This window comes from Laspinema palackyanum D2c, assembly GCF_025370875.1.
Classification (GTDB): domain Bacteria; phylum Cyanobacteriota; class Cyanobacteriia; order Cyanobacteriales; family Laspinemataceae; genus Laspinema; species Laspinema palackyanum.
In genome coordinates this window covers 120,784-178,454 of record NZ_JAMXFD010000003.1, presented here as the reverse complement: position 1 = coordinate 178,454, position 57,671 = coordinate 120,784, and the positions used below count along the sequence as shown (strand labels likewise).

Annotated in this window: 47 protein-coding genes (1 of these 47 running past the window's edge); 23 read left to right on the top strand and 24 right to left on the bottom strand. The window is 48.3% G+C overall.

All coding sequences use genetic code 11. The features are described 5' to 3' along the window. Nucleotides 1-790 carry the 5' portion of a tryptophan--tRNA ligase gene (gene trpS / locus NG795_RS05900; protein ID WP_367287735.1) on the bottom strand. 221 nt of this gene lie to the left of the window's left edge, so only the first 790 of its 1,011 coding nucleotides appear in the window; it begins with the start codon at nucleotides 788-790; the stop codon falls past the left edge of the window. Nucleotides 791-1,228: 438 nt separating this feature from the next. Between trpS and NG795_RS05895 the strand changes: the two genes are divergently transcribed. Continuing rightward, nucleotides 1,229-1,780, top strand: coding sequence for a DUF6141 family protein (locus NG795_RS05895; RefSeq protein ID WP_367287734.1), 552 nt, complete (start codon nucleotides 1,229-1,231; stop codon nucleotides 1,778-1,780). 57 nt (nucleotides 1,781-1,837) lie between these two features. Here the strand turns inward: NG795_RS05895 and NG795_RS05890 are convergent, their stop codons facing one another. Together NG795_RS05890 and NG795_RS05885 are read right to left on the bottom strand one after the other, a co-directional pair. Next, nucleotides 1,838-2,227 carry a type II toxin-antitoxin system VapC family toxin gene (locus NG795_RS05890; RefSeq protein ID WP_367287733.1) on the bottom strand — a complete coding sequence of 130 codons (390 nt, stop codon included), beginning with the start codon at nucleotides 2,225-2,227 and terminating at the stop codon, nucleotides 1,838-1,840. After that, complete coding sequence (locus tag NG795_RS05885) at nucleotides 2,224-2,451, bottom strand: type II toxin-antitoxin system Phd/YefM family antitoxin (RefSeq protein ID WP_367287732.1); 228 nt, start codon at nucleotides 2,449-2,451, stop codon at nucleotides 2,224-2,226. Before NG795_RS05885 ends, NG795_RS05890 begins: the two co-directional genes overlap by 4 nt. Before the next feature lie 362 nt (nucleotides 2,452-2,813). On the opposite strand from NG795_RS05885, the gene NG795_RS05880 reads away from it, so the two are divergent. Continuing rightward, nucleotides 2,814-3,704 carry a DUF429 domain-containing protein gene (locus NG795_RS05880; RefSeq protein WP_367287731.1) on the top strand — a complete coding sequence of 297 codons (891 nt, stop codon included), beginning with the start codon at nucleotides 2,814-2,816 and terminating at the stop codon, nucleotides 3,702-3,704. A gap of 28 nt (nucleotides 3,705-3,732) precedes the next feature. Here the strand turns inward: NG795_RS05880 and glgP are convergent, their stop codons facing one another. After that, nucleotides 3,733-6,339, bottom strand: coding sequence for an alpha-glucan family phosphorylase (gene glgP / locus NG795_RS05875; RefSeq protein WP_367287730.1), 2,607 nt, complete (start codon nucleotides 6,337-6,339; stop codon nucleotides 3,733-3,735). A 300-nt stretch (nucleotides 6,340-6,639) separates the two neighbouring features. On the opposite strand from glgP, the gene NG795_RS05870 reads away from it, so the two are divergent. Further along, nucleotides 6,640-6,774 carry a hypothetical protein gene (locus NG795_RS05870; protein WP_367287729.1) on the top strand — a complete coding sequence of 45 codons (135 nt, stop codon included), beginning with the start codon at nucleotides 6,640-6,642 and terminating at the stop codon, nucleotides 6,772-6,774. Between the two features lie 165 nt (nucleotides 6,775-6,939). After that, nucleotides 6,940-7,794, top strand: coding sequence for an SH3 domain-containing protein (locus tag NG795_RS05865; protein WP_367287728.1), 855 nt, complete (start codon nucleotides 6,940-6,942; stop codon nucleotides 7,792-7,794). Nucleotides 7,795-7,823: 29 nt separating this feature from the next. Here NG795_RS05865 and NG795_RS05860 read toward each other — a convergent pair whose 3' ends face one another. Together NG795_RS05860 and gloB are read right to left on the bottom strand one after the other, a co-directional pair. After that, a complete protein-coding gene (locus NG795_RS05860) occupies nucleotides 7,824-8,213 on the bottom strand; it encodes a GFA family protein (protein WP_367287727.1) in 390 nt (129 codons plus the stop codon). Nucleotides 8,214-8,453: 240 nt separating this feature from the next. Beyond that, nucleotides 8,454-9,245 (bottom strand): hydroxyacylglutathione hydrolase, encoded by a 792-nt coding sequence (gloB, locus tag NG795_RS05855; protein WP_367287726.1) that lies wholly within the window; start codon nucleotides 9,243-9,245, stop codon nucleotides 8,454-8,456. Nucleotides 9,246-9,445: 200 nt separating this feature from the next. On the opposite strand from gloB, the gene NG795_RS05850 reads away from it, so the two are divergent. The 3 genes from NG795_RS05850 to NG795_RS05840 all read left to right on the top strand — a co-directional run bounded on the left by NG795_RS05850 (nucleotide 9,446) and on the right by NG795_RS05840 (nucleotide 12,078). Next, nucleotides 9,446-9,652, top strand: a complete 207-nt coding sequence (locus NG795_RS05850; RefSeq protein WP_367287725.1) for a hypothetical protein — start codon at nucleotides 9,446-9,448, stop codon at nucleotides 9,650-9,652. Between the two features lie 105 nt (nucleotides 9,653-9,757). Further along, nucleotides 9,758-10,762 (top strand): UDP-glucose 4-epimerase GalE, encoded by a 1,005-nt coding sequence (gene galE / locus NG795_RS05845; RefSeq protein ID WP_367287724.1) that lies wholly within the window; start codon nucleotides 9,758-9,760, stop codon nucleotides 10,760-10,762. A gap of 65 nt (nucleotides 10,763-10,827) precedes the next feature. Then, nucleotides 10,828-12,078, top strand: a complete 1,251-nt coding sequence (locus NG795_RS05840; protein WP_367287723.1) for a glycosyltransferase — start codon at nucleotides 10,828-10,830, stop codon at nucleotides 12,076-12,078. 57 nt (nucleotides 12,079-12,135) lie between these two features. On the opposite strand, the gene NG795_RS05835 is transcribed toward NG795_RS05840, so the two are convergent. Continuing rightward, a complete protein-coding gene (locus NG795_RS05835) occupies nucleotides 12,136-12,996 on the bottom strand; it encodes a hypothetical protein (RefSeq protein WP_367287722.1) in 861 nt (286 codons plus the stop codon). Between the two features lie 46 nt (nucleotides 12,997-13,042). Then, nucleotides 13,043-14,203, bottom strand: a complete 1,161-nt coding sequence (locus NG795_RS05830) for a glycosyltransferase family 4 protein (protein WP_367287721.1) — start codon at nucleotides 14,201-14,203, stop codon at nucleotides 13,043-13,045. Nucleotides 14,204-15,752: 1,549 nt separating this feature from the next. Here NG795_RS05830 and NG795_RS05825 point away from each other — a divergent pair. Further along, nucleotides 15,753-17,765 carry an ATP-binding cassette domain-containing protein gene (locus NG795_RS05825; protein WP_367287720.1) on the top strand — a complete coding sequence of 671 codons (2,013 nt, stop codon included), beginning with the start codon at nucleotides 15,753-15,755 and terminating at the stop codon, nucleotides 17,763-17,765. A 138-nt stretch (nucleotides 17,766-17,903) separates the two neighbouring features. On the opposite strand, the gene mutY is transcribed toward NG795_RS05825, so the two are convergent. From mutY to cax, 4 genes are all read right to left on the bottom strand, one after another. Next, nucleotides 17,904-19,061 carry an A/G-specific adenine glycosylase gene (gene mutY / locus NG795_RS05820; RefSeq protein ID WP_367287719.1) on the bottom strand — a complete coding sequence of 386 codons (1,158 nt, stop codon included), beginning with the start codon at nucleotides 19,059-19,061 and terminating at the stop codon, nucleotides 17,904-17,906. A 20-nt stretch (nucleotides 19,062-19,081) separates the two neighbouring features. Next, on the bottom strand, nucleotides 19,082-19,423 hold the full coding sequence (locus NG795_RS05815) for a DUF760 domain-containing protein (protein WP_367287718.1): 342 nt from the start codon (nucleotides 19,421-19,423) through the stop codon (nucleotides 19,082-19,084). A 444-nt stretch (nucleotides 19,424-19,867) separates the two neighbouring features. Then, nucleotides 19,868-21,910 carry a protein kinase domain-containing protein gene (locus tag NG795_RS05810; protein ID WP_367287717.1) on the bottom strand — a complete coding sequence of 681 codons (2,043 nt, stop codon included), beginning with the start codon at nucleotides 21,908-21,910 and terminating at the stop codon, nucleotides 19,868-19,870. Between the two features lie 137 nt (nucleotides 21,911-22,047). Further along, nucleotides 22,048-23,142 carry a calcium/proton exchanger gene (cax, locus tag NG795_RS05805; RefSeq protein ID WP_367287716.1) on the bottom strand — a complete coding sequence of 365 codons (1,095 nt, stop codon included), beginning with the start codon at nucleotides 23,140-23,142 and terminating at the stop codon, nucleotides 22,048-22,050. Between the two features lie 772 nt (nucleotides 23,143-23,914). Here cax and NG795_RS05800 point away from each other — a divergent pair. The 4 genes from NG795_RS05800 to NG795_RS05785 all read left to right on the top strand — a co-directional run bounded on the left by NG795_RS05800 (nucleotide 23,915) and on the right by NG795_RS05785 (nucleotide 30,243). Continuing rightward, nucleotides 23,915-26,608: a DUF3536 domain-containing protein gene (locus tag NG795_RS05800; protein WP_367287715.1), complete on the top strand. Its 2,694-nt coding sequence runs from the start codon at nucleotides 23,915-23,917 to the stop codon at nucleotides 26,606-26,608. A 495-nt stretch (nucleotides 26,609-27,103) separates the two neighbouring features. Next, nucleotides 27,104-27,382: a hypothetical protein gene (locus tag NG795_RS05795; protein ID WP_367287714.1), complete on the top strand. Its 279-nt coding sequence runs from the start codon at nucleotides 27,104-27,106 to the stop codon at nucleotides 27,380-27,382. 588 nt (nucleotides 27,383-27,970) lie between these two features. Then, nucleotides 27,971-28,834 carry a segregation/condensation protein A gene (locus NG795_RS05790; RefSeq protein ID WP_367287713.1) on the top strand — a complete coding sequence of 288 codons (864 nt, stop codon included), beginning with the start codon at nucleotides 27,971-27,973 and terminating at the stop codon, nucleotides 28,832-28,834. A 239-nt stretch (nucleotides 28,835-29,073) separates the two neighbouring features. Further along, nucleotides 29,074-30,243, top strand: coding sequence for a nucleotidyltransferase family protein (locus NG795_RS05785; RefSeq protein ID WP_367287712.1), 1,170 nt, complete (start codon nucleotides 29,074-29,076; stop codon nucleotides 30,241-30,243). 146 nt (nucleotides 30,244-30,389) lie between these two features. On the opposite strand, the gene speA is transcribed toward NG795_RS05785, so the two are convergent. After that, nucleotides 30,390-32,402: a biosynthetic arginine decarboxylase gene (gene speA / locus NG795_RS05780; protein WP_367287711.1), complete on the bottom strand. Its 2,013-nt coding sequence runs from the start codon at nucleotides 32,400-32,402 to the stop codon at nucleotides 30,390-30,392. Between the two features lie 308 nt (nucleotides 32,403-32,710). On the opposite strand from speA, the gene ndk reads away from it, so the two are divergent. Next, nucleotides 32,711-33,160 (top strand): nucleoside-diphosphate kinase, encoded by a 450-nt coding sequence (gene ndk / locus NG795_RS05775; protein ID WP_254566513.1) that lies wholly within the window; start codon nucleotides 32,711-32,713, stop codon nucleotides 33,158-33,160. A gap of 103 nt (nucleotides 33,161-33,263) precedes the next feature. Here ndk and NG795_RS05770 read toward each other — a convergent pair whose 3' ends face one another. Beyond that, on the bottom strand, nucleotides 33,264-34,034 hold the full coding sequence (locus NG795_RS05770) for a TerC family protein (protein ID WP_367287710.1): 771 nt from the start codon (nucleotides 34,032-34,034) through the stop codon (nucleotides 33,264-33,266). A gap of 435 nt (nucleotides 34,035-34,469) precedes the next feature. Here NG795_RS05770 and psaM point away from each other — a divergent pair, with 435 nt between their 5' ends. Further along, nucleotides 34,470-34,565, top strand: coding sequence for a photosystem I reaction center subunit XII (gene psaM / locus NG795_RS05765; RefSeq protein WP_015148281.1), 96 nt, complete (start codon nucleotides 34,470-34,472; stop codon nucleotides 34,563-34,565). A gap of 358 nt (nucleotides 34,566-34,923) precedes the next feature. Next, the gene (locus tag NG795_RS05760; protein ID WP_367287709.1) at nucleotides 34,924-35,301 is read left to right on the top strand and encodes a slr1601 family putative cell division protein; all 378 of its coding nucleotides are present in this window, start codon (nucleotides 34,924-34,926) and stop codon (nucleotides 35,299-35,301) included. A gap of 161 nt (nucleotides 35,302-35,462) precedes the next feature. Here the strand turns inward: NG795_RS05760 and NG795_RS05755 are convergent, their stop codons facing one another. Beyond that, entirely contained in the window at nucleotides 35,463-36,254 is a 792-nt protein-coding gene (locus NG795_RS05755) for a tetratricopeptide repeat protein (RefSeq protein ID WP_367287708.1), read from the bottom strand. Nucleotides 36,255-36,568: 314 nt separating this feature from the next. After that, nucleotides 36,569-37,807, bottom strand: coding sequence for a carboxyl-terminal processing protease CtpA (gene ctpA / locus NG795_RS05750; protein WP_367287707.1), 1,239 nt, complete (start codon nucleotides 37,805-37,807; stop codon nucleotides 36,569-36,571). A 402-nt stretch (nucleotides 37,808-38,209) separates the two neighbouring features. Between ctpA and petB the strand changes: the two genes are divergently transcribed. Beyond that, a complete protein-coding gene (petB, locus tag NG795_RS05745) occupies nucleotides 38,210-38,878 on the top strand; it encodes a cytochrome b6 (protein ID WP_254566507.1) in 669 nt (222 codons plus the stop codon). 102 nt (nucleotides 38,879-38,980) lie between these two features. Then, nucleotides 38,981-39,463 (top strand): cytochrome b6-f complex subunit IV, encoded by a 483-nt coding sequence (gene petD, locus NG795_RS05740; RefSeq protein ID WP_015148287.1) that lies wholly within the window; start codon nucleotides 38,981-38,983, stop codon nucleotides 39,461-39,463. Nucleotides 39,464-39,660: 197 nt separating this feature from the next. Here the strand turns inward: petD and NG795_RS05735 are convergent, their stop codons facing one another. Then, nucleotides 39,661-41,316, bottom strand: a complete 1,656-nt coding sequence (locus NG795_RS05735; RefSeq protein WP_367287706.1) for a CHAT domain-containing protein — start codon at nucleotides 41,314-41,316, stop codon at nucleotides 39,661-39,663. A gap of 332 nt (nucleotides 41,317-41,648) precedes the next feature. After that, nucleotides 41,649-42,257 carry a hypothetical protein gene (locus tag NG795_RS05730; RefSeq protein WP_367287705.1) on the bottom strand — a complete coding sequence of 203 codons (609 nt, stop codon included), beginning with the start codon at nucleotides 42,255-42,257 and terminating at the stop codon, nucleotides 41,649-41,651. An 840-nt stretch (nucleotides 42,258-43,097) separates the two neighbouring features. Here NG795_RS05730 and NG795_RS05725 point away from each other — a divergent pair. Together NG795_RS05725 and dusB are read left to right on the top strand one after the other, a co-directional pair. Further along, the gene (locus tag NG795_RS05725; protein WP_367287704.1) at nucleotides 43,098-44,798 is read left to right on the top strand and encodes an EAL domain-containing response regulator; all 1,701 of its coding nucleotides are present in this window, start codon (nucleotides 43,098-43,100) and stop codon (nucleotides 44,796-44,798) included. A 57-nt stretch (nucleotides 44,799-44,855) separates the two neighbouring features. Then, entirely contained in the window at nucleotides 44,856-45,884 is a 1,029-nt protein-coding gene (dusB, locus tag NG795_RS05720) for a tRNA dihydrouridine synthase DusB (RefSeq protein WP_367287703.1), read from the top strand. A 101-nt stretch (nucleotides 45,885-45,985) separates the two neighbouring features. On the opposite strand, the gene NG795_RS05715 is transcribed toward dusB, so the two are convergent. After that, on the bottom strand, nucleotides 45,986-48,250 hold the full coding sequence (locus tag NG795_RS05715; protein ID WP_367287702.1) for a RelA/SpoT family protein: 2,265 nt from the start codon (nucleotides 48,248-48,250) through the stop codon (nucleotides 45,986-45,988). 262 nt (nucleotides 48,251-48,512) lie between these two features. Here NG795_RS05715 and patD point away from each other — a divergent pair, with 262 nt between their 5' ends. The 3 genes from patD (at nucleotide 48,513) to NG795_RS05700 (ending at nucleotide 51,504) form a co-directional block, all read left to right on the top strand. Further along, nucleotides 48,513-48,884: a heterocyst frequency control protein PatD gene (gene patD, locus NG795_RS05710; protein ID WP_367287701.1), complete on the top strand. Its 372-nt coding sequence runs from the start codon at nucleotides 48,513-48,515 to the stop codon at nucleotides 48,882-48,884. A gap of 111 nt (nucleotides 48,885-48,995) precedes the next feature. Continuing rightward, a complete protein-coding gene (locus NG795_RS05705; protein WP_367287700.1) occupies nucleotides 48,996-49,562 on the top strand; it encodes a zf-TFIIB domain-containing protein in 567 nt (188 codons plus the stop codon). Between the two features lie 286 nt (nucleotides 49,563-49,848). Beyond that, on the top strand, nucleotides 49,849-51,504 hold the full coding sequence (locus NG795_RS05700) for a dipeptide ABC transporter ATP-binding protein (RefSeq protein ID WP_367287699.1): 1,656 nt from the start codon (nucleotides 49,849-49,851) through the stop codon (nucleotides 51,502-51,504). A gap of 429 nt (nucleotides 51,505-51,933) precedes the next feature. Here NG795_RS05700 and NG795_RS05695 read toward each other — a convergent pair whose 3' ends face one another. Beyond that, nucleotides 51,934-52,722, bottom strand: coding sequence for a class I SAM-dependent methyltransferase (locus NG795_RS05695; protein WP_367287698.1), 789 nt, complete (start codon nucleotides 52,720-52,722; stop codon nucleotides 51,934-51,936). A 406-nt stretch (nucleotides 52,723-53,128) separates the two neighbouring features. On the opposite strand from NG795_RS05695, the gene NG795_RS05690 reads away from it, so the two are divergent. Then, complete coding sequence (locus NG795_RS05690; RefSeq protein ID WP_367287697.1) at nucleotides 53,129-53,287, top strand: hypothetical protein; 159 nt, start codon at nucleotides 53,129-53,131, stop codon at nucleotides 53,285-53,287. 13 nt (nucleotides 53,288-53,300) lie between these two features. Here NG795_RS05690 and NG795_RS05685 read toward each other — a convergent pair whose 3' ends face one another. From NG795_RS05685 to NG795_RS05670, 4 genes are all read right to left on the bottom strand, one after another. Next, nucleotides 53,301-53,516 carry a hypothetical protein gene (locus NG795_RS05685; protein ID WP_367287696.1) on the bottom strand — a complete coding sequence of 72 codons (216 nt, stop codon included), beginning with the start codon at nucleotides 53,514-53,516 and terminating at the stop codon, nucleotides 53,301-53,303. 666 nt (nucleotides 53,517-54,182) lie between these two features. Further along, nucleotides 54,183-55,355 (bottom strand): molybdopterin-synthase adenylyltransferase MoeB, encoded by a 1,173-nt coding sequence (gene moeB / locus NG795_RS05680; RefSeq protein ID WP_367287695.1) that lies wholly within the window; start codon nucleotides 55,353-55,355, stop codon nucleotides 54,183-54,185. A 115-nt stretch (nucleotides 55,356-55,470) separates the two neighbouring features. Then, the gene (locus NG795_RS05675; protein ID WP_367287694.1) at nucleotides 55,471-55,938 is read right to left on the bottom strand and encodes a M67 family metallopeptidase; all 468 of its coding nucleotides are present in this window, start codon (nucleotides 55,936-55,938) and stop codon (nucleotides 55,471-55,473) included. A 53-nt stretch (nucleotides 55,939-55,991) separates the two neighbouring features. Beyond that, nucleotides 55,992-57,671: CHAT domain-containing protein (locus tag NG795_RS05670; protein WP_367287693.1), on the bottom strand; the 1,680-nt coding region annotated here is incomplete at its 5' end.

The window sequence follows — 57,671 nt, the reverse complement described above, 5'->3', positions numbered from 1 at the left end:
CCACCTCTTCCTTAGTTTTGCCGCTAAGTAACTGATAAAGCGTCAATAAATTATTGCATTCCGGACGTTCTGGGTCATCAAACACCAGTCCCCGCATCGGGTCGGTTTTGCATTTTTTGATTTTTTTGACGATCGCATCCGGTGGATCGAGCAAATTAATCCGACTCAGTTCCGATGGATCAGACTTGGACATTTTTTTAGTCCCATCGGTTAAACTCATCACCCGGGCCCCTTCCTTGCGAATCAAGGGTTCTGGTAATTTCAAGACTGGCGCTTTTTCCTTGCCAAATTGATGATTCACCCTTGCTGCAATGTCGCGGGTGAGTTCTAAATGCTGTTTTTGGTCCTCGCCGACAGGGACTTTATCGGCATCGTAGAGCAAAATATCTGCTGCCATCAGGACGGGGTAATCCAGCAACCCCACGTTGACATTTTCTCCCTGACGGATCGCTTTTTCCTTAAACTGGATCATATCTTCCAGCCAGTTGAGGGGAGTGATACAGTTAAGCAGCCAGGTGAGTTCCGCGTGGGCCGAGACGTGGGACTGGATGAAAATGGTGGAATGCTGTAAATCGATGCCACAGGCGAGATAGAGGGCGGCGATCGTGTAGGTATCTTGGGCTAAAGTGGCGGGATTGTGGGGTGCGGTAATGGCATGGAGGTCCACTACACAGAAATAATTCTCATACTGACTTTGAATTTCGACCCAGTTGCGGATCGCACCGAGATAGTTACCGAGATGGAGGTTGCCGGTGGGTTGGACTCCAGATAAAACGCGCTGCTTACCCATAGATTGCTCTTATAGTGCTACTGACAGAACGAGGAAAACCGGATTGAATCCGTGTTGCTCTGTCTTATTGTTGACTTTTTTTGACATAAAGCTTAAATATCCTAGCAAATCTTGGGTCTGGGGTCATGCGATCGCCCCTCGGGAATCGCTTTAAGGGACCACCCGGTGCGGGTCCATTGGGGGCGGTCGGGTTCTGGGGTCCTCATGAAGGGGCGATCGGCTATACAAAACTCAACATTTATGCCCTGATTAGTCCGTACTATTTTCGTTGTTTTTTCGGGCGAAATAGACTACTCTTTTGGGCATATTATGGAGAGAGGGAATAGGTCATGGGGATAATCAAAAAAGTCCTCAGCTTAAGAGGGGAGGAAAAACCTGGCCTGAACAAAGCGAATCTGATTCGTGAAACCTCTTTCCGAACAAGTATAGGAGGTAGCTGTGGAAAAACTAACAACGGCATCCATGTCAGACGAAGTAAGCATTGACGAGGAAATTTATGCAACGCTCCTGTTTCGAGAGGTGCAGCAATTTCGGCAGGGTTGGATTTGGTTCGTCCTAGTATGCAGCTCTTTGGCGGCCCTCGGTGCGGCAATGATGCCATTTCTTTTAGAAGAATCTTGGGAAGAAACTACCATTTTAAATATTATTTTAATTGGCTTTGGGATTGTGTTTGGGATATTTTTCCCTATTTTGTTTTATAGTGCAAAATTAGTAACAGAAGTGAGGACTGATGGACTGTATCTAAGTTTTTACCCGTTTTTATTTAAACGAATTCAAATTCCCTTTGACTCAGTGGTGAAATCGGAAGTGATTACTTATCATCCGTTGCGGGATTATGGAGGATGGGGGGTGCGGTATGGTCCCCAGGGAAAAGCCTTTAATGTCAGTGGCGATCGCGGCGTTTTATTAGAACTCAAAAATGGTGAAAAAATCTTAATCGGGTCTCATCAACCGGAACAACTTGCCAGTTTATTAAAATTAGCCCGGTAAGTCTGTCCTTCACCTATGATTCCAGGGGGATTAAGTTCAGCAGCAATACCGGCTGAATCATGACCAGATTCGCTGAATCGGATAGGCATCAAACATAGCATCAGCACTAATAATTGGGATATTCTCGACAATTCCCTGAGCAATAATGAGGCGATCAAACGGATCTCGATGATGCAGGGGGAGACTGTCAACAATCTCAATATGGTTTAAGGTAATATCCAGTATTTCTACTCGATGTTCGTGGAGTTTTTCTACGAGAATCTCCTTAAACGGTAAACCAAAATCAAGCTTGCCGATACCTTGTTTGATTGCCATCTCCCAAGCACTTGCTGTACTCAGCAGGACTTCATTATCCATATTCTCAATGAGCGATCTTGCTGTTTTACTGAGTCTAAAATCGCCCCTGAAAAACCAAATAAAGGTATGTGTATCCAGCAGCAGTCTCATTCCATATATTCCTTAAACTCTTCGGTTAGCGGTTCATCAAAGTCATCAGCAACCCAGATTAAATCTTTCATACAGCCAAACCCTCGGCGCGGTTTATCGGGTACAGGGACCAGTTTCACCACCGGGTGACTGTCTTTGGTGATCACAACTTCTTCGCCATTTAGGGCGATTTCCAATAACTCTTGCAGTTTCGTTTTCGCTTCAGCAATATCGATTTGGGACATGATTTTTTCCTCCATTGTCTGGTTAACAGTTTATCATAAAATTGGCCTAGTCTGCTTTTTGCTACTGCTACTTCTGGAGGCGAGAATTCTGATGCCGATGGAAGCATCCGTTTGGTGATGGGTTCAGTCTGTCAGTTTATGCGGTGTTAAACCCTTATAGCGGTTTCTGGACTCATGAGGTACAAAAATTTATAGGAGTGCGAGCATCTTGCTCGCTCTTGTAAATAGCGAGCAAGATGCTCGCACTCCCAAAGAATGTACCTCATAACTAATGGGAACTGCTATAAGGCAATTAACCTGATTTAACTGTTTTACTTTTCAGAATGATTTCCGATTCCTGTCAAAAAAATGATTAAAAACTGATGAAATTTATTGGAATTGACCTCGGATGGAGTTCCGGCGCGAGTGGTTTGTGTTGTTTGGTTTGGGAAAATCATCAATTACAACTTACGGATTTAGACTGCAAATTGTCAGTAGTAGATATCCTCGATTGGGTGGATCAAAGAGTGCCTGAACCGGAACCGGGACTGATTGCAGTGGATGCGCCGACGCTGATTCCGAATGCCACGGGGATGAGACTGCCGGATAAGCAGACTCATCGCTATTTTGGGCGGTATCATGCCGGGTGTTATCCGGCAAATCTGAAGAGTCGATTTGCCAGTCATACTGTGGGGTTTGGCAAAAGTTTAGAGGCGAGGGGGTTTATGCACGCACCGATGATGATTCCCCAACGATGCGATCGCTATCAAATTGAGGTGTTTCCTCATCCGGCGATGATTAACTTATTTGGGTTATCTCGGATTCTCAAATACAAAAAAGGCAAATTAGCCGATCGCCGCTTAGAGTTAATCAAACTTCGGCAATATATTGTCGAAATTCTGCCTAACTTAGAACCTAGTTTAAGTTTAAAGTCAGATGCTTGGATTTTGAGTGATTCAGGCGATATTTTTATAAAAAAATTAACCGATAAAAGCTCTAAATTATTCAAAGCCATTGAAGACCAACTCGATGCGATAATTTGCGCTTACATTGGCGCTCATTGGTGGTATTGGGGGTGCGATCGCAACCTAGTATTAGGAGTCAGTACCAATCCCTTAGCCGAAGCATATACTAACGGCTATATCGTCATTCCAAATAGCCCTTCCGTGAATCAAATAACTGATGTAGGGGCAATCCATAAATCACCCCTACAAATCAGTCATCCAATCAGGGAAATTAGTGAAATCAGTGGTTCTAATCCCCCAATCCATTGAGACTGAGAAACATCACGCAATTCAACCTCTAAGCATTAGCCCAAAGCACTTGCAGACCCGGTTGGAAAGGACTGCTTAAATAGGGATGTTTCGGTAACACCCGCAGAGACAATCCTTGTAATCCCGAGGAACTGTAGGCAATATTGGCCGTATAGATACTTTGCTGATTGGCATCAGTACCTTGATAATCCATAACCACAGAGACACCATTGATGATATTTCCATCAGCATCCATTGGTCCTTTGTAGAGTTGAACTTCTACATCAGATTCGGTCAATCCTGCTAGGTTTACCAGCGCTTTGACGTTAATGCTTTGGTTGACTTTGACATCATCAGATTCAGAAATATCAATGTCCAGAATCTTGATGTCATACCAGCTTTCAAGCAGGTGAGTTTTCCACTCGGCCAGTTCTTTCGCCGGTTGACAGCTATTAGCGCTCATGGCATAGTAGCGATCGCTGGCCGGGAAATAGGCCCGAGTTGCATATTCACTCACCATCCGCGCCGTATTAAACAGCGGACAATTCAAGCGAATGGCATCTTTCATTTTCGAGACCCACTTGCGGGGAACGCCCTCTTCATCCCGATTGTAGAACAAGGGAATCACTTCTTTTTCCAGCAAGTCATACAAAGCATTCGCTTCTACTTCATCTTGATAGTTCGGGTCATCATAGAATTCCCCATGTCCGATCGGCCACCCGGTGCGAACGTAGTCCGCTTCATCCCACCATCCATCGAGGATACTGAGGTTCAATAATCCATTCATGGACGCTTTCATCCCACTGGTTCCCGATGCTTCCCGAGGACGACGGGGGGTATTTAACCACACATCACAACCCGACACCATCATCCGCGCTACGTTAATATCGTAATCGGGGATAAACACCACATTTTTTTCGCATCCTTGTTCACGAATGAAATGGGTGATATGACGGATCATTTCTTTGCCGGGGATGTCGTGGGGGTGAGCTTTTCCCGCGATGACAAACTGAACCATTGGCTTACGGAGGGCAGTTTTACCACCGGGAATCAGGTCGTTATTTAACCCCAGTAAGATCCGTTTGATGCGATCGAGGTCGCGCAGGAACAATGTAGCCCGTTTGTAGGTAGCAAAGCGCCGTGCAAACCCAATAGTGAGAACTCCGGGGTCTAGCACTTCCCGCGCTGCATCAATTTCCGTGAAGGAAGCACCACGAGCGCGTAAGTATTTTTGGAGTCGTTCCCGGACGAACACGACCAGTTCCGCACGGCAGAGGTCCTGGTTGCGCCAGAGTTCATCATCGGGGATGGCATCGACCCGTTCCCATAAGGGATAGTGGGCGGGGGTGGTGGACCATTTGGGTCCGAGATAGCGATCGTAGAGTTCTTGGGTATATTTTGCCACGCAACTGCGGGCGTGTACACCATTGGTAATCGAGGTAATCGGCACTTCCGAAGGGGGAAGTTTCGGCCAGAGGTTATTAAATAGCACTTTGGAGACTTCGCCATGTAATTTGGCAACGCCATTAATAAAACTCGCCATCTCGATCGCCAGGGTTGCCATACTAAAAGGCGACTCCAAATCCCCGGTATTGTCCCGTCCTAAAGCTAGAAATTGTTCTCTTCCGAGGCCAAATTCATCAGCATAATGACCCAAATAATGCATGACCTTATCATGGGGAAACAGGTCAAACCCAGCAGCAACAGGGGTATGAGTCGTGAAGACATTGCTGGCAGCAACTACTTCTTTGGCTTCCTTGAATGTGAGACCCTGTTCTCGGATTAAGATAGAAATCCGTTCTAGGGCTAAAAAGGCCGAATGTCCTTCATTCATGTGATAGGCGGTAGGTTCGTAGCCGAGGGCCTTGAGCATCCGCACCCCGCCAATTCCCAACATCATCTCTTGATGAATCCGCATATCGAGATCGCCGCCATAGAGTTTGTCGGTGATATCGTGGTCGTAGGGATTGTTCGGTTCGATGTTGGTATCGAGCATATACAAGGGAACCGTCCCTACTTGGACACGCCAGACCCGCGCATATACTTTTCGCCCCGGATAGTCTACCTCAATGCGTAATTCATTGCCATCTGCGTCGCGTTCCAGGTGCAGGGGCATATTGTAGAAGTCGTTGATCGGGTAACGCTCCTGCTGCCATCCATCGGCGTTCAGATATTGACTAAAATATCCTTCTTGGTAGAGAAGTCCGACGCCAACCAGGGGTAAACCACGATCGCTGGCCGATTTCAGGTGATCCCCGGCGAGTAACCCTAAGCCCCCGGAGTAAATCGGCAGACATTCCGTGAGGCCAAATTCCGCAGAGAAATACACGAAACATTCTTGATGTTTCTCTTTCTCCCGGTGTTTGCGATACCAGGTGCGCTCTTTCAGGTAGTCGTCCAGTTGTCGCGCTGCGCGGTCAATCTGGGCGATAAAGCCTTCATCTTCTGCCATTTCTTCCAGGCGTTCCTGGGAAATGGTTCCCAGCATCAAAACGGGATTGTGACGGCTGGATTCCCACAGGTCCCGGTCTAAGCGCCGGAACAGGTCTTTGGTCTCTACATTCCAATCCCAGTGGAGATTGTAGGCCAAGGTGCGTAAGGGTTCGAGTCTAGGAGGCAGAGAGGGAGAAACGTTAAACGTGCGAATTGGTTGCATAAGCTACGGACAATGGTTTGAAAATGGACTAAGAAAGTTAACTTCGGACAATGATGACAATAATAACGTTGGTGTTCTTTAGTTTTCTATAGCCCATTTTGTCAGCACTGCGCCGAATATTTAATCTCTTTTAATACTTTTCTCAGTTTTTGAGGCAGTTTGCGCCGTAGGCTCAGTTCTGGGTTGTGCGGAAGGTGTGGTGCGATTCGGTGGCGATCGCTGGGGATGATCTGACCCGATCTGAAGAGGAAAAAATTATTTTTTCAGGGACTTTATGAATCAAATCTTGACATCTGTGCCTTGACCCGGGTTGAGTGCCGATCGCAGGAAGTGATTTTCTCATCCCTATCCCCCGCAGCGCATCACAAAACCTTAGAGATGAAGGGCGATCGCCCATTTGGACCCCATGCGATCGCTACCCTTGCGCCATCTTAAACCCCTCCTGCACCCCTTGCAACCCGAAAGATTGCACCGGGTTTAGAGAGGCTAGGGCGATTTTCCGCTAAAATAGCGGGGAAATCCCCCAGACTGGCTTAACTCTACCCGGTGACCAGGCTCCTGATCCGGAGCATGGCACCCCAGGGGGTCACTGGGTTGCTCATGAGCGAATCAGACCGCATGGCTAAAAAGGCTACAAAGAGAGGGCGTTACTCCCTAAAAAAACTCCGCTGGTCGATCTTAATGGCGATCGGTGTCGGATTAGCTTTGGGTGCGCTTTTAGCAGCCCTAATCCGCGCTCATTCTCGAACGGGGGAACCCAGAATGATCAATTTGGGGGCTGCGGGACCCGTTGTTCCCCCTAATTCTGAAGGACGGCTCATTTTAGAAGATGAAGCCGAACCCGGTAGCGATTTCTATGAGTTTCGCGCCCAATTACGGGAGGCGGTAAAAAATCGCAATGCCGAATTTGTCCAGTCAGTTATCCCTGAAACGGGTCTAGCGCTCGGCTTTTCGGTTCCCCAAACTCGGGAGACTTTGAATTTAGATGACCCTCAAGGGCGATTTTGGTTGATTCTGGAAAAAGCAATCGCCATCGGCTGTGCTCCGGCAGAAAATCCTCCGGCGTATAATATTGATGCAGGTTCGGAAATTTGGGTTTGTCCAAATGTGGCTCAAGCCTTCGCCAAACAAGTTCCGCCCCCCCCTTCTGAGGAAGGAGTTTCGTGGCAACTTGAGCGCGTGGTGGTGGTGGGCGAGAGTGTCAATGCCCGATCGCAACCGAGTTTAGATAGTGAGGCGATCGCTACTTTGTCCAATGAAGTGGTGCAACTGGACCGCGATCGCCAACTCCCAGAAACCTTCGACCCCATCGATAGTTGGACGGCGATTCGACTTGGGGATGATCGCGAGGGCTATGTTTATAATCGTTATGTCTATTCCCCCCTAGAATCTCGCGCTTTATTTGGCAAAATTAACGGGGAATGGCAGTTACTCGGGATACCTGGGGGAGATTAACTCCCCTGAGTTTGAGGCGATCGCCGGTCTTATCGAATCGTTTCAATGTTGTCTTCCCAGTTTTGTCCGTCAAAAGGAGTTACGGCAAATTTCCCCGCGACATCCCCATCCAGACATCGCACATTGACATCAAAGCTGTCCGGGTGCGATCGCGGTCTATAAAACGAATGAATCCCACAGTGTTGACAAAACAAGTGTTTCGCAGAGCCAGTATTAAAAGTATATGTTTGTAACCTCTCTTCTCCCTGTAACAGGGTAAAGCGATCCGGTGGAACAATCAAATGTAAAAACCCTTTTTTCTGACAGATGGAACAGTTACAGTCAATCGCTTCATGGCGATCAACGGTGACGCGAAATCGCACCGCGCCACAATGACATCCGCCTTCATAAGTTGTCCCAGGTTCTGGATTTTCGGTCATATTCAGTAGCAAGAGAAAGAGCAAAGACGGGGGTAATCTGTTTAACCGCGATCGCACCACCATGAGGAGGAATTCGGGACCGGAAGTGGGTTAAAACTGAGATCTTGCAGTGGCGACACCCGGCGGGGGATTAATCGATTGGCGGCCTCATAGCTTGCATTCGGTTAAAAACCGACTGCAAGTCTGATACAGTGGTGTTTTCAGTCGGTTTCAACCGACTTGATTCTGTTAGGCGGGGGATTAATCCCCCGCCGGTTGTTGCAACTGATCCTTGCGACCCCGGAGGCGAGCAAAGGTTTGTACTGGGTCCCCCCCATTGACTGCTCGTTGTAATACCGGATCTTCCCAACGCAAAAAGGGATTGGTGCGCTTTTCCACGCCCAAAATTGAGGGAATCGTCGCTTCATCTCGCGATCGCGCCGCCTTCACCTGGGCGAACCGTTCCTGTAAATCGGGGTTCTCTCCATCCACCGTTAAGGCAAACTGAAGATTGGATAAGGTATATTCGTGGGCGCACCAAACTCGGGTTTGATCCGGCAATTCCCGGAGTTTACTCAGGGACGAGACCATTTGGGTAGGGGTCCCTTCAAATAAGCGTCCACAACCCCCGGCAAACAGGGTATCGCCACAGAACAAATCCCCCAGTTCCTCTGGCGATGCCGGGGGAAAATAATAGGCAATGTGGGCGCGGGTATGTCCAGGCAGAAAGAACACAGTCCCAGTGCGTTGGGCAAATTCCACGCGATCGCCCTCCTGCAAAAACACCTGCTGTCCGGGAATTCTGCCTCGGTCCTGGGTCCCTCCGTACACCGTCACCCCCTCAAAATGCTGCATCAATGCCTGATTACCCCCCACATGATCGCGATGGTGGTGGGTATTGAAGATCGTCGTTAACTCAGCACCCAGGGCCTCCAATTGCCTCAGTACCGGACCCGCCTCCGCCGGATCCACCACTGCTGCCACATTTTGCGCGGGGTCGTGCAGTAAAAAGATATAATTGTCCGAAAGGGCATTGAGCCGATAAACTTGCATTGAATCCTTCCTCCTGGAGTTCATATAAATGATGGATAACTGCTGTAAAATTGACTACACACTCAAAACTTGCCAAAACTTTATCAAGTCTTTATAATTTTAGGGTAACAAATTTACGGAAATCCTGAATTGAAGTCGATAAGATAGAACCGTTAAGGCTTTGAGCCACCCTCTACCCCAATTGAGTCACGCAAAAGCTAATGGGAAGACCGACTCCGATTAAACCGCTTTTTACGATTCATCAAATGATTGAGCGAATCCTAGAAAGCAATGAAATCAGCACTCAAGAACATCTGCAAATTGCCAATGTCTTGCTATCGGGGAAAAATATCACCGATGAAGACCGGAAGCAAATCAATCGAATTTTTGAATTAATCCAGAGCGATCGGATTAAAATTATCACATAATCAGGTGGGGGTTGAACTCATCATCCGCATCAGTCAATGAGCGGGGGGAGATGAGGGGTCAGCTATTTTAAAAAGTAAAAAAGACAGACAAAGGAATGGAAAAAGGTGAGCGACAACAATAAAAACATTTTAGTCACGGGCGGGGCCGGTTATATTGGATCCCATGCCGTGTTAAGCCTTAAAAAATCGGGGTATCAGGTCACTATTTTAGATAACTTAGTCTATGGGCATCGAGACATCGTAGAGGAGGTTTTACAAGTCGAATTAATAGAAGGAGATACCAATGATCGCGCCCTTTTAAATAACATATTCGCCACCCATGATTTTTCCGCCGTTATGCACTTTTCGGCATACGCTTATGTCGGCGAGTCGGTGACGGATCCTGCGAAATATTATCGGAACAATGTCACCGGGACGTTAACCTTATTAGAAGCGATGTTAGCCGCCTCGGTGAAAAACTTTGTTTTTTCCTCCACCTGTGCCACCTACGGGATTCCTGAGAAGATTCCCTTAACCGAAGACCATCCCCAGCATCCGATCAATCCTTATGGGATGACCAAACTCATGGTAGAAAAGATCCTGAATGATTTTGATGCCGCCTACGGATTAAAGTCGGTGATTTTCCGCTATTTTAATGCAGCCGGGGCCGATCCCGATGGGGCGATCGGGGAGGATCATGATCCAGAAACTCATCTGATTCCCTTGGTGTTACAAACTGCCTTGGGCCACCGAGAATTTATTTCAATTTACGGAACTGATTATCCCACCCCAGATGGTACTTGTATTAGGGACTATATCCATGTGAATGACTTAGCCTCCGCCCATATTTTGGGACTGGAATATTTATTGAAGGGGGGAGAAACCGAGGTATTTAACTTAGGCAATGGCAGTGGATTTTCGGTCAAAGATGTGATTCAAACCGCCGAAAAGGTCGTGGGGAAAGAGGTTGCTAAAAAAATAGGCGATCGCCGTCCAGGAGACCCTCCGGTTTTAGTCGGAAGCAGTGAAAAAGCCAGAAAAATATTAGGTTGGAATCCGGAATATTTCGACTTGTATGATATAATCTCCCATGCATGGCAGTGGCATCAACACCGTCACAAATCTGATTAAAATCCGCATAAAATTATCGCTGACAAGCGATTTTAGGACTTGATTAGGCAACATAATTACCCCTGATGAATCCTCAAAACAAATCCGGAGAAACCTTGCAGAACCCCACCCCCAAACCTAAAATTTCTGTTCTGGTTAGTGACCTTTCTAAAAAAGGGGCTGGACGGTGGGGCGGCGGTGGGGTTCGCCCCTTTTTACTCAGTCAAGTGCTCAAGCGCCTCAACTATGAGGTAGAAATTCTCGGATTTGTATTTGACGACGAATCTAACGTCAAAGCTTCTTTTGAAGGCATCCCCATTATTACCGTTCCCGGTAAAAAATATCCCCAGTTTATTCAATCAGCTACTTCCCTGATGAATCAAATGACGGGAGATATTATTTATGCCTATAAACCGAAGCCCAGTAGTTTTGGGCTGGCTTTATTAAATCAGCTCAAAACTCGTCGGCCCGTCCTTTTAGATATTGATGATTGGGAACTGAGTTGGCATGGAGGTGACGCTTGGCAATATCGCCCGCCCAGTATTAAACAATTGGGCCGGGATATTTTTAAAGAAAATGGGCAATTGCGATATCCAGACCATCCCCTGTATTTAAAATGGATGGAAAAATGGATTAGGCGGGCCGATCAAGTGACTCTGCACAATCAGTTTTTGCAAAAGCGCTTTGGCGGGGTGTATTTACCCAATGGTAAAGATACCGATTTATTTGATCCGACTCGTTATGACCCGGAAACCAGTCGAGCTCACTATCAACTTTCGGGATATCGGATTCTGATGTTTCCCGGTGCACCGAGACCTTATAAAGGCATAGAAGATGTATTAATTGCCCTTGATCGCCTCAATCAGCCAGATTTAAGACTAGCGATCGTCGGGGGTAGTCCTTATGATAATTACGACAATCAACTTATGGAACAATGGGGGCGGTGGATTGTCAAACTGCCTACCTTACCAATTCAGCAGATGCCTGAAGTAGTTGCCGCCGCCCATATTGTCGTCGTTCCCCAACGAGATGAAGCGGCAGCCGCTGCTCAATTCCCCCTCAAATTAACCGATGGTATGGCAATGGCAAAACCCGTATTAGCAACCCGGGTAGGAGATATTCCCACGATCTTAGCTGACACAGGGTATCTGGTTGATCCGAATGCTCCGGAACAAATTGCTCAAACCATTGAGGAGATTTTTAACAATTGGGAAACCGCACAGGAACGCGGCCAAAAAGCGAGGGAAAGATGCGTTCAATATTATAGTTTTCAAGCGATGGCAGAGATTCTTTCCGGAGTGATGGCACCGATCACTAGGTCAGTTCAGCGTTTGTAAATCCCCCAATTTCGGGGTTTTAGGGATACCCGAAATGGGGGAGGAATCGGCTGAGGTTTAAGTTAATAAATCAAGAACTTGTTGATAAAACCCCTGGTTGCGATCGCGGCATTCCTGCAAACTAGAGGGATAACTCTGACCTTCACTCAGCCATGAATGCCAATCATCCATTTCGCACTCAAACCAATTCGGATCCGTAGATTGGTAAAGTGTCTTGCCGAACACAGAGAGCTTATAACTTTTTTGTCTCCATTTTTTAACGGGATATAAAACCGGAGAATGCTTCAGTCCATAGAACTTGCTCGTGAAGGGAAAGGCGATGACTTTCCGTCCTAAAAGTGTTCCCCAATATGCTCCATGAAAAGAACTGGTTAAAATGGTTTCTCCCGAACCCAAAAAATCCAGTACCGTCCGGAAATCCATCGACTCATTCGTGAGAGTAGGCAGTCCAGGCACGGTAATCCGAAACTTTTTGTGGGAAAACACAACTACCTCATGCTGGGGAACTCGCGGGCGATCGAACTCCTGATGCATACAACTGACACAGGGAACCCAATTTAAACCCACTCCATAATCTCTAATTCCGAGTAAATCAACGGATTCTACATAAGGGCTATAGTCAAATTGGGCAAAAGTAAGGGATGGATCTTTATAACTTTGTTGCCCGACTCCCCAAAAAATATATTTGCCTTGATCTACATGATTTTTTAGATGCTGGATTCCTTCCAGAAACCGAGGAAATAAGAGTCCCCCTCCCCCCAAAATCAGATGTTGATTTTGGAGTTTTTCTTGGGGTAAATCGTCAATATCTTTTGCTTCCGTTTGGAATCCGGGAAACTCGAAGTACATCAGGGGAGAGGAAAACCAATCCCCAATATTAATGGAATGCCTGACATGATAGTTGACAAGATGAGACACTGAATCAATCACTCCTTGAGATGGAATATGAATCTGTGATTAAGACTTAGTTTTGGAAGTATTCAGCAACCACCGACTGAATTTCGGCCATAAACTTTTCCGTAGAGAAGAGGGATTGCTGTTTTTTCAAGGATTCAATTAGAGCCTTCTGGCGATCGGGTTGCGTCAGAACCTGGACAATTTTCTCCACAGCATCAGAGGGTTGATCGAAGAGTAATTCACTATGGTGAGGCCCGACAATTTCTACTTGTCCCCCGTTTTTTCGCACAAAGGGAATCATTCCCGCTTTCACCATTTCTGCAATAGAGATTCCAAACGGTTCAGGCTTAGAATGGAGGCCATAACGACAGCGTGCAATCACCTGGAGATAATCTTTATAGGGCAGGTCTTGATAAACTGTAATCCAGTCAGAATTTTGCTCTGCAATCTGCATAATTTTCTGTTCATAAGACCGCTGATAAGTGCCCCCACCCCCTCCGGTGATATGTAATTTCACATCCAAGCCGCGATCGCGCACCCCCTGTAAAATTTTAATGACCCGATCAGTCTGCTTTGCAGCAACAATTCTCCCGCTACAGAGAAACGCATCATCTTTTTCCTCCCAGGGAATGACCTCCACTTCCCCAATCACTGGAGGATAGATGACCCGAGACTCAATGCCATAGGCTGATTTGATTCTATCAGCCGTGTAGTAGGAGTTTGCTAAGGACTGATTCTGTTTGAGCTGGTCCATCGAAAATTCCGAAAACTTCATCATTAACCGGGCCCACCCTTTATTTTTATCGGGTTGAGGATCAACAACATGAACCCAGTGGAGGTACTGAATTCCCACTCGTCCCATATCCAACCCATTATAGGTTGAGAATACTAAATCATACTCAGTATTCATAGATTTGAATGCCCGGACCGCCCAATGCTGGAAAGATAATTTTAAGGGAGGGCTATTGGCTATTAAGGTATCAATAAAGCGAGGAGTGAGAGCCTCCGGAAGCATCCTCTTAACCGTTAGATTTTCTTGGTGAGCTAAATCTGTATCATACAGAATGTCTAACTGGTGTAAATCCGGTGGGGTCAGGGTAAATAGCGTGACTTTATAATAAGGGACTAACGCTTGCAAAATCCATAAGCTGACAGATTCAGCGCCTCCCCCCAAAAAATAAGGATGCCAGACTGCGATCGTTTTAAAATGGTTTTGGGATTGATTCATGGGGTTCTCAATGGGGTGCTAAATAGGGGTAAATAATTAAGTCCATAAATTTAGGAAAATATGTTAAACCCGATAAATTTTAAATAGATTAAGGATAAAAAATGATATTCATCCGGGGAATTTATGAGATTTCTGTCAAGCTCTGGGAACGAATTTATCACCAAAGCCGCTCGGGACCATCAGAGTGTGGACAGTCCGCCCTCATTCCCCCGCCCCTTATCCCTTTTTGGGATAAGCCCTCACCCTCAGTCCCTCTCCCATAATTGGGGAAAGGGACTGACGGTTAGAGGATGTACCCAGCCGATCCATCAGGTTTTCTAAAAAGCTTAACTTTCAATTTAACTGTATCAAGGCATTCCTGTCAAGGAGATTTATGACTTCTTAAAGATTAGCTACAATACTCTAGGCAACAGGGTTTTCCGAGAGAATCGGAGGGTAGTCTAGCAATATATAATAAAACAGCTATAAACTCCCACTTTACTGGAAATTCCCACACAAAAAAAATTACCATTTTTTTACTGATAAAGTAATTATCTTAGAACAGGATTTTTCTACAAACTGGATCTATTAAAAAGATAAAAACCCTGAAGATGATTGTAAAGATTGACGGTAATGATTGGGGGTCCGATGTAAAGGTTCATTTTATTTGACTTTAGGGCCTGGGTACAGTACAGAAGAAAAATCGGTAATTTTGATATAATCTCCACAAATAATTTCCCAATGAAGTTTGGAAACCCGGTTTCTTGGCTTGCTTGCTCTCATAGCTCTTTCGATACCCGAGTTACCTATAAGCGGAAATTGGCCGGTCTAACTTGGTAATTGCTATCTACTAAGGAGTCAAGGCTTTGATCCCAATCCGCAAGTCAGATGTTATTGATAATGAGCCTCAGGTTAAACCGGCTTGATGTTATAAACTGTCAAGGACAGAATCGAGGAGGGGTAGGCAAAGCATAGAGAACACTCTCCAAACCGATCGCCTCAAAGTCGCTTGGCGGCTACTCTTTTGTGCAACAGGCGATTGTAGCCGAAAAGTGGCCTAACTGAGTTGGCGCTGGGGAGGTTATAGTAAAATCATAGCCAATAGATTTTCTGGGACTGTACCGCCTCATGGGAGTCGGGATCCAGGAGCATCAATCATTGGGAGGGCGATCGCCATCTCAGGGACAGGTTGTATTCACTTCTAGTAGGCGGGTTTTCTGGGTCAAGACCCCAGCACCCCTGACAGCCATCGGATCTTTTGAGGGAGCTATAGTTCGTCCACTCACTCAAATTTAAGATGCACCGTTCAGCGGATTGGTCTGTTTCTCGCTTTCAGCCATGATGTGCGTTGATGATGTCCATTGAACGATTAAAGGGGGACGCGCGATAGAGAGAATATTATGATTCGGCTGAATCTTCGTTCTGAGTCTAACTAAAAGTCTGGAAACTGACAGTGCGCTCAGTTAACCAAACCACTAATTTGGTAATCTATTATAGATAATCGTTTCACTTCACCCACTCCGTCGATTAAATCAGTTTACGTGCCAGCTACCCAGACAGGAAATACACAATGTCTCCCATTCAATTTCTTCTCCAATATGCTAAAAAACAGCCCTGGTGGATTGCCCTAACTATTTTTTTGGGGTGGTCAGGAGCTTTGTTCAATGGCGTTAGCATGACCCTGATCATTCCCGTGGTCTTAGCCTTTTTGGGGCAGGAAGTAGAGTTTCAAAAAGGTCCACCGATTGTCGGCAGAGCCCTTCGCCTCATTGATAAGGTCGATCCCAAATATCAAATGGGGTTGATGATGGCAGTCATTTTATTGCTGCTCGTCTTGAAAAATCTCGCTTTAGTGTCAAACCAGCTAGCATCGGCTCATTTATCCCGATTGCTGGTCAAAGATCTGCGTTTAAATGCGCTAAAATTATTGCTGGATATAGATATTGATTACTATTCCAAGACGAAATTGGGGGATATTCTCAATTATGTAAACCAAGAGGTTGGGCGATGTTCGAGCGCCATTCGGATTGGGATTCGGACTCTGACCAACGCGATGACGGTTTTAATCTTTGTGGGTATTCTGATTTTAATCTCTTGGCAACTGACCCTGATCTCTAGTCTCTTGTTGATGGTTGTCCCTCTGATTTCTCAGTTTGTTATCCGCCGTTCCAAGGAATATGGAAAGATCCTCTCCGAGAAATCTAGGGCCTATAGCAGCGCCTTAATTGAAGTATTAAATGGAATTCGTCTGGTCAAATCGACGGGACAAGAAAAAGCAGAGTATCAAAAAATCCAAAGACTGATCGAGGCACGAGAAAAAGCCGAGATGCAATCCCAAGTGAACTACTCGATTATCGGACCGATGAATGAGCTGAGTGGTTTGTTGGTGATTTTAGCCATTATTTTAGCGGGGAGAGTGATATTTTCCAATCAGATAGAGTCCCTATCAACCGTCTTGCTCACTTATTTGTTTGTTCTGTCCAGAGTGGTGCCACTGATTGGGCAATTAAATAATAGCCGGAGTGAATTTGCCAATGTAATTCCTAGCACCATAATTGTCAGCGAGTTTTTGCGGTTAGATGACAAACCCTTAATGAAGAATGGGACCGAACCCTACCAAAAATTACAAGAGGGAATTCAATTTGAAGAACTATCTTTTTCCTATCCTGGACATAAAGATCTGGTACTCAAAGATGTGGATTTATGGTTACCCAAAGGGACAACCTTGGCCTTGGTTGGGGGGTCCGGGGCGGGAAAATCGACCTTAGCGGATTTGCTTCCGAGATTTTACGATACCACAGAGGGACGGATCACCATTGATGGGAAAGACTTGCGCGAGTTTGATGTCCGATCGCTGCGAAAATCAATGGGCATCGTCAGTCAAGATACCTTTTTATTCAACGATTCGGTGCGAAATAATATCGCCTATGGACGTCCCGACGCCACGGATGAAGAGGTGATAGAAGCGGCAAAACTGGCGAATGCCTACGAATTCATTATGAACCTCCCCGAAGGAATTGAGACCCCCCTAGGCGATCGCGGAATTCTGCTCTCGGGAGGACAACGACAACGGATTGCGATCGCCCGTGCCTTGCTTCATAATCCTGATATCTTAATCCTAGACGAAGCCACCAGCGCCCTGGATACCGTTTCCGAACATCTCGTCCAACAGGCGATCGAACGCCTCAGTCGCGATCGCACTACCCTGGTGATTGCTCACCGTTTGTCCACGGTCAAAAATGCTGATAAAATTGCCGTATTAGACAAAGGCCAAGTCGTCGAAACCGGAACCCATGAAGAACTCTTAAGTAAAGGCGGATATTATGCCAAACTCTACTCCATGCAGTTCTCCCTCGACACCCAAGACTTGGTGAAAAAAGCGCGCAGCGAAACCTTAATCAACACCTCCTACGAAATTCGGACTCGCCTCAATCCCATGATTGGATTTTTGCGATTAATCGTAGATGATGTCGTAGACTCTCCCCAAGAACTCCGAGAACTAACCCATGAATCCTACGACTCAGCAATTCGCTTGCTCAACACTTTAGAATATATGGAAAAACGGTCTAAACTCGAAAGTTAACCACCCTTTTCCCCCGCAATGGTGAATGTGCTAAATCCCTCAATTCGACCCTGAACATTCCACCGTAGAGACGCACCAATTGGGTGCATCTCTACCCTAAAACCCTAACTTAATGCCTTAAGCTGATTTGGGTTCGGGCTACGGCTGAAATGAAGAATTGGGGGACTGACGGAGCGCCTCAATAATCTTGACATTCGCTTTGGGAAACGGAAACTGGTCGATTTCATCTAATCCCACCCAGCGCACTTCATCGGATTCCAACGGTTGTGGTTCCCCGGCAACATGACGACAATGATGAACCGTTAAAGTCACCCGAAAATGGGTATAAGCGTGTTCTAGCGTAATCAGTTGTGCACCTACTTCCACCGCGATCGCCAACTCCTCCCGAATTTCCCGGTGGATACAATCCGACACCGTTTCTCCCGGTTCAATTTTCCCCCCTGGAAATTCCCATAACCCCCCGAGGAGTCCTTCCTGACGTCGCCGATCAATCAAAATCTCCCCTCGTTCATTCCAAATCACGGCTACACCAATCAGTTTATGGGGGAGGGGACTAGAGGTTTCACGCATGGGTAAATCAGCCTGAATATGTAAATGATAAGCCTGACAGTGAGCCATCCAAGGACAGCGACTGCACTCAGGAGCCTTCGGAGTGCATAGAGTCGCCCCCAAATCCATCAAAGCCTGATTAAAATCCCGAGGATTTTCAGGATCTAGCAAGACTTCTGAACACTGCCATAACAGCTTCATCGCCTTTGCCGGTGGCACCTGCAACCCTATGAGTCTAGCGAAAATCCGCTTCACATTCCCATCGAGAATCGGCAGGGGTAAATTAAACGCCGCACTGAGGATTCCTCCTGCCGTGGTTCGACCAATTCCCGGTAACGCCAGCGCCGCTTCTAGGGTCCTGGGAAATCTGCCTCCATAGTCCTGAACGATCGCCTGAGCACCGGCGTGTAAATTGCGTGCACGAGCATAATATCCCAACCCTTGCCACAATTTGAGCACATCCTGTTGACTGGATTCGGCTAAACTGGCGACCGTTGGAAAACGCTCCAACCATCGATAATAATAGGGGATAACCGTTTTAACTTGGGTCTGCTGTAACATAATTTCCGAGATCCAAATGGGATAGGGATCCCGGTGGTGACGCCAAGGTAAATCTCGTCCTTCTTGGGCATACCAACTCAGCAGAGAGTCCCGCAGGTCTAAGATAGCAAAATTCGGCAAACTCTGGGATGAGCCTGCCGAAGTTCGAGTGACACTCTGGTTTTGATTTAATTTTTTCAACTCCACCCTACGACTTAACGCGCGATTTACTCATGAATTTTAGGATGAGATTCGGTAAAATGTAAGGAGTTTTCAAAAGCCATGCGTTGTTCCGCATTGCGGAGAAAATAGCCACTAATCATCGCTGAGGCTAAAATTCGTCCGAGATGCTCGCGACTGGTGGTAATCGTCACGCCAAAGTGTTCCGGGGGAAGATTTCCTAACAAGCCGATGATGTTGCGTTCCATGACTTGAAACACATCAGAGGAGCTAGGTCGAGAGAGTTGGGAAACGGCTTCCGGACTCAAGGATTGTAAGTAGTCCCACAGTAAATTATTGTCTCCCTCTTCTGAGAGAAATTCGGGCGGGCGATTGGATTCAGGATTCATAATTGTACCTCTTCGGCTGGGATGGGTGTTTAGTTGTCTGTTAAGGTTGTAGGCTGGGGGGTCAGGATTCTTCTGTTCCAATCCAGACTGAATTAATGGGTGGATTTAATGATTACAGTTATCAATGTTTCCCTAATTTATCTTGTTTACGGCGAAGGTGACCTCTATCTAAAGGGGTTAATCGGACTCTTTAAAAAGAAATAGCTATTTACCCGAGTTGCCCATGTAGCGCGAGATGGGATGTAAGGTTGGGAAGTGAACAGAAGGGAGTTAATTTTGAGAGGAGTTAGGGATAAGAGCAATGTATCAGGAACCTGTTTCAGAGAAAGTTAAAAGTAGGGTGGGCACTGCCCACCTTTCCTTACAGTGGGCAATGCCCACCCTACTCGTGTTTAAAGCCCTATCACAACCGAATTCCTTATCAGCAACCTGTCTCAGAGAAAGTCATGAACCGATCGCCAGGTTTGAGGGTTGATGGGCTGATCGCCAAATTTTGATAGTTTGGTCATGACTGGCACTGACGAGAATTTTCCCACTCCGGGCGATCGCCACCCCATTCACGGCACTGCGATGACCCATCAGAGTGCCGCGTAATTCCCCGGTTTGTAAGTTCCAAATTTTAACCGTTTTATCCCGAGAACTGCTGACAAACTGTTGACCATCCGGGGCGATCGCCACAGACCAAATCGTTCCCGAATGACCCGAGAGGGTATAGTTCAGTCTTCGCCGTTCTAAATCCCAGACACAAAGGGTCTGCTTGAGATCCCCACTCACCCCAGTTTTGCCATCGGGACTAATGGCAAGGCAAGTCACCGAGGCGCGATGTCCCGTGAAAGTTGCGAGGCATTCTCCCGTAGTCAGGGACCAAATTTTCAGGGTTTTGTCCCCACTCCCACTGACGAGGGTTTTGCCATCGGGAGTAAAGGCGATGCAAGTCACCGCATAGCAATGACCCTGGAGGGTATGGATTAATTCTCCACTCTTGAGGGACCAGACTTTAATGGTTTTATCCGAACTCCCCGAGGCAATCAGTTGACCATTGGGGGAGAGGTCCACTGCCGCGACCCAGTTAGAATGACCCGTGAGGGTGTGAATTAATTGTCCCGTGCGGAGGTTCCAGATTTTAATCTGCTGATCTGAACTGCCGGATGCCAGGGTTTTACCATCGGCAGTGACTGCCACGGACCACACCGCCTCCTGATGACCCATCAGAGTCCGTAATAACTGCCCTGTAGCCAGGTTCCAGACTTTAATGGTGTTATCCCAACTGCCGGTGACGAGGATATGACCCCGGGGAGAAAGGGCCACAGACCAGACCCCATCTTGATGTCCGACCAAGGTGCGATCGAGGGTAAAATCGGGGCTGGTGGGTTTAACGCCAGAAGGTGCAGGGAAAGCAATAATTTTCGGGCTCGGTGGCACGGAATGAACCCCGGGGTGGCTGTTGTGAATCTGCTCTAACCGGGCAAGTTCGGATAAAATTTCCCCGGTATTGCGGGGACGCTGGGAGGGGAACGGTGCCATTAGGCGATCGAGAAATTCGGCGAACTCATCGGAAACCCCAGGCGCATTCCTCCGCCAGCGGAATTCATCCGTATAGGGTTCATAAAAGGTCAGGGGATGCTGACGGGTTAGCAAATAGACAAAGGTTCGACCCAAGGCAAAAAAGTCAGATTGTTCCACGGTATGCCCTTTTTCCTGTTCCGGTGGCGCATATCCTCTGGAAATGATTACGGTTCCGGCAGGGGTGATAGTTTGGGGGGAGAGTTCCAGATGGGCGACCTCTAGGACCGTTCCAAAGTCAATTAAGGCCAAATTGCCATCGGGTTGGCGCATGATATTACTGGGTTTAATATCCCGATGGAAAAATTGGTGCTGATGGACTTCTTCGAGGAGTAAAACCAATTGTTTCAGCCATTCTAGGGCGAGGGGTTGGGCGAGGGGAGTGTCTTGTTGTTTCAGCCATTCTTCTAGGTTCACTCCCTCAATTTTTTCCATGACGAGACAGTGTAAGGGAGTTTTGTAGTTCGGAGGGGCGATCGTAAAATAAGCCGAGGGTTCCATGTAGGGAATCCCTGGGCGATGGAGTTCACTGAGGACCCGCGCTTCTCGTTCAAACAGGGAAACGGCTTTTTTTTGGGCTTGGAGGGTGGTAAATTGGGTAAGGTTGAGGACTTTGAGGACTTTTGGGAAGCCTTGGTCATCGACTTGATAAATGACGCTAAAGCCCCCAGAACTGAGGGCTTTGACTGGACGATAGCGACGGTTCAGCAGCAATTGCATCCCACAACTGAGACAGAAGAGTTTGTGATCCGAATTGTGGGGGGAAGGACAGGCGGGGTTAATGCAATAGCTCATAAGCGCTTGGGGGCTGGATTGAGCGGGTAAGGTCGAGACTTGGGCCGATCGCAAATTCAGAAAACCACTATCTGTAGTATAGGTGGGATTCTCGACACTTGGGTTGCGGTATAAGTCTGCCTGCATCATTGCTGAGAATGATAGAACCGGGCGATCGATCTCCTAACGGGTTCAAACGCGCCAACCCCAAACCCCTCTAGGCAAAAAAAAAGGGGAGCAATGCTCACCCTGATTTTATCGAACTCTTTTAACCCAATGCCAAATTTTTAACCAATCCCTGCAATCTCCGGATGGAAGTAAAATGCTAATCCCAACACGAGATAAGTTGCCAGGAGCAAAGTCCCCTCCAGCCAATCAGAACGGCCATCAGAACTGACCGAATTAGCAATCACCACCGATACCGCAACCGCCACCAGTTCAAAGGGGTTGAAGTTCAAATCCATCGGTTTATCCAGGATATAACCGGCAATGACTAACACGGGCGCAACAAACAAGGCAATTTGCAAACTTGACCCCAGGGCCACGGATACAGAGAGGTCCATCTTATTCTTCATCGCCACTGTAACTGCTGTAGCGTGTTCTGCGGCATTGCCAATAATGGGAACGACAATTACCCCGGTAAAGAGTGCCGTTAATCCCAATAGAGAAGTAGCTTCTTCTAGGGAAGCAACTAACAATTCTGATTCAACAGCTACCATCAGGGTGCAGGCTAATAGTACCCCCGTCCATAACAAGACATTCGGCGGTTTGACAGGTTCACCTTCTTCCCCTTCTAACTCTGCTTCCCCAACATCACAGAGGTAGGCATGGGTTTTCATGGAAAACACCAGGGTTAAGACATAAACCAGGATTAAGACGATCGCCACGCAGGTTGAGAGTTGCTGCATGGTCTTTTCTGCGATGCCGGTGGAGGTGAACTCTACCGCTGTGGGCAGTAACATGGCAATTACCGCCAGCGTCATCACCGAGGCATTCAACCGGGCGACAATTGGTTGAAATACTTGTTCTTTGTACCTCAGTCCTCCCAGCAGCATGGAAAACCCCATAACGAGGAGTAGGTTACTAATAATTGACCCGGTAATGCTGGCTTTGACAACATTGATTAAGCCAGCATTGAGGGCAACCAAGGCGATAATTAATTCAGTGGCATTGCCAAAGGTGGCATTCAGTAATCCCCCAATATTGGGACCGACAACCACCGCAATTTCTTCCGTGGCGGTTCCCATCCAAGCAGCTAAGGGAATAATTCCCAAACAAGCGGTTAAAAAAATGGTTAACGGTCCCCATTCGAGAAAATGACCGGCAATGGAAATGGGGACAAAGACAAGTAAACCGATGAAAATAATGTTTTTGAGGGACATCAAATTGGTTAGGTTTCAGTAAGAAAATGAGTGGGAATTGAACCGGGAGAATCGGGTCTGTTTTAGCGGGGATTCCTAGCCGTTAACCGGGCTTTTGAGGTCCGAGTCTAGGGAGGGAAACGACCGATCGCATGAGAGTTTTAGTCCGGTTGATCTGGCAGTTCTCCTCAGAGTTTAGCTGATAGACTGTCTTGAAATTGGCCTGCATGAGTGGACTGGCTTCAAGACAAGGCGGGTTCACGTCCCGCCCCTTCTATCCCTTGCCTCCGGCCTTGGCTAGGTAATTAGACTAGGAGTTCAGAATTTGTTCAGTCATAACGAAACCTGTTGTAGCACAAAAGCGCCTAACCTTGGGTTTAGATGTATTCATGATCAAGAGATAAACCCCTAGGGAACTCTTGAGTAGCGGATTATAGCATAGACATTTTGATTTGCAAGTTTCAGAAAATAAAGATTTGTTTTGAAGTGTGAAATTAAGACAGGAGTCACACTATTTGCAATGGGGATCGGTTATAGTGCCGACAGATAGCTTCATAGCAGAAAACGGATAGAACAGCGATCGCCCCAGAGATAGCCCGAGAGCATGAGGTACAAGCAAGGACTATCACCGTTGAGGCGCAGAGCAAGGTGGTTTGTACCAAGTTGGTCATGGCCTTTGCGATCGCCACGCTACTTGCTTAAAATTGCCTGCACTTAATCCAACACTCTGTACCCTAGCGATCGCCTGCCTAAAGATAGATTTTATCGATTGTTTAGTTGTAGATCTAACAGTATGACAACCCCATCCGACACAGCAATTATGCTGAATCCGACCTTATCCACCCTAACTCCAGAAAAAACCCCAGGAACTCGGACCGAACCGGCCAAAGTTGATCCCATCAAAACCGCCACGGGTGTGTATGTCTCGATTCATGGACATTTTTACCAACCCCCGCGAGAAAACCCCTATTTAGATGCGATCGAGCGACAACCGAGTGCCTCCCCCTTTCACGACTGGAACGAGCGGATTTATCACGAATGCTATCGTCCGAATGCCTACGCCCGAGTCTTCAACGACTCTGGAGAAGTAGTGGGGATCGTCAATAACTATGAATATCTCAGCTTTAATATCGGTGCGACTTTAATGACATGGCTGGAACGCTATGACATGGAAGTGTACAATCGCATCATCGAAGCCGATCGCAAAAGTGCACAGCGTCTCAACGGTCATGGCAATGCGATCGCCCAAGTCTACAACCACATCATTATTCCCCTCGCCAACGAACGGGATAAATACACCCAAATTCGCTGGGGTAAAGAAGACTTCCGATCCCGCTTTGGACGTGATCCCGAGGGAATGTGGTTAGCAGAAACTGCCGTAGACTACCCCACCCTCGAAGCCCTAGTTGCCGAAGGCATTAAATTTATTATTCTGGCCCCCTCCCAAGCCCAACGCTGCCGCATGATCCCCCCTGAAGGAGAACCTGAACCGGACTGGATCGAAGTCGGCGGTGCACAAATTGATCCCACCCGGCCTTATCGCTGTTTTCTCCCTGATCCCCAAGGGGGAGACACCCAAGAGGGAGACAACCGGAAATCCATCGATATCTTCTTCTACGATGGTCCGATTTCCCGAGATATGGGCTTTGATGACCTCCTGAACAATTCCCATAACCTCCTCGGACGCTTAGGGTTAGCCATTCAAGGGGATGGTCGCCCCAGTCAGTTGCTCTCCGTCGCCACCGACGGCGAAACCTTCGGTCACCACAAGGGCGGAACCGAAAAATGTCTCGCCTACGCCTTCGTTAGCGAATTCCCCAAACATGGCTGGACCGTCACCAACTTTGCCCATTATTTGAGCATCAGTCCCCCCGCCTGGGAAGTCCAACTCAAACCCGTCACGGCTTGGAGTTGCGCTCATGGCGTCGATCGCTGGCAGGATGATTGTGGTTGCGCTGGCGGTGGCAGTTGGCATCAAAAATGGCGGCGTCCCCTGCGCGACTCCCTCAACTGGTTGCGGGATCAACTCACGGACATCTATGAAGAACAAGGTCGTCACCTGTTCTTAGACCCCTGGCAGGCCCGGGATGAATATATCAAAATTGTCCGCGATCGCTCCCCGGAAAATATTGACCGCTTCTTTCGACACCATCAAACTCGCCCCCTCACTCCCCTAGAACAAGTAGACGGCCTGCGCCTGCTGGAAATGCAGCGTCATAGCCTGCTAATGTACACCAGTTGCGGTTGGTTCTTTGAAGAACTTTCCCGTCCGGAAGGGGTGCAAATTCTCCGCTATGCCGCCCGGGCGATCGAACTCGCCGGAGATGTCGCCGGAGTTCAACTCGAACGAGAATTTATCGCCCGTCTTGCCTTCGCACCCAGTAATGTTGATGCTTTTAAAGATGGGGCCGGAGTTTATCGTGATCTGGTCCAAACGGACCAAATTAGCTTAGAGCAAGTTGCCGCCCATTACGCCATCAGCGGACTCTTTACCAGCTATGGACCCCAACAGCGGGTCTACTGTTATGACGCTTACCAACGGGATTATCAGTTGCAACGCATGGGTCCGTTGACCCTGGGAGTGGGACAACTTCAACTGGTTTCGGAAATCACCCGAGAAAGTGTCGATTTAGTCTTTGCCGTACTTCATCTCGGCGGTTGGGATTTCCATTGCAGCATTCAACCCTTCACGGGACGACGGGCCTACACTCAGATGAAAGAACATCTGTTTGGGGTCCTGCAAGAAGCCAGTGCCGCCCATGCTATTTTGGCGATGAATGAGCATTTTGATGGGAAATCCTACAATCTGCGGGACCTGTTCGCCGAGGAACGCCATCGGATCATGCGCCTGTTAAGTCAAGAAACCTTGATGCGCCTAGACCAACTTTACAGCCAGGTGTATCGGGATAATTATGGGATCATGATGGGCTTCCATCGGGATGAACTGCCAGTCCCGAAAGAGTTACAGGTGGCCGCAGAGATTGCCTTGGGCCATCGCTGTATGGAGTCGGTCCTGGGGTTAGAACAGGAACTGGGGATTGCCCAGGGTGATGGACAGGTGATGTCGGGGCATTTAGGGGAGTTAGAAGCGATCGCCACGGAAGCTGAACATACCCGTTGCCATCTCTATCTACCCGAGGCCAAAGTCATTTTAGAACGGTCCATTCTGCGATCGCTCTGGGACCTCCTCCACGAAGCCCAACCGGAACTCCTAGAGGCCGATATTCAGCGCTTAGAACGCCTGATTGCCGTCGGTCAACGCCTCAATCTCGGCTTGTCCCTAGAACGCTCCCAAGAGCTTTATTTCTATTGGCTCACGGGTCAACTCGATCGCCACGGTCTCCCCTCTCTGGATACTACGATTGCCTCGGGTTCGGCTGAATCCTTCGCCGTTTCTCCCGGAGATCCCGTCCAACTCCGGCGTCTGTTGTTATTAGGTCAAACCCTTCGGGTTCATGTTAGTCCCCAATTAGAACAGCTTCGCTAACCCTAATTGTCATTTAATCTAATAGCCTGCGCTCTCTATTCCAGAAAGTGCAGGCTATTTCTATTCCGGGGAATGGGAAGCAAAAACCCACACCCTGGGGGAATTTTAAACCTAAATTTTCTATTGTAGACCGCATGAATTATCAGAGCGGTTAGGTAAATTGGGTGACTCAGAGTGTAATCCTTGGAGGGTTTAACTCTATCTTTAGGTTCATAATAGGCGCAAATTTCCTCACTTAAGAATCTCACCCAAGACAGATGAAGGACCCGAATTTTATAATTAAATTAGTCTCAGAAAAGAATTAACCGAAGGACCATCAGCCTTCCAGTTGAAACGTCCTGAACCCTGCGGGGGGAGGCCGATGTGACTTCCCTCACAGTACCCAACCGATCATAAACACGAAACCGCAGTGAGTAACCTTAGCGACAATTAAGAAATTTTATAAGATTCTGTTAATAACAGCATAAGTCGTCCAGAAATTGAGTGAAGTAACTGATGTTTTTAAAACTAGCTCTGGGATTAGTCTCTATATCGGTCGTTCAAATCGGACTGAGTGGGTTTACACCCGTATCCGCTGCCGTTTCTAGCCCACATCAGGGCATGACGATGGATTGCTCTGAAGCGGCTCAGTGTACATTGAGAGGGGTAAGCACCCTAGAATGGGAAGCGTCCAGTAGCCAAAAAATTCCCGAACCGGGCATGGTTACCGCCATCATCCTCTCGGGTCTGGGAATTGTCTCCTCGCAAAAAAGACGTCGGGTCTCAGAGCAGTAAATCCTAAGGGGTGCAGAACTGAGTTTGAGTCATTTGGACCCTCAAGGGATTCTTTGGGTGCATCCCCTTCTTCAATACGTTATCTAGGTGCATCCCCTTTTTCCTCAACAAAGCGGGTCATCCTCTTCCTAAGCGGTGTTTTAGGAGGATTTTTCATTCCCGGGGACCCGGAGTTCACAGCAGCGCACCTCATCACGCTGAACTCCACCCAGAACCCCTGGTTTAAGATTCAACCCTAACTGTAGGGTCAAGAAAGCAATCGACCGATTAGAGCATCGGGAAAATCTTAGCTATACTGAGCCTATTCGCCCAGGTCGTCAAGTTCAGGGGCTAATCACCCCGGCTCTGTCAGGGTTGATGTTCTTGGCATCTCTACTTTTGCCCGTCAGGGCATCGGAATGAATTTAGGGCTACAGCTTTTATGGAGGGTTGTCAATAGTTTAAATTGCTATTCTCACCGAGAAAACCCCTTTGCATAACGCTTAACTTGATTCAAATCAAGGCCCAGGCCGGTCTTTAAAAATGATATAATCAACAGACGGAACTCCCACGCTGCACTTACTTTAACTTTTAAAATAACAAAGGGATATGACTGGTTCTTTAGCTCAAAATGCGATCTCACTCCTCATCGAGTTGGCACAAACTGGAGAAATCGATCCCTGGGATGTCCAAGTCATTGAGGTGATTGACCGATATCTCAGTAAACTGTCTCAAGTTCATGAAGCGGGACGAGTTGAGCGGGAAGCGGCTTTATCGGAGACGGGACAGGCGTTTCTGTATGCCTCAATGTTGGTTTTATTGAAAGCGGATGCCCTAGCGCGGTCGGAATCTCTGCTGGATGACCCGAATGCCTCGGAGGAGGAAGAGGCGGAATTTTTGGACCCGATGGATGAGGAGGGGCAAGGGGGGAATATTCCCAGACAGCTAGAATTGCAACTCAAACGACGGGCGGTCGCACCTACGCCTAAAAAACGCCGGGTTACGCTTCAAGAGTTGATTGAACAGTTGCAGTTGATGTCAATGGCGATCGAAACGCCACCGCGCCGTCGTGCGAAACGACATGGCGGATCGAAATCGACAGCGAGTACGGTTCGGGCGCTAACGGAGTTAGCGGAACAAGAAAATATCTCGGAAGTGGCCGATCGCCTGACTCGATTTTTGTTGGCCTACGCGGAAAAATTGCAGCTGTGTGAACCTTGGTTAGAATTGGAAGCGCTTTTAGAAGGGTTGATGGATCACCGAGGCGATCGCCCCCCTGGAGAATCCGCCGCTCCTCAGTCCCTCCCCACTTCCCATGACCGCGTGGGAGTCTTTTCCGCCCTGCTGTTACTCTCCGCCCAGTCTAAGGTTGAACTGTCCCAAGAACACTTTTATGGAGACCTCAAAATTCGGGCGATCGTCGATCCAGTCGCTGTAGAGAGTCAACCCACTCTCAACGAGGCAATGGTTTAACCGGCTACAGTACCCCCCACCCTAGAAAGCCCGAACCGGAAGCACCTTGCTACTAAAGGGCCGCCAAACTGGAAATTACCGGGCGATCGCTCAACCCCTCAGCCACAGCCTCATTCCCCGGGGTGGACCTTCAGTATGATGATCACATGATGATCACGACTAAAAGATAACAACTTTTTGCAATTTCAAAACATTAATTCGTTAAAATTGATAGGCTCAAGGATAAGAGAAAAATATCTATGAAAGCCATGATTCTGGCAGCGGGTAAGGGTACCCGAGTCCGTCCGATTACATACACCACCCCCAAACCGATGATTCCCATCCTGCAAAAACCAGTGATGGAGTTTTTAGTGGAATTGCTTCGCCAGCATGGTTTTAACCAAATCATGGTCAACGTTAGCCACCTCGCCAACGAAATCGAAAACTATTTCCGGGATGGACAAAGATTTGGCGTGGAAATTGGCTATTCCTTTGAAGGTCGGATTGTTGATGGCGAACTCGTCGGGGAGGCACTCGGAAGCGCGGGAGGCATGAAGCGCATCCAAGACTTTAACCCCTTTTTCGATGATACCTTTATCGTGCTTTGTGGAGATGCTTTAATCGATCTGGACTTGACGGAGGCAGTCCGGTGGCACAAAGAAAAAGGCTCGATCGCCACCATCGTCATGAAATCTGTCCCTCGGGAAGAAGTCTCCAGTTATGGGGTAATTGTTACGGACGAAACGGGCCGCGTCAAGCAGTTCCAAGAAAAACCGTCCGTAGAAGAAGCCATGAGTACCAACATTAACACGGGTATTTATATTTTCGAGCCGGAAGTGTTGAACTACATCCCCTCGGGCCAAGAATATGATATCGGGGGTGAACTCTTCCCCCAACTGGTTGAAATGGGTGCTCCGTTCTACGGCATTGCGATGGATTTCCAATGGGTGGATATTGGCAAAGTGCCGGACTATTGGCGCGCCATTCGCGGAGTGTTAAACGGAGAAATCCAAAATGTCTCGATTCCCGGCAAAGAACTCATTCCTGGGGTTTACACTGGCTTAAATGTCTCGGTTAACCTGGATAAGGTTGATATTAAAGGGCCGGTCTACATTGGGGCCATGACCCAAATTGAAGATGGGGCCAAAATTATTGGGCCTTCGATGATCGGGCCCAGTTGCCGAATTTGCAGTGGCGCAACGGTGGAAAATAGCGTAATTTTTGAATATTCTCGCTTAGGTCCAGGGGTGCGCTTAGTGGACAAACTGGTGTTTGGGCGCTACTGCGTGGATAAAACAGGTGCATCCATTGATGTCCAAGCAGCGGCCCTGGATTGGTTGATTACAGACACTCGTCAGGCGATTCCTGTGAATACCCCCGAGGAAGGCAGAGCGATCGCCGAACTCCTCGAAAGCGAAGGTCGTCCTTAGCATCCCTCGTAGTCTTTTTTTAGAAACCGGGTTTTCTACAAACCACTCCAGTTCTCATCTCCCTGGGGGGGAGAACACCCGGTTTCTGTTCCCGTACCCCAGTTCAAACTAGGGTCAGAGGTCGTTACACTTTATGTCGTTACACTTTATGTCGTTAAATAAGTGTAACGACCCAAACATCGCTCGTAATTTTGCAGCAATCGTTGGGATTCTTGCAAGGTAATATTCCCCTCTTTTAACGCTTGTTCCGTCTGTTTGCGGATACTCTCAATCATGTCTTCAGAATCATATTGCACATAGCTGAGGACTTCTTTCATCGTATCCCCCTTGACCACGTGTTCGATTTCATAGCCTTTTGGGGTCAGCTTAATATGGACCGTATTGGTATCCCCAAACAAATTATGAAGATTGCCCATAATTTCCTGATAAGCACCGCCGAGAAACATTCCTAAATAGTAGGGTTCATCAGGTTTGAGGCGATGCAATTCCAGAACGTGCTTGACATCGAGGAGGTCAATGAATTGGTCGATTTTACCATCACTATCACAGGTCAAATCCGCGAGAGTACCCCGTTCAGTGGGTTTTTCATCTAAGCGATGAATCGGCATAATCGGAAATAACTGGTCGATCGCCCAACTATCCGGTGCCGATTGAAACACCGATAAATTAATGTAGTAGATGGAGGCCATGATTTTTTCCAACTCCTCCAAATCATCCGGGACATAATCCACATCCCGAACGATCGCCTGAATTTTCCCACAACAAGCCCAGTAGAGTTGTTCCGCCCTGGCCCGTTCCCGCAAACTCAAGTAGCCGAAATTAAATAAGCTAATCGCCTCCTCTTTAAATTGGATGGCATCGTGATAGGCTTCTTGGTAATTTTCAGATTTAATCGAGTGATAGGTATCTGACAGATTCCGCAGAATCAGATGTTCTTTTTCCGTACTCGGTTCCGGGGGTTGAATCGAGACATCACTGGTACCGAGGACATTAAAAATTAACACCGACTGATGGGAGGCGATCGCCCGTCCACTTTCACTAATCAGCGTCGGCATTGACACCTGACCTTCTTCACAGGCTTCCTTCACTTCCGCCACAATATCATTGGCGTAGTTTTGCATATTGTAGTTTTTGGAAGCATGGAAATTGGTTTTAGAACCATCATAATCGACGCCTAAACCGCCGCCAACATCCAAATACTTCATATTGGCCCCCAACTTCGCCAATTCTACATAAATCTGGCTGGCTTCGCGGATGGCATCTTTAACCTTGCTAATGGCGGAAATTTGCGAACCAATATGGAAATGGAGCAACTGGAGGCAGGAGAGCATATCAGCGGCAGCGAGTTGATCGACCGCATGGATGATTTCGGGAATGGTCAGACCAAATTTAGCGCGATCGCCCGAGGAACCGCCCCAGCGACCAATCCCTTTGCTCATCAATTTTGCCCGCACCCCGACGATCGGCTGAATCCCCAGGTTTTTTGCGGCAGCAATCACCATCTCCACCTCTTCCAACTGTTCGATCACCACGATCGCCCGTTGACCCAGACGCTGGGCTAAAATGGCCGTTTCGATGTATTCCCGGTCTTTGTAGCCATTACAAATCACCAATGCACCCTCGGTTTTCAGCGTCGCGAGGGCAATCATCAGTTCCGGTTTAGAACCCGCTTCCAGGCCAAATTGATGGGGTTGACCGAAGCGAACTAAATCCTCAATCAGATGGCGTTGTTGGTTGCACTTGACCGGAAACACCCCCCGATAGACCCCGGGGTACTTGTAGCGAGCGATCGCCTTAGAAAAGCAAGCATTCAACCGCTCGATCCGGTCTTCTAAAATATCCGAAAAGCGAATCAGCAGGGGTAAATCCAGATTGCGCTGTCCGAGGGCCTGGACCAGTTCCAGCAAATCCAAAGAACCGCCGCGATCGCCCCGGGGAGATACCGTCACATGACCGGCCGCATTAATCGAAAAATAAGGCTCTCCCCACCCTGTAATCCGATACAGTTCCTCACTCTCCTCAATCGTCCAAGGTTGCGCCTGCTTAGAGGGATGCAACACAATTGGGGCGATCGCCCCTGACCCCCTGTCTTCCGTCCCGTTCCCATCCGTCGAGTTTTCCCCGAGGTTGGTCTCGGCGATATTTGGCTTAACTCCCATAATTTCTTCGCGGCCTTGCAACAACGCGCTCCCAGTCCATTCAATCGTTAATTTTTATCCCGCCAAGGGATGTCATGCAGCGCTCCCCTTCCCTGGATTAACCGGGGTGAATCCGGCCTCAACCGGCAGAATACAATAGCGCTCTCATAACCGTGGATGTTAGCATATTGCACGAAAACTCGTGTATTTCAGATAACACCGAACCGATGAGTTGAGAAATTGATTGGGGTTCAGACCTGGAGGAGGGAACGTTCTGAGATAGGCTTAAAGGGTGATAGTTGTTAATCGTCAAGTGCTAGGAGATTGGTTTGGAACGGACATTTATCGCAATCAAGCCCGATGGAGTCCAACGCAAACTCATCGGGGAAATTATTCGGCGGTTTGAAGCCAAAGGGTTCACCCTGGTGGGACTGAAAATGATGAGCGTGCCTCGGGAGTTGGCCGAAAAACATTACGAGGTTCATCAGGAAAAAGCGTTCTTTCCTGGGTTAGTGAAGTTCATCACCTCGGGTCCATTGGTGGCAATGGTATGGGAAGGAGATGGAGTGGTTTCCTCCGCTCGAAAAATCATTGGCGCAACCAATCCTTTGACCGCTGAACCCGGGACGATTCGCGGAGACTTTGGCGTGAGTGTCGGACGCAACTTGATCCACGGGTCCGATGCGATCGAAACTGCGGCCAAGGAAATTAGCCTATGGTTTACACCGGAAGAACTGGTGAGTTGGGATTCAGCGATGGCAGGCTGGCTTTACGAATAGAGGCGATCGCCGCTTTTATTCTGAAGCCAAGACCTTGAAACTCCAGGACTAAGCGTTAAGAATTAAGAATTTCCCTGGGTGAATTCTTAATTCTTCTCAACGCTTAGTCCTGGATGACTTCTTCCTTTTCCTGGATGGGAGCCACCGCCTCTGCATCGTGACTCGTGGCAGATTCAACGGCATTTTCGAGTTCAGTCTCTGGCTTTCTGAGGGAAAATCCCCAGATAAATAACACCACAATCGAGGAAATCAAGAACCATTCCGGCAGGATGAAATCGGCGTCAAACACGCGCAGCAGCAGACGCAATCCCACCAAGCCTACGGTAATATAACCCGCATCTTCCAGGTGAACATATTCATCCAACCACCTGATAAATAATCCAGCCATAAACCGTAGAGCAACAATGCCAATGGTTGCGCCGGTCACAATCAGCCAAATTTCTGAGGAAACAGCAATGGCGGTGGTGACACTATCCAACGAAAAGGCCAAATCTGTCATGGCAATGATTGGAATCGCTTGCCACAAGGAATTGTATTTCGGGCCACTCCGCTGATTGTCTTCCCCGTCTGAGGACGTAAAATACTGAAAGACTAACCACAACAAATAAAGCGCTCCAATGAGCTGGAACTGCCAAAAGTTGATCACCCAAGTGGCGGTAAAAATCAACGCTATCCGGAGGATAAAAGCAGCCAATAGCCCAAAATTGAGAGCCTGACGCTGGATCTTCGGTTCCGGTAATCCTTGGGCAATCGATGCTAGGGCGATCGCATTGTCTGCCGAGAGCACCGACTCCAACGCTACTAAAATCAGCAGCAGGAAACCTGTTTCAATTCCGATATTATGGGGATAAAAATCACTAAATCGGTCTAGCATTAACGAAAATTTTTCCTTGATAGCGGTCACGCAGGGAAACCGAACCCATCATTCGGCCATGATTTTCCCTCTTTTTGCCTTGGAGTCTCGAAACGCCCTCCTCTGACGAGGGACTTGGGCCGATGAAGCCCTCTGTGGGAGTCGAGAGCAGCTTGCCCGTTGCGGCAACCTCGGGCAAAATCGGGGGCAATCACTTGGGCTGGAATGATCAGCGGTCTTCAATCAGCTTAACCTTTTATTACAAGTTTCAGTACACCGGATCTCCCGTTTCCCGGAATAAATTTAGCCTGATCCCTCTGGTTGAGAGTCCTGTTGAGTCCCGAGAGGCAGTAAAATGGCAGAACTATTTGTTGCATATTGTAACAATGGGTTTCCTCACGGCACGAAATAGCCGAAAGTAGTTAAAAATATCTAATTATCAAGGAGGTCTGAATTATGGGAATCTCTGAAACCCAAGTCCTAGTGGCACTGGTTGTTGCTTTAATTCCGGGAATCTTAGCCTTCCGTCTGGCAACCGAACTGTACAAGTAAGGTTGTCCCAGTCCAACGGCTTAGGGCCGGTCGAGGACCCTTGCCTCCAGTAAGGGTCCTTGACCGGCTCTTAATTTGGGAACTTGTTTCCGAAATCAATGCCAGAAAACAAAATAGCCAATCAGGATCCCCTAACCGGGTTAATCTGGGGGATGATTTGAGGGTTGAGGAATTTTCTGCAAGCTTTTTTCAGAAAAAAGTCTTAAGGTAGGCGGTTGAGATCTAAACAAGGGAGTAGAATTCAGGTGGGATACGCGCTCGTCCTGCCGCGCAACCACAAAGCCCGGTTTAGATCCGGTAACTGCTTTTTTTTGAATTGAAACTGATATTTCAGGCAAGGTAAGGGATAGTCACTCTCATGAATGCAATTCAACCCTCAACGCCCCATTTAATACCTGTGGAAACGCGACGTCCAAAAAGACGCGGGTTGTCGCAACAGCACCAACGGCGTCATCTTTACCGGGCGATCGCCGCTGAAACTACGGTGAAGTTAGCCGTCAATGCGGTGCTTTCGGTGGTTGCCGTCTCTGCGGTAATCACCCTGCTTCCGTATCAACAGTCTCGGCAGCAAGATTTACAGGATATTCGGGCTGAAGTCAACCATGTTGAAACCCGCGTGAATCGCTTGCAATCTGAACTGCAACGGTTGATGGCTCCGGAACAAGCGACGAGTATTATGGAAGAACACAGCTATCGGGTCGATCCCAATAAGATTCAAATTGTGATTGATAAATAAGCCGACTGCCACAGTGAAGCGTTAACCCCTCAACAAGGCGGGTAGGCAGAGTAAGAGCAGGCTTTCAAACAGAGCATAACCGTGGCATCTTTTGCCGGTTATGCTTCCCTAATGGTTTTTATCCGAGGAAGTAGGATGAGGGCGATGATTGAGACTCTGGCTTAGGAATGGGGATCAGTTTCGGAAGAACCAATCAGTTCATGAATCCAATTTTTGACCAGCGATCGCAACCGGGTGGAAACCTCAGCGGATGAAGCGGTAGACTCAGGCAAAAATTCTAAAGCGCGTCGATAGTCGGCGATCGCCGCATTCCATTCTCCCATCACATGATAAGTCCGGCCTCGTTCAGCAAAGATATGCCCTTCAATTTGCCCGAGTCCCAAAGCTATCTCAAAATTCTCGATCGCCAATTCATAGATTTCCATTTCCCGCAACGTGATCCCCTGATTGATCAGCGCCCGCACGTTAAACGGATTCAGGTCGATCGCCATGTCATAGTCCAAAGTTGCCTCTACGCGCAACCCTAAAGCGGCATAGCAATTACCCCGATTGTTGTAGGCTTGGGACAGTTGAGAATCTAGCTCGATGGCATGGTTATAATCAGCCAGGGCTTTCTCATACTCCCCACTTTGGAAGTACATCAACCCGCGATTGTTGTAGTCAATGGCACTGGCGAGATTCTGAGAGACTAACGAACTCAGCAGGGCGATCGCCCCGGCATAGTCTCCCCGTTGAACCGTCAAACTTGCTTGTTGACGTAACTGCTGCGGGGATAACCCTGGGGACCCTAACGCCACCCCACTGGGGGAGGGTCCTTCCCAGGTAGACCGGCGCTGGCGTTTGCTCCTTGCAGGCCCCTTGACCAGACCAGACCCTTGATTGGCCAAAGCCGAATCCGGAGTGCAGGGATAGCTATTTCTATGTTGTTGATGACCAAAAAAGCCAGGATTCATACTGTTTCATCCTCTTCCATAACCCACTAGAATCACCTTACCGAGGTCCTCTCCAAGTTGGCTTTGCGGATGTGTCACTTTTCAATCCGGATCGGATCGTCCAGGGTTAGGGAGTGCGACTTGTCCGAGTCAAACCGGCGTCTAGCACTCCCGAACGGGTTAAGGCGATCGCCCCTAAACCAGGGATTTTCAATCCATTGAATGGTTTAGACCCTTAAACCGCCTCCGGTGGTTCAAATTAGACAAATGACGGCCCTGCCCAGGTACAGCCGAGTCGCTGAAGCGCCCGCTGGATCTGGACAACTGCCCCAACCCTAGTGCACACCTGCCACCACATTGGGATCAATGAGTAAGTCCAATGCCGCTTGATATTGGCGATCAAACTCCGTTGCCAAGCGATCGCGCGATATCGGATCTAATGCCACCTCTTTATCCGGAACGATCCCCAACTTATGGATATCCCGGTGATTTGGCGTTTCGTACTTCGCCACGGTTACTGCTAATCCCGAACCATCGGCTAAGTCAAATAGGGACTGAATCAACCCCTTGCCAAACGTTTTTTCTCCCACCAACAAGGCCCGTCCATTATCCTGTAGAGCACCGGCCAGAATTTCACTGGCGCTGGCAGTCCCGCGATCGACTAACACCACTAAGGGATCATCGGTCAGTGCTTCATCCATCGCTTCAAAACTGCCCACTATGCCTTGCCGGTTCACTGTATAGACTATCGTACCTCCATCGAGCCACAGTCGGGCAATTTCTATCCCCGCTTGTAAGAGTCCCCCCGGATTACTCCGTAGATCGAGAATGTAGGCATCCGCCCCTTGCTCCTCAAACGCCTGCACCGTCTGGGCAATTTCCGTTGCGGCATTGGCGTTGAATTGACTCAGCCGAATGTAGCCCACGGAACGACCATCGGGGGTGGACTGCAATTTTGAGGTGACGGGGTTTAAGGCAATCAACTCCCGGACTAGAGGAACCTCTTCTACCGCTTGAGTTTCGGCTCGCCTAATGGTGAGGGTCACTGTGGTTCCAATGGGGCCGCGCATTCTAGTTGCCGCTTCATCTAAGGTTAAACCCACCGTAGAGGTGCCTTCAATTTTCAGAATGCGATCGCCCGGGAGCAATCCCGCTTTCTGACCCGGGGACCCATCAATCGGGGCAATCACGGCGACGGTTCCCGTTTCTTCATCTAGGGCAATTTGTAAACCCACCCCAGTTAACTCTCCCGAGGTATTGACTTGTAAACTTCGATACTGATCGGGTTTTAATAATCGGGTAAAGGGGTCATCCAAACTCGCGAGCATTTCTTGGATCTGCCCATAAGTTTCTTCGCGATTGGATAGGGGATGTTTCAGCGCCTTTTGCCGCACGAACCACCAATTTTGATGGTTAAAGCTCTCATCTACATAAGAGTAGTTCACGATCCGCCACGCTTGCGAAATCAACTGCTGCTCTTCGCTCAGGGCATAAGCCTCTGGCGTCCACCAGCAACAGGCAAGGGTAAATTGCAAGACCAATAACAGCCCTACTCGGAATACTCGTTTTGCCATAATGCCGATTTTGAAAGGTTGATCAAAGCTTATATCAAATTTTATGAGTCTAAAGGTATGAGCTAAAGTTACCCCAGTTTAGGGAATTTTGCTATCTAGCATTGGGAGGGTTGACAAGAAAGGGGTTCGGCGACGATCGGGAGGGCGATCGCTCTAACTCTAGATCCCACCCCTCTGGGCGATCTCTGACCCGGGGCGATCGGGCCAGTTGATACTGACCTTTTCTCATAAAACTAGCCCCCCACCTTCAAGGCTGATCCCCACCCCAATCCCTTGTACAGAAGGGCCTAGGGGAAAGGGATTAGCGGCGATCGTCAAAGGGACTTAGATTTATGAAAATAGTGTTTAGATTATGTTACATTTTGGAAGAAACGCATTAATCTTTTCGGAACGCTTGCTGCAATGTTTTCCAAAGACGTAACGAACTCCAAAACATACCAGTGGTTTGAAGAGCGCCTCGAAATTCAGGCGCTTGCTGAGGACATCACCAGCAAGTACGTCCCTCCCCATGTCAATATCTTCTACTGCTTGGGCGGGATTACCCTAGTCTGCTTCCTCATCCAATTTGCCACTGGGTTCGCGATGACCTTCTATTATCGCCCCACCGTTACCGAAGCCTTTTCCTCCATCCAGTACCTGATGACTGAGGTCAACTTCGGCTGGCTCATCCGTTCCGTCCATCGCTGGTCCGCCAGTATGATGGTCCTGATGATGATTCTGCACGTGTTCCGAGTTTACCTAACCGGCGGTTTCAAAAAACCTCGGGAACTCACCTGGGTCACCGGCGTGATCTTAGCAACGATTACCGTCTCCTTTGGCGTAACCGGCTATTCTCTCCCTTGGGATCAAGTGGGTTACTGGGCCGTTAAGATCGTCTCTGGGGTTCCCGAAGCCATCCCTGTAGTCGGTTCTACCATTGTTGAACTGCTTCGCGGTGGTACCAGTGTGGGTCAAGGCACCTTGACTCGCTATTACAGCTTGCACACCTTCGTGTTGCCTTGGCTGATTGCCGTGTTCATGTTGCTGCACTTCTTAATGATTCGCAAGCAAGGTATTTCCGGTCCCTTGTAAAGAGATCCTTGTTTGACATTCATCACCCTGCGATCGCTGTATCCTTTTAGCAATTGCAGTCAAGACCTGCCGACCTTAACAATAAGGAGAGGATTCTCAAAGATGTCTATTTTGAAAAAGCCGGATCTGAGCGATCCGAAGTTGCGGGCTAAATTGGCAATGGGGATGGGCCATAACTATTATGGCGAACCCGCTTGGCCAAATGACCTGCTGTATGTCTTCCCCGTAGTTATTCTCGGGACGATCGCCCTGTGCGTTGGATTGGGTGTTCTCGACCCCGCAATGGTCGGAGAACCCGCTGACCCCTTCGCGACGCCCTTAGAAATTCTTCCCGAATGGTATCTGTGGCCTTCGTTCCAGATGCTGCGCGTTGTTCCTAACAAACTGTTAGGAATTGCCTTGATGGGTGCGATTCCCGTTGGTTTGATGGTTATTCCCTTTATTGAGAACGTCAACAAATTCCAAAACCCCTTCCGTCGTCCTCTGGCTACGGCAGTGTTCCTGTTTGGGACTTTGTTCACCATCTGGTTGGGAGTCGGCGCAATCATGCCGATCGACAAGTCTCTGACTCTCGGTCTATTCTAAATTTTTCCCGGTTCAATTCCTGGTCAAATTAAATATAGACGCCCATGCGTTTCTCAGCTTTACAATTGTACTCCTGAGATGAAGCAAGGGCGTCTTTTCACATTTTAGGTCAATAAAAACCCCCAGCCTAAAGGCTGGGGGTTTTTATTGATTTCTACACTTGTACTGATGCTTGAGAAGCGGATGGGATGTTTATCTTATCCCTTTTCTCCGGTGTCATGAGTTTGCCATTCATCAATGGCAAACTCTAACGTTTGACCCTGGGAACTGCCAAATTTGAGTAAAATTCCTGATTCTAACTTCACTTCCTGATGGTGGACTTTTTGCCAGCCATCACTACTTTTAATTAAGGTTCCATACCGAGAAAAGTCCCGCAGAAAATAAGCGGGGACCGAACCTGTCCCAGACATATCCCGATAAAAAATTTCGGCGTGTCGTTGGGAAACCCACCGTTCCTGAATCACGAGGTCATTCTGAGACCGACGCCCCACGCGCATGAGGCCCCCGCGAATCGGCCAGACTTGATTGCTGATATCGAGCGATCGCAAATAAGCCAGACTAATTAAAGGCCGAATCCCCGAAGGCGTGTTCTCCGGGAGTTCCGTCTCCAGATAATCCAGGGGTTGGATTAATTCCCCATTAAACTCCGGATGCATATAAAGGACCGGCAAGGTCCAGGCGGGTTGATTAAATTTATAAACCGTTAATAACTGTTGTCGGGCGACTGCCACAGCGCGATCGATAGACATTCGGTCCGCCAAGGCGCTGGTAAAAGCTTGAATAAAACTTAACGCCTCTTCATCAGTAATCGAGTCGCGCATTCCCAATACTGCCGGGACGCCATGATGAATCAGGACCTCGGCGAGACTACTGCGCGGAATCGCTTGTTCATTCTGGCGATCGCTTTGAGCACCCCAACAAGCATTAAACAGCGCTAAAGTCACTTCTGAGCGGACCAGCACTTGAGCCAATTCCGTCCCACTCAGGGGAGTTCCCGTTCTTAATAATAACTGACCCCCCGCAGGCGCACAGATGCCGTGACCTGCATAGAAGAAAATATTATAATTTCCCGTTTCCAGAGTTTCGATTAGTTCACTGGGTGTGGGTTGGATTAAGGTATCTACATGGCAAGATACCGGCAGGATATTGTCACTGCCTTGACGGTTGCGATCGCTCTGTTCCAGGACCTGCGCTAAGGCATTCGCTTCTTTTTGCAGTTGCAGGCGGTTTTCCGGTTGGGAGGAATCACCGGGGGTTTCGACTTCTTCCCCTAAGACTAATAAAATTTTTAAAGCTTGCGCGGTGCAACGAATCGCTAGGGGGTCTACATCACTGGTCGTCCGGCTAAATCGTAATTGGGGATTGAGGCAAATGGTGGGTTTACCCGGACGGGGTTGCATCAGTTCCCAAGGCAACGCGATCAGTTCGGGGTCCCGAATTTCTAACTGGATCCGCAGAGGTCGGTCCTGACCCATTGCGATCCCCATGCTTTGGGCGTAGCTATTTTGAAGCGCCTCCCCAAATAGCCAATCCCAAAGCTGGAGTCCTAACTGCTGCATCAGGCGAGCACTGTAACTGGCTGGAGACTTACTGCTGCTGGGGTTGAGCAGGGACAAGGCATTGTCTTGGGATGAAGGCAGCAGATTCCAGACTGAGGGCAAGGGCTGTAGGGAAAATAGCTGATGCCACGCTTGCCAGGTTTGGGTGAGGCTATCGGGCCAGGGACAGTCATAATGAACATAGCCACCGGGATAGGGGGCTTTGAGAACCCAGATGGCAAAGTGTTTTGCATCAGAGTTGGTATTTAAGGGCGCGATCGCGATGCTCAGGCAAGGAATCTCAGACCAAGACATTCAGAACACTGGCTCTAATGTGAAAGGGGCTTTTAACCAGTGTATCTGTTCTGGGGTGATGATGTTACATTGAGGGATATTCGCTCGGGATTACAGCAATATCCCCCGCCCTTTGTATGAAATAGTGTGATCCAGTGTTTGGATTAACCCTATCAAGGTGATTGATCGCGGGGGATACACCGATTATCAAGACTCCTTCCCGAGATGCTGAACCAGCTAATCGGTTGAAGCAATGGGAATGCTTGGCACAATGAGGTTGCCATCCCATTAAGAAAGTGTTGACCCTGAATTAAAGTTGAGTGCAAGGTTATTAAAATAACACCCCCGGTGATTTATGCCGAAAAATTTTCTAATTCAGAGACGGCATAACGGGCGATCGCCAAACTTAGGCGGGCTTTTTCAATCTCCGATAAGTTTGACCAGGTTTTCTCGCTCATGGTGGTTACCGTAGAGTCGAGGGATTCGCCTCGCATAGCGTAGGCAAAGGGTCGGGCTAAAACCTGTAAATCTTCCGGGGTCCATTGCGGCAGCAGTTCGCTGACACATTGGACTAATCGTTGAGCCATCGGGGTTGTGGTCGAGGTTAGGGTTTGAGCGCGTTGGGCGATCGCCTCTAACCAGTCCGAAGGAACTTGTGTCCCAAACTTTTGCAGTAAAGTAGCTCTAACGCTCTCCACTGCGGAGGTTTCCGAGGGATTGGCGGACCAGAGTCTCTCGAAAGCGGCGATCGCTGTTTGTGCTTGGGGTGCGAAGTCGGCTTCGTCATCCAACCACAAGGGGGCTTCAGCCGCTTCGACGCTGGCAAAATAAGCCTCCGCTTCGATCGCACTCGGGTTCCAAGGATAAGGAACTTCGGTTTGGGTTAGTAGATCTAAGAGTTCTAACTCCAGATGAGATGGAGAATATTCTCCACATTCGAGATCACGGGCTTGATTTGGCATGACAATGATGCTCCTGGTGAGTGCATGGATGGATATGCTTTGATATCGCTAGCTACAATAGCGGTTCTCTCCGTTCCGCAATCGGTGAGGGGATCGCTGGATAGGCATTTTTCTTTCACACCTTCTTTGCATCTTCTTTGCTTTACCTTTCTTCACCTAGTCGGCAATTTTTGGCTAAATTCTGACTGAGAAGGGTAAATTTTCAGCAGAGAAAAAACCTAAAACAAATATGAAGGCAGATTAAACGCTGAATCTGCCAGAAAAAAGACCGATGAGGAGGACGGCGGTGGTTCTATTCAGAGGAAGGGTTTCGGATCTGGCAAGAGTGGCGATCGCCGGCGGGACTTTTGAGGGGCCCTGGACTTCTAGCTAGGGATGGGAAGCCTGAGAACAAGCCAGCCGATTCTTTGACTATAGCGAACCTTGCAGTATTCTGACAATGGATCCGACGCCTGAGCCTCCGATGTGCGATTCTGGCCCCTTCTCCTGTGCGCGATGCGCGTAAGCGATGTCCCCCGGCTTCACATCTTGCTCCCTAAGAGTACACAATTTAAATAGCGAACCGCTTACTGCCAAAGAGCATAACTCGTCTCAATCAGCAATCAAGCGGGGGTCAGTCTTTTTGGAAAAATTAGTAACTCTAACTCACTGCCGAGCCCAGAACTTTATTCTATAATAAACTGGAAAGTCAGGCCGAGAATCCTTAAGCATTAATCAAGCGGTGAAACTGAAAGGATGTCTGCCATTTGCTTCAAGTCGGGGTGTAAGTTAGCAATAATCAAGGCAATTTTGCCCAAAACACTGCTTTAGGAATAAGCGATTGTCTTAAATAGAAAGGGTATGAGCAAAATATTAGTCATTGAAGATACAGCGGAAATTCTGAATAACATCCTCGATTTTCTGGAAGCTGAAGATTTTGAAGGAAGTGGGGCTACCAATGGACGGGAAGGGGTTGAACTGGCAAAATCCGAGGGGTTCGATCTGATTATCTGTGATATTATGATGCCCGAACTCGATGGGTATGGGGTATTACAAGCATTAAGAGCGGATCCGAATACCGTCAATATTCCCTTGATTTTTTTGACGGCAAAGGGTGATCGTTCCGATGTGCGTCAAGGCATGAATCTGGGGGCGGATGATTATCTGACAAAACCCTTTACTAAGAAGGAATTACTAGAGGCGATCGAAGCGAGACTCAAACGAACGGGACAGCAAACTGAACAGATTAAGAAAGTGTCAGAACAACTTAATCTCTTAGAAAAATTTGATTCTCTCACGGGTTTACCGAACTTGTCCAGATTAGAGGGAAAAGAGGGTTTATTGGAAGAGGCGATCGCCCAAAGTCAGGGCAGAAATCCCCTTGTTCCCTTCCTCCTCTTAGGGTTGGATAAATTTGCTCGAATTAATGATACTATTAGTTATGGAAAGGGTGACCTAATTTTACAACAGGTGGCCCGCCGCCTGATGGATTTTACTGAACGACTAAATGGAGTCGGTGCAGTTCGGATGGGGGGTGACGAGTTTGGAATTGTGCTACCTCCGGTGGCTGAGAAAGAAACTGCTGTAGCGATCGCCCAAAAATTATTACAAGAAATCGCTCAACCCTACCCGATTGAACGCAAATCCATTCCCCTCACCGCCTCAATCGGCATCGCCTTTTATCCCACTGTATCCAATGTGGAAGAACTCCGCAGACAAGCCAGGGTAGCAATGGGTGAAGCCAAGCAATCCGGGGGCAATTCCTGTAAAATCTATACCCGTCCCTTGTTTGGATTTGATACGGCTAAGGAGTTGGAACTCGCCTCGGATTTGCGGCGCAGTTGGGAGCAAAAACAACTGCAAGTCTTTTATCAACCCCGCATCGATCTTCGGAAGAAAAAAATTACGTCAGTTGCGGCAGTCCCTTATTGGGATCATCCGCGATTGGGACCGATTCCCCCCGCTAAAGTCATGTCTTTAGCCCAAGAAGTGGGACTGGTGCGTCAGATGAGTGAATGGATGTTACAAATCGCTTGTCAGCAGGGGAAACTCTGGCAAAATGAGGCAAAACTCTCGGTCCGAATCTCGACGAGTATCTCGGAACAATTGCTAAATGATGTAAATATCACCGAGATGATAATTGAGGCTTTAAAAAGTACGGGTCTCGACCCTCGGTATTTGGAATTAGAGATTCCAGCCGAGGCGATCGCCAATACCAAAAACCTGAATGCCCTAGGCTCTCAATTGCTCCAATTCAAACGGCTAGGATTGCACCTCACCATCGCCCAATTTGGCATCGTTCAAAGTTCCCTGAATTATCTGGGAAATTTGGGTTTGGATAGTCTCAAAATATCCCGGAGTTTGATTGGTAATCCCACTCAAAATGCTCCCCTTCTCAATGCCATTATCCAAATGGCCCACGGCATCAATTTAAGGACAGTCGCTGATGGGGTGGAAACCGAAGCTCAAGTTAATCTGTTGAAGAAACAAAAATGTGATGAAATTCAACAAGAAACAGCGGTTTCTGAACGGGAAATTAGGCGATTGTTCGGCAAACGATAAAGACCCAATCACCCCTGTGTTCCTTTACAACCAATCGTGACAACCCGGAATTCAACAATGCCCGTTCTTTCTCCTGAATTGCAAAAAAAACTAGCAACTCCCCTAAAAATTGGTCAGGTTACGGTTAAAAGTCGGGTCTTGCAATCCCCCCTATCTGGCGTGACAGATTTAGTCTTTCGTCGTCTGGTCCGTCGCTACGCGCCAGACTCGATGATGTACACTGAAATGGTGCAAGCGAGCAGTTTGCACTATCTGCGGGAAGTTCCTAAAATTATGGAAGTGGACCCCAATGAACGTCCGATTAGTATTCAACTCTTTGACTGTCGCCCAGATTTCTTAGCGGAGGCGGCAGTGATGGCGGTGGCAGAAGGGGCCGATACCATTGATATTAATATGGGCTGTCCGGTGAATAAAATTACCAAAAATGGCGGGGGTTCTTCGTTGTTACGGGACCCCAAAACTGCCGAGGCGATCGTCCGTGCAGTAGTCAAAGCGGTATCCGTCCCCGTGACGGTGAAAACCCGCATTGGTTGGTCGGATCAGGAGATTAATATCCTTGACTTTGCCAAGGGAATGGAGGATGCGGGTGCGGCGATGATTACCATTCATGGTCGGACTCGGGACCAAGGATATCATGGCAGTGCCAAGTGGGAGTGGATTCGACGAGTTAAAGAGGTGCTTTCGATTCCGGTGATTGGGAATGGGGATATTTTTTCGGTGGAAATGGCGGTGCGCTGTTTGGAGGAAACAGGGGCGGATGGGGTGATGTGTTCCCGGGGGACCTTGGGGTATCCGTTTTTAGTGGGAGAGATTGACCATTTCCTGAAAACTGGGGAGGAGTTGTCTGCACCTACCCCGATTGAGCGATTGGAATGTGCGAAGGAGCATTTACGCGGGTTGTGGGAGTACAAAGGCGATCGCGGAGTGCAACAGGCGCGAAAGCATTTGACTTGGTATGTGAAAGGGTTTTACGGTGCCGGAGAGCTACGGGATCAGTTGGCCCGGGTGGAGTCAGTGGCCCAGGGATGCGAGTTAATCGATCGCGCGATCGCCCAAGGGATTAAACACGAATCTCAGAGGTCCTGAGACCAAATCGGGGTCCGCAATCGTCCCCTTTATGGCATTCTCCCGAATATAGAGTCTCCCACGGCGGAGATCTATACCCACATCGGACCGATCGCTCTGAGTTAATCCGCAACATTGCTCAGGCGTCGCAGATTCAGCACATCGCTGATTTGTCGAATTTGGTTAAAGGTGCGTTCGAGTTGGTGGTGATCGCAAATATCGATCCCCAGTTCGATGGTTGCTGGTTTACCCATATAAGTTTTCACGTTGGCGCTGCGGACGTTGACATTGTTATCTTTCAATCGAGACAAAATGTCGTTGAGTACCCCGACGCGATCGAGCACTTGGATTGAAATCTCAACGGGATAGCTTTGAGGACGACCCTCGGAGCAATCCGTGGGATTCCAGTTGACGGGGACGAGGCGATCGCCGGGAATCCCGTGAACGTTGGAACAGCCTTGGCGGTGAATGGAAATCCCCCGATCTCCCAGGGTGACAATCCCAATAATGGCTTCTCCGGGGATCGGTGTACAACATCGAGCCAGATGATAAACTAATCCCTCGACTCCGGCGATCGGGTGTTTCCCTTTCGTCTGTGCTGGGGGAAGAGAGGCCCTGACGGTGACTCCGGGCAGTAACAAGGGCTGAGTCTGTGCCAAGGTTTGGCGATCGGTGACTTCACCCCGCAGGCGATGGACCACTTGATTGATGGTGAGTTCTCCATAGCCGACTGCGGCGAGTAAATCCTCCACACTGTGGTAATTGCAGCGTTGAGCCACTTGCAGCATTTGTTCCGATTTGAGCAAGGATTCAAATCCATTTTTGCCCAATTCTTTTTCCAACATATCCCGACCCCGTTGGACATTCTCATCGCGATGCGATCGCTTGTACCACTGGCGAATTCGGGTTTTCGCTGTTGTCGTAATGGCGAAATTCAGCCAATCTAAACTCGGATGACAATTTTTCTGAGTGAGAATCTCGACGATATCCCCATTATTTAAGGGCGTATCCAAAGTAACCAATCGCTCATTCACCCGCGCCCCAGCACAATGGTTGCCGACTTCTGTATGAATTCGATAGGCAAAATCCACGGGTGTTGCCCCTTGTTTTAGAGAGATTAAATCCCCTTGAGGGGTGAAGACATAGACATCTTCATCGAATAAATTATCCTTAACATTTTCGAGATATTCTTGAGCATCTTTGAGGTCACTTTGCCATTCCAATAGCTGCCGTAACCAAGTAAATTTCTCATCATCGTTATTAAGTTTACTGTGGCTGGAGCCGGTTTCTTTATATTTCCAGTGGGCTGCGATCCCGTACTCGGCAACGTGATGCATTTCTACGGTGCGGATTTGCACTTCAATGGGCCTGCCTGTGGGTCCGAGGACGACGGTATGCAAGGATTGATAGCGGTTGGGTTTAGGTAGACCGATATAGTCTTTGAATCGACCGGGTAGCGGACGGAAGGCATCATGAGCGATCGCCAGGGCTCGGTAGCATTCTTCGCTTTTTTGGACGAGAATTCTCACCGCTGCGACGTCGTATATTTCTTCAAATTTTTTGTTCTGGCGCTGCATTTTTTGATAGATCCCGTACAGATGCTTGGGACGTCCACTGACTTCGGTGCAACCGATCCCCAGTTCTTCCAAGCGCATTCGCAGGGTTTCGGTGACTTTATTCAGGCGGGTTTCGCGGTCGATCCGTTTTTCGGCGACGAGATCCTGCATCTGGCGGTAGGATTCGGGTTCGAGATATTTAAAGGCTAAGTCTTCCAGTTCCCATTTAAACCGCCCGATCCCCAGACGATTGGCTAGGGGTGCAAAGATTTCGCGGGTTTCCAGGGCGATGCGCTGTCGCTTGACATCGGCGAGGGACTCTAGGGTTCGCATATTATGCAGGCGATCGGCGAGTTTCACGACGATTACTCGGATATCTTTAGCCATTGCCAGAAACATCCTGCGGAAGTTCTCTGCTTGCCTTTCGGTTTTGCTGGAAAAGTTAAATTTGGAGAGTTTGGTGACGCCTTCGACGAGTTGGCGGACTTCTTCCCCGAAGCGTTCTTCGATTTCTTCTAAGGTAACTTCGGTATCTTCGACGACATCATGCAAAAACCCAGCGGCAATCATGGCACTGCTGCCACCGAGTTCCCGCAGGAGTCCGGCAACGGCGATCGGATGGATGATATAAGGTTCGCCGGATTTGCGCCGCTGACATTCATGGAGTTGATAGGCAAATTCAAAGGCGCGACAGATCAGGGAGTTATCGTTCTGGGATAGGTCTGGATAGGCTGAGTCTGGAGAGTCGTTATAGGAGATTAAGCAGGTTTGCAGCCATTCGGGAATCTCGACATCAAAGGAGCAGGTTGGAGCAACGGGGTTCATAATCATAAGACTGTCTGAAGGATTAATAATGGGGTGGGCTTGAGAAGATTTATCAATTTTAGGGCATTTATTGTATCTTCAGATACAGAAACACCTGAAATAAGGAGATACTGGCTGAGGGTGCAGGGTCCCTCTTGCCCTCTGGGCCAGAATACATACCGGGCAAGAGACTCTGCATCGCTCAGGCTTGCAATTTATATCTAAGTTAAAGTTTTATTAAATTGTACGGATTGCCTACTTTATTAATATAGACAAATTTCTTCAACTTATGCTGCCGGATGTTCATGTCCAGTGTTATCAAAATTTGATGCAAGCACTAAAGCAATTGACGGAAATGGCCAATACACCGAATCCGGATCAAGCGACGGTGCGAGCCAGTACACTTGAAATGCAACAAATTTTTCAGGCTCAAATCTTGAGCTTAGGGATGGAGGAGCTAGACCCGGGTATGGTGTCCCTGGTGCAGTCGTTTCAGACGGAACTGCATAAGCAGATCCGGTTATTGGTAAATGACGTGATGTTTTTAGGTTCGGCTCGACAAGCGCAGACTCTTGAGCGGCGTTGGATTGCTGTCCGCGATCGCCTGAAGAGTTGCATCGGCTACTGCGAAGCCATTTTGTCGATCCCCGCCCCGAATTAAGTTTCAGGGGCCAGGGTTAAGGTCCGGATTTGCCCTCCCCAATTCTGGATTGTCTAGCCCCAATTCATTCCAAGTCCCATTTTTGAAGGTGTAACCGGGAAAGAAAGAGCAATGCAATGCCCAAAAGATAAGAATGAGACCCTAGTCGATGGATTTTTGTCCGGGGATCTCCCCGTCAAGCACTGTGTGGATTGTCAAGGCAGTTGGATTTCCTCAACGGACTACGAGCCCTGGCGATCGCAGCAACGTCGGCAGATGATTCCCCCAACTTATGTGACTCGCGAAGTCGGCAGAGACTTCATTCCCCCTGAGACGGACATGAAAGCAGGATTATGTCCGGAATGTAATCGCTACCTTTCCCGTTCCAAAGTGATGGCAAAAAACCCGTTCTATGTGGAACGCTGTCCCAGTTGTGGCGGGTTCTGGTGCGATCGCGGGGAATGGGAAATCCTCGAAGAACTAGAACTCCATGATAGCCTAGAACAGATTTTTTCGGGGGAATGGCAAGCCCGAGTGCGATCGATCCTTCAATCCGAAAAAGAACGCGATGCCACCATCGACAAATTAGGCCCAGAAGTGGCAGAAATGGTCTTCCAACTCGCGGAAGTTCTCGAACAACACCCCAATGGCGATTTCGGCGTCGCCTATTTAATGCGGCGCTTTGATAAACCGCAATAAGGAGTCGTCCTCTTAGTTCGTAGTAACGACTTCAATCGTTCTCTTAGTTCGTAGTAACGACTTCAGTCGTACTCTTAGTTCGTAGTAACGACTTGCTGTCGTTTCATGCCTGAACCCGTGACACTCAACATGATCCGCTTAAGCGCCTGTGAAGAAACTGGAGGATCCGGACAGGGGTGCGTGACGAAAGCTGACGCTTTCGTCACGCGGTAACGACTGAAGTCGTTACTACAAACATGAACCCCATTTACCCCATCTCCCATCAAATAACCAACAACCAACAACCATGAATGACGCTTTATTTCGTGTAGAAAATCTGCGAGTTGCCTACCCTTCCGGACGTGGTGGGGGTGGGAGTGAGTCGGTTTGGGCGGTGAATGGGGTGTCCTTTACCCTGTCACCGGGGGAACGGATGGGACTGGTGGGAGAATCCGGCTGCGGTAAGTCTACCTTAGGACGCGCCGCGATGCGATTGTTGCCTCCCTCTAGCTTAGTCGAGGGAAAAGTGTACTTTAAGGGTCAGTCCGTCTTTGACTTGACCCCATCGGAGTTACGCCGGTTTCGGGGAGAAGCGGTGGCCCTGATTTTTCAAGACCCGATGACGAGGTTAGACCCCTTGATGACGATTGGAGATCATTGTATAGAGACCCTGAACGCTCATCAACCGAATTTAAGCCGAAAACAGGCTAAGGATAAGGCAGTTGCCACGTTAGAGGCGGTGAAGATTCCGGCAGCGCGATGGTCCCAATATCCTCATGAGTTTAGTGGGGGGATGCGCCAACGGGTGGCGATCGCCTTGGCCCTATTGCTAGATCCGAAGTTAATTGTCGCCGATGAACCGACCACCAGTTTAGATGTGACGGTTTCAGCAGAAATTTTACAGGAACTCACTCGCCTCTGTCGAGAGCGCGATTTGGCCCTGTTGCTGATTTCTCACGATTTGGCAATGGTGGGGGAATATTGCGATCGCATTGCGGTGATGTATAAAGGGGAAATGGTAGAAACCGGCAAAACTCAAGAGGTGTTGTTTAATCCGCAACATCCCTATACACAATCCCTCCTCAAAGCTGCCTTACATATTCAGGCGATCGACCCAGATGCTGTCCAAACCCCTCCCGACCTCAAATCCACTCCTCTGCTCTGTCTGAAAGACTTACAGCAACACTATACCCTAGAAACTAACTTACTTGATCGCTGGCTGTTAGGGAAACAAAACCAGACAATTAAAGCGGTGGATGGGGTCAATTTACAGATTTACAAAGGAGAAACTCTCGGGTTAGTGGGAGAATCGGGCTGTGGAAAAAGTACCCTCTCTCGCACGATTTTACAACTGGTGACCCCTACGGGTGGTCAAGTGGAATTTTTGGGTCAGGAACTCACCCAACTGTCCCGGCGGTCGATGCAGCAACAACGCAGACAGATCCAGATGGTGTTTCAAGACCCCCATGCTTGTCTTAATCCGATGATGACGGTAGGACAAAGCATTGCTGACCCCCTGTTTATTCATAATTTAGCGACTCCGCAGAAAGCTAAAGAATTGGTGATGCAGATGTTGGAACGGGTGGGTTTAACTCCGGCATCGGACTTTTATGAACGCTATCCTTCGGATTTGTCTGGGGGTCAACAGCAACGGGTGGCGATCGCCCGCGCTTTGATTACGCAGCCTCAGTTACTGATTTGTGATGAGCCGGTGAGTATGTTAGATGCCAGCGTCCAAACTCAGGTTTTGGAGTTGATGTTGGAGTTAAAGCAGGAATTTGACCTGACTTATTTGTTTATTACCCATGATTTGTGGGTGGCGCGGTTTTTCTGCGATCGCATTGCGGTGATGAATTCCGGGCAGATTGTAGAACTCGGCAACACCCGCGAGATTTTCACAAATCCTCAGCATCCCTATACCAAAACCTTGCTCGGTGCGGCTCCTCTGTTAGCCCGCACTTAATCCAAGTTGGAGCCAATGTTGCAGAAACTCGTCCTCTTCCGGCGATCGGGGGAGGGCGATTTTTAGGGCTTTTGACATAAGTATATTTGCTTGCCAAATAGCATGAATATATAAAGTTTTATGTAATTTTCACTACAAATTGAGAGGCGATCGGTCATAATTAAATCAGATACCCGAAAACCCTTATTGAATTCGAGGATGGCAAGCATCTGATCTGAGTTAACCCCGGATAGGATGGGAAGCCAGATAAAACCATGACACCTGAAATGATCAATAGCTTATGGATCCTGCTGGTCATAACGATGTTCAGCATCGTTTACTGCCCTTTACTCTGTTGGATTTTACCGGACAGAAGCGGCACCGCATAGGGAAAACCCCTCGTTCAAACTCCTCACCCACGGCAGCAAACCGTGGGATTGTTTTGGGAAGCTATCCTACTTTTTTGGCTCTAACTCGGATTCGTTTATAATCCGCAAACCAAGTCCCCTCTCGATACAATTGCGGTGACAGTTGAGTTTCGATATCGGCCAAAATTGCCCGTTGCGCTTCCTGGGGAATTTCAGCAAATAAGCTATTTCCAAACATGGCAATCCAATTTCTTAATCCATTTTCCCCATCTTCTAACGGAGTTGGACGGTCAAACAATTGGGAAAAATCTACCTCAAATCCTCTATTTTCTAACAGGGTGGTATATTCACTAATACTGGGAAAATACCAAGGAGTGAGCGTGATATCGAGGGGATAACCTGCCGATTCTATGTTAGAATAGCAAGCCTGAATAATTTGTTGAACATTTCCTTTCCCGCCAAATTCGGCGACAAATAATCCCCCAGGTTTTAAGGATTTAAAAATTCCTTCAATGACGTTTTCTGCCGCCTTCATCCAGTGGAGGGCCGCGTTGGAAAAGACTTTATCAAATTGTTCGGAAAAGTCTAATTTTTCTCCATTCTTGACTTCAAAGGTGAGGTGAGGATAGGATTGACGCGCTTGAGCAATCATCGAAATAGACTGATCTACGCCGATGACTTCAGCACCCTTGCTGGCAATTTGTTGGGCGAGATAACCTGTACCACAGCCTAAATCGAGGATGCGATCGCCGGTTTTAGGTTGCAAGAGTTCTAATAAATCGGTTCCATACTGACTGACAAATCCATGTTTGCGATCGTACAGTTCAGCATTCCATTCCGTTCGGTCTAATGGGGAAGAGGGCAGGTTCATCTACTTTCACCTTTATAACTCAATGTTTGTAGTAACGACTTCAGTCGTTCTTATCTTTGTTTGTAGTAACGACTTCAGTCGTTTCTTCAAGAAACATTCGCGGGAGGTCAAATCCCTGCAGTTCTTGCCACTCGTGCAAAATATCAGTTTCTAGGAACCCGGAAACGACTGAAGTCGTGACGTTGAACATTAGAGAAGAACGACTGAAGTCGTGACGTTGAACATTAGAGAAGAACGACTGAAGTCGTGACGTTGAACATGAATTAAATATTGTACTTCCTTGGGCCAAATTGTAGCGGTTGGCGGTGGGGGTGAGTGGTTTAAATTCTAGGTAATGGTAGGTCATCCTGGGTTGGGATCGTGTCCTGTTGGGGTTTCAGACGTGGCACCCAACAGGAACAGAATTTTGAAAGAAGCAACCCAGGCGGACGGAAAGACGAAAACCAGTTTCATCGGTGGGATTGGCGATCCAGGGTATCAGTCTACCATTAAATCGGGCTGCACTCAGGTTTGTGGGAAGCCAGCGATCGCAAGGGTTCTCAGAAATCAAACGTTTTCCTGTTAATTGACTGATAAGTTTACCACCCAGTAGACCGTTCGCGGAAGCTTTCTAAGGAGGAGAGGCGATCGGGAAGATCCCGCAGCATTGTCTCCATTTCCATTTCTTCTTTCTCCCAACCATTGTGACGACAAGCTTCGGTCCGAGAGTCGGTTCGATAGGTGCGGGATGGGGTTGCTGACCCCTCCAGGGAGGTTGATTGATGTCGTTGGGCTTCAGACGTGGGGCCTAACATAGCATTATCCTCAATTAATGATGGTTTCAGGTATTAGGGTTGATCCTACTGGATTATGTCCTTCCTCTTCTTAGTTTTCCCGATTTGGGGATTAAATCAGCATTTTTAAAAAATGATTAATCCCCGAGTGGGATCAAGTAAAAATTTATCTGGAGATAGTTGACAAGGGGGGATATTTACGGTTACTTAATTTTCGGATAGTCAGCACATAACCAAAAGAATGCCCGATATTGTTGCCGATCGCCCAGATTATTTTTAGACTTGAGTCAGGTTCAAACCGACTGAGGAGCGTTTGGAACTGTCATGCAAACTTCATACCCCTTTCATACGAACGCAATCTGGCCTGGATATATTAATCACTAGCTGGACGCAAGCAATGCCAATGCATTAGAGCGTTGACACCCTCTAATGCCCTCGGCGCATTTCGTTTGGTTTGGTCCTTATGTCAGAGTTAAGTACACCGGACCTCAATCCTTGCATTCATTCAAAGATCGCTGGGTGAATGTAGGGATGGGTTACCTTCAAAAAATCATGCCCTCATGTCACATTTCCAACCCCTCCAGGCCCTCTGGGGGGTTTTTTGTGGGTGCGATCGCCCCAGTTATGTTTGAGGGCGATCGCACGGGGTCAAAAAACCCAGTATTCTAGCCGGAAATTTTGAATCCCTTAATACTGCGGCACCGACGGATCAACCTCTTGACTCCAGGCAGTAATTCCACCTTTGAGATTCGTTCCTTCAATCCCTGCTTCCTTCAAAATCCCCAAAGCTTTAGCCGATCGCCCGCCCATTTTGCAATGAGCAATCAAACGATGACCATTTACCAATTCTTTCACCTTCTCCACTCCCTTCCCTTGTTCAATATCCGGCAGAGGGACCAGAACTGAACCGGGAATTTGAGCAATTTCATACTCGTTCGGGTTACGAACATCAATCAGCACAAAATCATTGGCACCACTGTCCATCAATTGCTTGAGTTCAGTGGCTGTCATTTCTGAAATTTCCATTTGTTGTTGAGCCTCCGCTGCTTTTGCTTGAGGAATTCCGCAAAACTGTTCATAATCAATCAGTTCTTCAATCACGGGCCGAACTGGATTAGGCCGCAATTTCAACTCTCGGAATTTCATATCCAAAGCATTATAAAGCAACAGCCGACCGCTCAGGGTAGTTCCGGCACCCGTAATAATTTTCACGGTTTCTGTCGCTTGGATTACCCCAATAATTCCGGGTAAAATACCTAACACCCCACCTTCAGCACAGGAGGGAACCATTCCTGGCGGTGGCGGTTCGGGGTATAAGTCGCGGTAGTTGGGACCGCCTTGATAATTAAACACCGTCGCTTGACCTTCAAAGCGGTAGATGGAACCGTAGACGTTCGGTTTATCCAACAAAACGCAGGCATCGTTGACTAAGTACCGCGTGGGGAAGTTATCGGTGCCATCTACCACGATATCGTAAGGTTTGAGGATATCTAGGGCATTTTCTGCACTTAACCGGGTGTTGTAGAGGTCAACTTGGCAGAAGGGATTAATTTCCAAAATCCGGTTTTTCGCCGATTCAATTTTGGGTTTGTTGACCCAGGAGGTGCCGTGGATGACTTGCCGTTGCAGGTTGGAGGTATCGACGACATCGAAATCGACGATGCCAATGCGTCCGACCCCGGCAGCAGCTAAATAGAGCAACAAGGGTGCACCGAGACCTCCGGTGCCGATACAAAGGACGCTGGCGGCTTTTAGGCGCTTTTGTCCTTCTACGCCAATTTCGGGTAAGATTAAATGACGGGAATACCGTTCGTAATCGTCTGAGTTTAACTGGATTTCGTCCAGATTGGGATTTAACATGGCAATGTTGCTCGGGCAGGGCAAACTCCTATTTTATCGAAATTTGTTGACAATGTTTGCCTGGGCGCGATCGCCGCAAAGTTTCTTAACGCTAAAGCGGGAATTCTTGCCCATTTTACGATTCAGCCGTTGCAATCACGAGGGTTTCGGGTTGGAAGTGATGGGTTTCGTCTAAAGACCAGTTGGTCAGTTGGGTGGCTTGGCCTTGTTCTACAGCGACAATAATATAGGAGTATTCTGACCAAGCATATTCGCGATCGCACTCCGAAGGAATCGCGGGATAGTCGGGATGGGAGTGATAGATGCCGATAATGGTAAGCTGGCGATCGCGTCCTTGTTTCTGCGCTCTCAGCAGGTCTTTTGGATGTATAACATAGCGCCGTTCTTTTGTCAAGGTGTCCGGCGCGGATAATTCCCCTGCGGTTTCTGGACTCCAGGCATTTTCGGTTTCCCACACTTCCACCACTGTTTTACCTGTGGGGGTAATCTCACCTAAGAGCAACCCACAGCATTCCTCGGGATAGGTGCGTTCGGCATGGGTGCGAATGGTGGTTTCGTGAGTTGCAGTTACAGTGAGAATCATCCCTTTATTCCATTATTCCAACTTGCGATCGCCTCTGGACTTGTATTTTACCGTTACCAGGGACTGCCAATCATGGTAAATCCCGCCCAATAATAAGGGTGAGATAAATCCGTATTCTCTACTCCTGCTAAATCCGCAGGCAGTTCTAACCCGCGCAAAGCGCCAGTCCCCCGCAGTTCGCCCTCGGCAATCTTGACTTCTCCCCGGAGGAGAGATAATTGAGCGTTTTGCAACGCTTCAGCTTTGATGGGTACCTCGGCCAGATGTTGATAAAATTCGGTCATCAGTGCCAAAGTCCCCTCATCGCTAACATACCATAAAGAGGCCAAGGCGGATTTAACCCCAGCAGCAAGTGCTAAACCCGCGAATCCTAATTCCGCAGTTTCATCACCAACCGCAGTCCGACAGGCACTCAGGACCAATAACTCAACTTGAGGATTGTTCCATCCTAATGTCCGCAATTCATCCAGATGTAGTTGTTCGTTCCAAAGTTGGATAAATGAATTGTTTTGTTCACCTGGGTTAAATTCGGCATGGGTTGCTAAGTGGATGATTTGGTAAGGATATTCTTGGCGTTTGGCAATTAAATTGGTGCGAGTAAAAGATTCATTGAGCAATGCTTGACCCTGCCAAAGTTGTTCGGTGATGGTGGAGAGTTCTAAGGGGACGGCAGGTAAAGCATTGAGTTGAGTAAACTGACTTGCACCCATTGCTAACACGCGACTGTTGCGAAGGGGAATGTAACGCATATCGGTTAAACTGATACTGGGAATCAAGGCGATCGCATATTGTTCAATCAGAAATTTTTCCCCATCATGTAAAGCTGCAATGGGAAGACTCCGCAACCCGGCATCCATACTAAAAAGTAAGGTATCAATGTTTTGCGCTGCTAATTCCTCTTGAATGGGAGCAATTAACCATTGATACAGTTTTTGTGCGAGGAGTAAATATTGATTGCTACCTCGGAAGCGAGGATTAGAAATTTGCTGGCGTAATTCAAATGCCGCTTCTAGGATTGCTTGCCGATTTGCTTCCGGAACCGTTTTCCGAATGGGAGTTCCCTCAGTTGTAACAACCACGATTTCTAATTGATCCGGCAATAATAACGTATAGACGATCGCGGGTTTGGTGTTGGTTTGTTGGGTAATGGTTCCCAATGTATCCCGAATGCTTTCTGTGGATTGGACAGGTTGTTGAGACAGATCGGTCCCTAAGTAATTGGCAAATTGCTGATCCTGAAGGCGATCGAGTTGTAAGACAGCATTGCTGACATTTCCCACTTCTAGGGATTGGGTAATATTTGCCATATTCATGGGGATGGGTGGCGGTGGAACTGGTCCCGGTGGCAGATTGCCACCTGGGGGAGGTGAATTCTCGCCAGGAGGTTGTAGGGTATTCGGCGCAGGTTGCGGACCGATCGCCCCTGAACTGCTGTTATTTGGGCCACCAGGCGCAAGTGCAATAGCCGGTTGTACCCCCGGTCCAGATGGAGGGCGGAGGGGTTCTACGGTCAAAATAGGGGGTGGAGGACCGCCCTCTGGACCATTAGGACGGGCGATCGCTGGGGTTGGGTTGTTTAGGAGATCCAGGTTGCCATTGGGTTGCACTTGTCCCGGTTGCTGCTGTGGTGGTGGTGGTGGCGGTTGCATTCCTCCCGGTGGTGGCGGTTGCATTCCTCCCGGTGGTGGCGGTTGCATTCCTCCCGGTGGTGGCGGTTGCATTCCTCCCGGTGG

Excerpts from the sequence above, each read along its gene's own strand:
- NG795_RS05730 (WP_367287705.1), bottom strand. The coding sequence starts at position 42,257 with ATGCCAAATCAAGCCCGTGATCTCGAATGTGGAGAATATTCTCCATCT.
- NG795_RS05890 (WP_367287733.1), bottom strand. The coding sequence starts at position 2,227 with ATGAGACTGCTGCTGGATACACATACCTTTATTTGGTTTTTCAGGGGC.
- NG795_RS05840 (WP_367287723.1), top strand. The coding sequence starts at position 10,828 with ATGAATCCTCAAAACAAATCCGGAGAAACCTTGCAGAACCCCACCCCC.
- NG795_RS05865 (WP_367287728.1), top strand. The coding sequence starts at position 6,940 with ATGAGCGAATCAGACCGCATGGCTAAAAAGGCTACAAAGAGAGGGCGT.
- NG795_RS05860 (WP_367287727.1), bottom strand. The coding sequence starts at position 8,213 with ATGACCGAAAATCCAGAACCTGGGACAACTTATGAAGGCGGATGTCAT.
- NG795_RS05850 (WP_367287725.1), top strand. The coding sequence starts at position 9,446 with ATGGGAAGACCGACTCCGATTAAACCGCTTTTTACGATTCATCAAATG.
- NG795_RS05725 (WP_367287704.1), top strand. The coding sequence starts at position 43,098 with ATGAGCAAAATATTAGTCATTGAAGATACAGCGGAAATTCTGAATAAC.
- NG795_RS05810 (WP_367287717.1), bottom strand. The coding sequence starts at position 21,910 with ATGATGCAGGCAGACTTATACCGCAACCCAAGTGTCGAGAATCCCACC.
- NG795_RS05685 (WP_367287696.1), bottom strand. The coding sequence starts at position 53,516 with ATGTTAGGCCCCACGTCTGAAGCCCAACGACATCAATCAACCTCCCTG.
- NG795_RS05830 (WP_367287721.1), bottom strand. The coding sequence starts at position 14,203 with ATGAATCAATCCCAAAACCATTTTAAAACGATCGCAGTCTGGCATCCT.
- moeB (WP_367287695.1), bottom strand. The coding sequence starts at position 55,355 with ATGTTAAATCCCAATCTGGACGAAATCCAGTTAAACTCAGACGATTAC.
- NG795_RS05825 (WP_367287720.1), top strand. The coding sequence starts at position 15,753 with ATGTCTCCCATTCAATTTCTTCTCCAATATGCTAAAAAACAGCCCTGG.
- NG795_RS05815 (WP_367287718.1), bottom strand. The coding sequence starts at position 19,423 with ATGAATCCTGAATCCAATCGCCCGCCCGAATTTCTCTCAGAAGAGGGA.
- NG795_RS05785 (WP_367287712.1), top strand. The coding sequence starts at position 29,074 with ATGAAAGCCATGATTCTGGCAGCGGGTAAGGGTACCCGAGTCCGTCCG.
- psaM (WP_015148281.1), top strand. The coding sequence starts at position 34,470 with ATGGGAATCTCTGAAACCCAAGTCCTAGTGGCACTGGTTGTTGCTTTA.
- cax (WP_367287716.1), bottom strand. The coding sequence starts at position 23,142 with ATGTCCCTCAAAAACATTATTTTCATCGGTTTACTTGTCTTTGTCCCC.
- NG795_RS05735 (WP_367287706.1), bottom strand. The coding sequence starts at position 41,316 with ATGTCTTGGTCTGAGATTCCTTGCCTGAGCATCGCGATCGCGCCCTTA.
- NG795_RS05885 (WP_367287732.1), bottom strand. The coding sequence starts at position 2,451 with ATGTCCCAAATCGATATTGCTGAAGCGAAAACGAAACTGCAAGAGTTA.
- NG795_RS05755 (WP_367287708.1), bottom strand. The coding sequence starts at position 36,254 with ATGAATCCTGGCTTTTTTGGTCATCAACAACATAGAAATAGCTATCCC.
- NG795_RS05760 (WP_367287709.1), top strand. The coding sequence starts at position 34,924 with ATGAATGCAATTCAACCCTCAACGCCCCATTTAATACCTGTGGAAACG.
- NG795_RS05880 (WP_367287731.1), top strand. The coding sequence starts at position 2,814 with ATGAAATTTATTGGAATTGACCTCGGATGGAGTTCCGGCGCGAGTGGT.
- NG795_RS05700 (WP_367287699.1), top strand. The coding sequence starts at position 49,849 with ATGAATGACGCTTTATTTCGTGTAGAAAATCTGCGAGTTGCCTACCCT.
- NG795_RS05800 (WP_367287715.1), top strand. The coding sequence starts at position 23,915 with ATGACAACCCCATCCGACACAGCAATTATGCTGAATCCGACCTTATCC.
- NG795_RS05675 (WP_367287694.1), bottom strand. The coding sequence starts at position 55,938 with ATGATTCTCACTGTAACTGCAACTCACGAAACCACCATTCGCACCCAT.
- gloB (WP_367287726.1), bottom strand. The coding sequence starts at position 9,245 with ATGCAAGTTTATCGGCTCAATGCCCTTTCGGACAATTATATCTTTTTA.
- glgP (WP_367287730.1), bottom strand. The coding sequence starts at position 6,339 with ATGCAACCAATTCGCACGTTTAACGTTTCTCCCTCTCTGCCTCCTAGA.
- NG795_RS05790 (WP_367287713.1), top strand. The coding sequence starts at position 27,971 with ATGACTGGTTCTTTAGCTCAAAATGCGATCTCACTCCTCATCGAGTTG.
- NG795_RS05695 (WP_367287698.1), bottom strand. The coding sequence starts at position 52,722 with ATGAACCTGCCCTCTTCCCCATTAGACCGAACGGAATGGAATGCTGAA.
- ctpA (WP_367287707.1), bottom strand. The coding sequence starts at position 37,807 with ATGGCAAAACGAGTATTCCGAGTAGGGCTGTTATTGGTCTTGCAATTT.
- dusB (WP_367287703.1), top strand. The coding sequence starts at position 44,856 with ATGCCCGTTCTTTCTCCTGAATTGCAAAAAAAACTAGCAACTCCCCTA.
- petD (WP_015148287.1), top strand. The coding sequence starts at position 38,981 with ATGTCTATTTTGAAAAAGCCGGATCTGAGCGATCCGAAGTTGCGGGCT.
- NG795_RS05715 (WP_367287702.1), bottom strand. The coding sequence starts at position 48,250 with ATGATTATGAACCCCGTTGCTCCAACCTGCTCCTTTGATGTCGAGATT.
- NG795_RS05770 (WP_367287710.1), bottom strand. The coding sequence starts at position 34,034 with ATGCTAGACCGATTTAGTGATTTTTATCCCCATAATATCGGAATTGAA.
- patD (WP_367287701.1), top strand. The coding sequence starts at position 48,513 with ATGCTGCCGGATGTTCATGTCCAGTGTTATCAAAATTTGATGCAAGCA.
- NG795_RS05705 (WP_367287700.1), top strand. The coding sequence starts at position 48,996 with ATGCAATGCCCAAAAGATAAGAATGAGACCCTAGTCGATGGATTTTTG.
- NG795_RS05795 (WP_367287714.1), top strand. The coding sequence starts at position 27,104 with ATGTTTTTAAAACTAGCTCTGGGATTAGTCTCTATATCGGTCGTTCAA.
- petB (WP_254566507.1), top strand. The coding sequence starts at position 38,210 with ATGTTTTCCAAAGACGTAACGAACTCCAAAACATACCAGTGGTTTGAA.
- speA (WP_367287711.1), bottom strand. The coding sequence starts at position 32,402 with ATGGGAGTTAAGCCAAATATCGCCGAGACCAACCTCGGGGAAAACTCG.